The sequence below is a fragment of the Clostridium tertium genome (assembly GCF_902652255.1).
Classification (GTDB): domain Bacteria; phylum Bacillota; class Clostridia; order Clostridiales; family Clostridiaceae; genus Clostridium; species Clostridium tertium_A.
The window spans coordinates 1-57,671 of sequence record NZ_CACRTO010000008.1 but is presented as its reverse complement, the minus strand read 5'-3'; the positions used below and the strand labels follow the sequence as shown (position 1 = coordinate 57,671).

The 57,671-nt window shown below is 28.2% G+C and carries 59 protein-coding genes and 1 riboswitch (1 of these 60 running past the window's edge); of the genes, 13 read left to right on the top strand and 46 right to left on the bottom strand.

The features are described 5' to 3' along the window. From GPX08_RS02975 to GPX08_RS02960, 4 genes are all read right to left on the bottom strand, one after another. Window positions 1–214: the 5' portion of a hypothetical protein gene (locus GPX08_RS02975; RefSeq protein ID WP_156625264.1), read on the bottom strand. It extends 722 nt beyond the left edge of the window; only the first 214 of its 936 coding nucleotides appear in the window; its start codon is at window positions 212–214; the stop codon falls past the left edge of the window. 70 nt (window positions 215–284) lie between these two features. Continuing rightward, a complete protein-coding gene (locus tag GPX08_RS02970) occupies window positions 285–1,109 on the bottom strand; it encodes a hypothetical protein (RefSeq protein ID WP_156625262.1) in 825 nt (274 codons plus the stop codon). Window positions 1,110–1,476: 367 nt separating this feature from the next. Continuing rightward, the gene (locus GPX08_RS02965) at window positions 1,477–2,430 is read right to left on the bottom strand and encodes an SPFH/Band 7/PHB domain protein (RefSeq protein WP_156625260.1); all 954 of its coding nucleotides are present in this window, start codon (window positions 2,428–2,430) and stop codon (window positions 1,477–1,479) included. A 3-nt stretch (window positions 2,431–2,433) separates the two neighbouring features. Further along, complete coding sequence (locus GPX08_RS02960) at window positions 2,434–2,862, bottom strand: NfeD family protein (protein ID WP_156625258.1); 429 nt, start codon at window positions 2,860–2,862, stop codon at window positions 2,434–2,436. Window positions 2,863–3,342: 480 nt separating this feature from the next. On the opposite strand from GPX08_RS02960, the gene GPX08_RS02955 reads away from it, so the two are divergent. Beyond that, window positions 3,343–5,247, top strand: a complete 1,905-nt coding sequence (locus GPX08_RS02955) for an NAD(+) synthase (RefSeq protein ID WP_156625257.1) — start codon at window positions 3,343–3,345, stop codon at window positions 5,245–5,247. Between the two features lie 534 nt (window positions 5,248–5,781). Here GPX08_RS02955 and GPX08_RS02950 read toward each other — a convergent pair. The 4 genes from GPX08_RS02950 to GPX08_RS02935 form a co-directional block, all read right to left on the bottom strand. Continuing rightward, on the bottom strand, window positions 5,782–6,168 hold the full coding sequence (locus GPX08_RS02950) for a glyoxalase (protein ID WP_156625600.1): 387 nt from the start codon (window positions 6,166–6,168) through the stop codon (window positions 5,782–5,784). Between the two features lie 312 nt (window positions 6,169–6,480). Next, window positions 6,481–7,335 (bottom strand): MFS transporter, encoded by an 855-nt coding sequence (locus GPX08_RS02945; protein ID WP_156625255.1) that lies wholly within the window; start codon window positions 7,333–7,335, stop codon window positions 6,481–6,483. Window positions 7,336–7,364: 29 nt separating this feature from the next. After that, on the bottom strand, window positions 7,365–7,775 hold the full coding sequence (locus GPX08_RS02940; RefSeq protein ID WP_156625253.1) for a hypothetical protein: 411 nt from the start codon (window positions 7,773–7,775) through the stop codon (window positions 7,365–7,367). 189 nt (window positions 7,776–7,964) lie between these two features. Beyond that, complete coding sequence (locus GPX08_RS02935; RefSeq protein WP_156625251.1) at window positions 7,965–9,359, bottom strand: DHA2 family efflux MFS transporter permease subunit; 1,395 nt, start codon at window positions 9,357–9,359, stop codon at window positions 7,965–7,967. A 230-nt stretch (window positions 9,360–9,589) separates the two neighbouring features. Here GPX08_RS02935 and GPX08_RS02930 point away from each other — a divergent pair, with 230 nt between their 5' ends. Then, on the top strand, window positions 9,590–9,988 hold the full coding sequence (locus GPX08_RS02930; protein ID WP_156625250.1) for a hypothetical protein: 399 nt from the start codon (window positions 9,590–9,592) through the stop codon (window positions 9,986–9,988). Between the two features lie 184 nt (window positions 9,989–10,172). Here the strand turns inward: GPX08_RS02930 and GPX08_RS02925 are convergent, their stop codons facing one another. The 23 genes from GPX08_RS02925 to fabH form a co-directional block, all read right to left on the bottom strand. Beyond that, the gene (locus GPX08_RS02925; protein ID WP_156625249.1) at window positions 10,173–10,829 is read right to left on the bottom strand and encodes a deoxynucleoside kinase; all 657 of its coding nucleotides are present in this window, start codon (window positions 10,827–10,829) and stop codon (window positions 10,173–10,175) included. A 407-nt stretch (window positions 10,830–11,236) separates the two neighbouring features. After that, window positions 11,237–11,965 carry an ATP-binding cassette domain-containing protein gene (locus tag GPX08_RS02920; protein ID WP_156625248.1) on the bottom strand — a complete coding sequence of 243 codons (729 nt, stop codon included), beginning with the start codon at window positions 11,963–11,965 and terminating at the stop codon, window positions 11,237–11,239. Next, window positions 11,946–12,953, bottom strand: a complete 1,008-nt coding sequence (locus tag GPX08_RS02915; protein ID WP_156625247.1) for an ABC transporter substrate-binding protein — start codon at window positions 12,951–12,953, stop codon at window positions 11,946–11,948. Before GPX08_RS02915 ends, GPX08_RS02920 begins: the two co-directional genes overlap by 20 nt. 15 nt (window positions 12,954–12,968) lie before the next feature. Continuing rightward, window positions 12,969–13,751: an ABC transporter permease subunit gene (locus GPX08_RS02910; RefSeq protein ID WP_156625246.1), complete on the bottom strand. Its 783-nt coding sequence runs from the start codon at window positions 13,749–13,751 to the stop codon at window positions 12,969–12,971. Beyond that, window positions 13,726–14,013: a thiamine-binding protein gene (locus tag GPX08_RS02905; protein ID WP_156625245.1), complete on the bottom strand. Its 288-nt coding sequence runs from the start codon at window positions 14,011–14,013 to the stop codon at window positions 13,726–13,728. The genes GPX08_RS02910 and GPX08_RS02905 overlap by 26 nt, the downstream gene beginning before the upstream one ends. An 83-nt stretch (window positions 14,014–14,096) precedes the next feature. Further along, window positions 14,097–14,204: riboswitch (TPP riboswitch) on the bottom strand. Window positions 14,205–14,335: 131 nt separating this feature from the next. Further along, window positions 14,336–14,566, bottom strand: a complete 231-nt coding sequence (locus tag GPX08_RS02900; protein WP_156625244.1) for a hypothetical protein — start codon at window positions 14,564–14,566, stop codon at window positions 14,336–14,338. A gap of 5 nt (window positions 14,567–14,571) precedes the next feature. After that, on the bottom strand, window positions 14,572–15,309 hold the full coding sequence (locus GPX08_RS02895; protein ID WP_156625243.1) for a TatD family deoxyribonuclease: 738 nt from the start codon (window positions 15,307–15,309) through the stop codon (window positions 14,572–14,574). A 26-nt stretch (window positions 15,310–15,335) separates the two neighbouring features. Beyond that, window positions 15,336–16,193, bottom strand: a complete 858-nt coding sequence (locus tag GPX08_RS02890) for a metallophosphoesterase (protein ID WP_156625241.1) — start codon at window positions 16,191–16,193, stop codon at window positions 15,336–15,338. A 199-nt stretch (window positions 16,194–16,392) separates the two neighbouring features. Further along, window positions 16,393–17,625 carry a hypothetical protein gene (locus GPX08_RS02885; RefSeq protein ID WP_156625239.1) on the bottom strand — a complete coding sequence of 411 codons (1,233 nt, stop codon included), beginning with the start codon at window positions 17,623–17,625 and terminating at the stop codon, window positions 16,393–16,395. 76 nt (window positions 17,626–17,701) lie between these two features. Further along, on the bottom strand, window positions 17,702–19,120 hold the full coding sequence (locus GPX08_RS02880) for a HAMP domain-containing protein (RefSeq protein ID WP_156625237.1): 1,419 nt from the start codon (window positions 19,118–19,120) through the stop codon (window positions 17,702–17,704). Next, window positions 19,107–19,802, bottom strand: coding sequence for a response regulator (locus GPX08_RS02875; RefSeq protein ID WP_156625235.1), 696 nt, complete (start codon window positions 19,800–19,802; stop codon window positions 19,107–19,109). Before GPX08_RS02875 ends, GPX08_RS02880 begins: the two co-directional genes overlap by 14 nt. A 452-nt stretch (window positions 19,803–20,254) precedes the next feature. Further along, window positions 20,255–20,749: a cytidine deaminase gene (locus GPX08_RS02870; protein WP_156625233.1), complete on the bottom strand. Its 495-nt coding sequence runs from the start codon at window positions 20,747–20,749 to the stop codon at window positions 20,255–20,257. 277 nt (window positions 20,750–21,026) lie between these two features. Next, the gene (accA, locus tag GPX08_RS02865; protein WP_156625231.1) at window positions 21,027–21,815 is read right to left on the bottom strand and encodes an acetyl-CoA carboxylase carboxyl transferase subunit alpha; all 789 of its coding nucleotides are present in this window, start codon (window positions 21,813–21,815) and stop codon (window positions 21,027–21,029) included. Between the two features lie 4 nt (window positions 21,816–21,819). After that, complete coding sequence (locus GPX08_RS02860) at window positions 21,820–22,677, bottom strand: acetyl-CoA carboxylase carboxyltransferase subunit beta (RefSeq protein WP_156625229.1); 858 nt, start codon at window positions 22,675–22,677, stop codon at window positions 21,820–21,822. 13 nt (window positions 22,678–22,690) lie between these two features. Then, a complete protein-coding gene (locus GPX08_RS02855) occupies window positions 22,691–24,034 on the bottom strand; it encodes an acetyl-CoA carboxylase biotin carboxylase subunit (protein WP_156625228.1) in 1,344 nt (447 codons plus the stop codon). A gap of 15 nt (window positions 24,035–24,049) precedes the next feature. Further along, on the bottom strand, window positions 24,050–24,466 hold the full coding sequence (gene fabZ, locus GPX08_RS02850) for a 3-hydroxyacyl-ACP dehydratase FabZ (protein ID WP_156625226.1): 417 nt from the start codon (window positions 24,464–24,466) through the stop codon (window positions 24,050–24,052). A gap of 9 nt (window positions 24,467–24,475) precedes the next feature. Next, a complete protein-coding gene (gene accB, locus GPX08_RS02845; protein WP_156625224.1) occupies window positions 24,476–24,973 on the bottom strand; it encodes an acetyl-CoA carboxylase biotin carboxyl carrier protein in 498 nt (165 codons plus the stop codon). Window position 24,974: 1 nt separating this feature from the next. Continuing rightward, on the bottom strand, window positions 24,975–26,216 hold the full coding sequence (fabF, locus tag GPX08_RS02840; protein ID WP_156625223.1) for a beta-ketoacyl-ACP synthase II: 1,242 nt from the start codon (window positions 26,214–26,216) through the stop codon (window positions 24,975–24,977). A gap of 15 nt (window positions 26,217–26,231) precedes the next feature. Further along, window positions 26,232–26,975, bottom strand: coding sequence for a 3-oxoacyl-[acyl-carrier-protein] reductase (gene fabG, locus GPX08_RS02835; RefSeq protein ID WP_156625221.1), 744 nt, complete (start codon window positions 26,973–26,975; stop codon window positions 26,232–26,234). Next, the gene (gene fabD, locus GPX08_RS02830) at window positions 26,962–27,921 is read right to left on the bottom strand and encodes an ACP S-malonyltransferase (protein ID WP_156625219.1); all 960 of its coding nucleotides are present in this window, start codon (window positions 27,919–27,921) and stop codon (window positions 26,962–26,964) included. The genes fabG and fabD overlap by 14 nt, the downstream gene beginning before the upstream one ends. Before the next feature lie 11 nt (window positions 27,922–27,932). Further along, window positions 27,933–28,859 carry an enoyl-[acyl-carrier-protein] reductase FabK gene (gene fabK, locus GPX08_RS02825; protein ID WP_156625218.1) on the bottom strand — a complete coding sequence of 309 codons (927 nt, stop codon included), beginning with the start codon at window positions 28,857–28,859 and terminating at the stop codon, window positions 27,933–27,935. A 35-nt stretch (window positions 28,860–28,894) separates the two neighbouring features. Next, window positions 28,895–29,119, bottom strand: coding sequence for an acyl carrier protein (acpP, locus tag GPX08_RS02820; protein WP_156625217.1), 225 nt, complete (start codon window positions 29,117–29,119; stop codon window positions 28,895–28,897). Between the two features lie 12 nt (window positions 29,120–29,131). Further along, window positions 29,132–30,106 carry a beta-ketoacyl-ACP synthase III gene (fabH, locus tag GPX08_RS02815; RefSeq protein ID WP_156625216.1) on the bottom strand — a complete coding sequence of 325 codons (975 nt, stop codon included), beginning with the start codon at window positions 30,104–30,106 and terminating at the stop codon, window positions 29,132–29,134. Window positions 30,107–30,629: 523 nt separating this feature from the next. Between fabH and GPX08_RS02810 the strand changes: the two genes are divergently transcribed. Next, window positions 30,630–31,697 carry a nitronate monooxygenase gene (locus GPX08_RS02810; RefSeq protein ID WP_156625215.1) on the top strand — a complete coding sequence of 356 codons (1,068 nt, stop codon included), beginning with the start codon at window positions 30,630–30,632 and terminating at the stop codon, window positions 31,695–31,697. A 125-nt stretch (window positions 31,698–31,822) separates the two neighbouring features. On the opposite strand, the gene GPX08_RS02805 is transcribed toward GPX08_RS02810, so the two are convergent. The 5 genes from GPX08_RS02805 to GPX08_RS02785 all read right to left on the bottom strand — a co-directional run bounded on the left by GPX08_RS02805 (window position 31,823) and on the right by GPX08_RS02785 (window position 37,445). Beyond that, on the bottom strand, window positions 31,823–33,559 hold the full coding sequence (locus GPX08_RS02805; protein ID WP_156625214.1) for an oleate hydratase: 1,737 nt from the start codon (window positions 33,557–33,559) through the stop codon (window positions 31,823–31,825). 209 nt (window positions 33,560–33,768) lie between these two features. After that, window positions 33,769–34,635 (bottom strand): FAD-binding protein, encoded by an 867-nt coding sequence (locus tag GPX08_RS02800; RefSeq protein WP_156625213.1) that lies wholly within the window; start codon window positions 34,633–34,635, stop codon window positions 33,769–33,771. Window positions 34,636–34,649: 14 nt separating this feature from the next. Further along, window positions 34,650–34,964 carry a thioredoxin gene (trxA, locus tag GPX08_RS02795; protein ID WP_156625212.1) on the bottom strand — a complete coding sequence of 105 codons (315 nt, stop codon included), beginning with the start codon at window positions 34,962–34,964 and terminating at the stop codon, window positions 34,650–34,652. Window positions 34,965–35,179: 215 nt separating this feature from the next. Beyond that, the gene (locus GPX08_RS02790; protein WP_156625211.1) at window positions 35,180–36,892 is read right to left on the bottom strand and encodes an ATP-binding cassette domain-containing protein; all 1,713 of its coding nucleotides are present in this window, start codon (window positions 36,890–36,892) and stop codon (window positions 35,180–35,182) included. Between the two features lie 130 nt (window positions 36,893–37,022). Beyond that, on the bottom strand, window positions 37,023–37,445 hold the full coding sequence (locus tag GPX08_RS02785; protein WP_156625210.1) for a DUF327 family protein: 423 nt from the start codon (window positions 37,443–37,445) through the stop codon (window positions 37,023–37,025). A gap of 126 nt (window positions 37,446–37,571) precedes the next feature. Between GPX08_RS02785 and GPX08_RS02780 the strand changes: the two genes are divergently transcribed. After that, complete coding sequence (locus GPX08_RS02780; protein WP_156625209.1) at window positions 37,572–40,187, top strand: calcium-translocating P-type ATPase, PMCA-type; 2,616 nt, start codon at window positions 37,572–37,574, stop codon at window positions 40,185–40,187. Window positions 40,188–40,416: 229 nt separating this feature from the next. Here GPX08_RS02780 and GPX08_RS02775 read toward each other — a convergent pair whose 3' ends face one another. The 5 genes from GPX08_RS02775 to GPX08_RS02755 all read right to left on the bottom strand — a co-directional run bounded on the left by GPX08_RS02775 (window position 40,417) and on the right by GPX08_RS02755 (window position 44,388). Beyond that, window positions 40,417–41,100 carry an ATP-binding cassette domain-containing protein gene (locus GPX08_RS02775; protein WP_156625208.1) on the bottom strand — a complete coding sequence of 228 codons (684 nt, stop codon included), beginning with the start codon at window positions 41,098–41,100 and terminating at the stop codon, window positions 40,417–40,419. Window positions 41,101–41,111: 11 nt separating this feature from the next. Then, window positions 41,112–41,753, bottom strand: a complete 642-nt coding sequence (locus GPX08_RS02770) for an ABC transporter permease subunit (protein ID WP_156625599.1) — start codon at window positions 41,751–41,753, stop codon at window positions 41,112–41,114. Window positions 41,754–41,788: 35 nt separating this feature from the next. Then, window positions 41,789–42,589 carry a transporter substrate-binding domain-containing protein gene (locus tag GPX08_RS02765; RefSeq protein WP_156625207.1) on the bottom strand — a complete coding sequence of 267 codons (801 nt, stop codon included), beginning with the start codon at window positions 42,587–42,589 and terminating at the stop codon, window positions 41,789–41,791. 441 nt (window positions 42,590–43,030) lie between these two features. Next, window positions 43,031–43,873: a DNA-binding protein gene (locus GPX08_RS02760; RefSeq protein WP_156625206.1), complete on the bottom strand. Its 843-nt coding sequence runs from the start codon at window positions 43,871–43,873 to the stop codon at window positions 43,031–43,033. A gap of 14 nt (window positions 43,874–43,887) precedes the next feature. Further along, window positions 43,888–44,388, bottom strand: a complete 501-nt coding sequence (locus GPX08_RS02755; protein ID WP_156625205.1) for a gamma carbonic anhydrase family protein — start codon at window positions 44,386–44,388, stop codon at window positions 43,888–43,890. A gap of 117 nt (window positions 44,389–44,505) precedes the next feature. Between GPX08_RS02755 and GPX08_RS02750 the strand changes: the two genes are divergently transcribed. Next, window positions 44,506–45,546, top strand: a complete 1,041-nt coding sequence (locus tag GPX08_RS02750; RefSeq protein WP_156625204.1) for a histidinol phosphatase — start codon at window positions 44,506–44,508, stop codon at window positions 45,544–45,546. Between the two features lie 26 nt (window positions 45,547–45,572). On the opposite strand, the gene GPX08_RS02745 is transcribed toward GPX08_RS02750, so the two are convergent. Beyond that, window positions 45,573–45,908, bottom strand: coding sequence for a hypothetical protein (locus GPX08_RS02745; RefSeq protein ID WP_156625202.1), 336 nt, complete (start codon window positions 45,906–45,908; stop codon window positions 45,573–45,575). A gap of 275 nt (window positions 45,909–46,183) precedes the next feature. Between GPX08_RS02745 and GPX08_RS02740 the strand changes: the two genes are divergently transcribed. Then, window positions 46,184–46,651 (top strand): winged helix-turn-helix transcriptional regulator, encoded by a 468-nt coding sequence (locus GPX08_RS02740; RefSeq protein ID WP_156625201.1) that lies wholly within the window; start codon window positions 46,184–46,186, stop codon window positions 46,649–46,651. Window positions 46,652–46,713: 62 nt separating this feature from the next. Beyond that, window positions 46,714–46,923 (top strand): DUF378 domain-containing protein, encoded by a 210-nt coding sequence (locus tag GPX08_RS02735; RefSeq protein WP_156625199.1) that lies wholly within the window; start codon window positions 46,714–46,716, stop codon window positions 46,921–46,923. A gap of 49 nt (window positions 46,924–46,972) precedes the next feature. Here GPX08_RS02735 and GPX08_RS02730 read toward each other — a convergent pair whose 3' ends face one another. The 3 genes from GPX08_RS02730 to GPX08_RS02720 form a co-directional block, all read right to left on the bottom strand. Beyond that, window positions 46,973–48,316 carry a DUF2334 domain-containing protein gene (locus GPX08_RS02730; RefSeq protein ID WP_156625198.1) on the bottom strand — a complete coding sequence of 448 codons (1,344 nt, stop codon included), beginning with the start codon at window positions 48,314–48,316 and terminating at the stop codon, window positions 46,973–46,975. 86 nt (window positions 48,317–48,402) lie between these two features. Continuing rightward, window positions 48,403–50,151, bottom strand: a complete 1,749-nt coding sequence (locus GPX08_RS02725; RefSeq protein ID WP_156625196.1) for a phosphoenolpyruvate carboxykinase — start codon at window positions 50,149–50,151, stop codon at window positions 48,403–48,405. Between the two features lie 390 nt (window positions 50,152–50,541). After that, window positions 50,542–51,255, bottom strand: a complete 714-nt coding sequence (locus tag GPX08_RS02720) for a 1-acylglycerol-3-phosphate O-acyltransferase (RefSeq protein ID WP_156625194.1) — start codon at window positions 51,253–51,255, stop codon at window positions 50,542–50,544. A 173-nt stretch (window positions 51,256–51,428) separates the two neighbouring features. Here GPX08_RS02720 and GPX08_RS02715 point away from each other — a divergent pair, with 173 nt between their 5' ends. Beyond that, on the top strand, window positions 51,429–52,301 hold the full coding sequence (locus tag GPX08_RS02715) for an MBL fold metallo-hydrolase (protein WP_156625193.1): 873 nt from the start codon (window positions 51,429–51,431) through the stop codon (window positions 52,299–52,301). 80 nt (window positions 52,302–52,381) lie between these two features. On the opposite strand, the gene GPX08_RS02710 is transcribed toward GPX08_RS02715, so the two are convergent. Next, entirely contained in the window at window positions 52,382–53,056 is a 675-nt protein-coding gene (locus GPX08_RS02710) for an exonuclease (RefSeq protein WP_156625598.1), read from the bottom strand. Window positions 53,057–53,392: 336 nt separating this feature from the next. Here GPX08_RS02710 and GPX08_RS02705 point away from each other — a divergent pair, with 336 nt between their 5' ends. From GPX08_RS02705 to GPX08_RS02685, 5 genes are all read left to right on the top strand, one after another. Then, entirely contained in the window at window positions 53,393–53,614 is a 222-nt protein-coding gene (locus GPX08_RS02705; RefSeq protein ID WP_156625191.1) for a ferrous iron transport protein A, read from the top strand. Between the two features lie 11 nt (window positions 53,615–53,625). After that, the gene (feoB, locus tag GPX08_RS02700; protein ID WP_156625189.1) at window positions 53,626–55,386 is read left to right on the top strand and encodes a ferrous iron transport protein B; all 1,761 of its coding nucleotides are present in this window, start codon (window positions 53,626–53,628) and stop codon (window positions 55,384–55,386) included. Between the two features lie 13 nt (window positions 55,387–55,399). Beyond that, window positions 55,400–55,549 (top strand): FeoB-associated Cys-rich membrane protein, encoded by a 150-nt coding sequence (locus tag GPX08_RS02695; protein ID WP_156625188.1) that lies wholly within the window; start codon window positions 55,400–55,402, stop codon window positions 55,547–55,549. Window positions 55,550–56,104: 555 nt separating this feature from the next. Then, the gene (locus GPX08_RS02690; protein ID WP_156625186.1) at window positions 56,105–56,854 is read left to right on the top strand and encodes an acyl-[acyl-carrier-protein] thioesterase; all 750 of its coding nucleotides are present in this window, start codon (window positions 56,105–56,107) and stop codon (window positions 56,852–56,854) included. 645 nt (window positions 56,855–57,499) lie between these two features. Continuing rightward, on the top strand, window positions 57,500–57,671 hold a 172-nt coding region (locus GPX08_RS02685; RefSeq protein WP_156625184.1), incomplete at its 3' end, for a hypothetical protein.

The window sequence follows — 57,671 nt, the reverse complement described above, 5'->3', positions numbered from 1 at the left end:
AATTAGTACAATCTCCCCCCTCATTAATGTAATTATAGTAAATGGGATTAGAACTTTCTGCCCATTTTAGAGCATATTCTCTTGCAGCTTCCCTATTATAATTATTATTCTTTAGCTCTGCTAATACTACTTTTGAATTTATATTTATTAGAAATAATTCTAAAAGTAATATACTAATAATAAAAAACTCTTTTCTTTTTTTAATATTCATCATATTTTATTTCTCCATATTATTATCTTTATAATATATCTTTTGAAATAAAACTTATTTTATTACAAATAATTTATTTAATTAAAACTATTAAAATCAAGCTTATGAATATAGATGCTGCAATTAATATTCTTGTAAACCTTATATCTTTATTTAAATCTTGAGGTGCAATTTTAAATTCACCTTGTACTATTCTTTTAGAAACTTTGCTTCCTATTATAATTTCAGAAATTAAATAACCAATAGTCGGAGCAGAAAGGCACACCATAGTGATAATAAAATTATTTTGTGTAATCCCAGATATAGAAAGAAAAATTATAATTAATAATACTATATATTCCATTGATATTAAATATTTAATATTTCTATAAATTCTTTCCCAACTTTCATCTGCAAAAGTTGCAGTTTTATAAAAGTTAAAACTCTTCTTTTCATTATACACATTGCTTAATCCACGTTTATCTAAGATTTCCTTTAACTTATACATAAAATCTCCAACATTCTCAAGTACTACTGTTAATCTAATTTTTCCATCAGTATATTTAATTTCCATCCATCCCCCAGTATATCTTATAGATGGATATCTAATAGAAGTAATATCTTCATATGGTATGACTATTTTTTTCTTTTTATTATTATAAATTATAGCTTCTTCCTCTAAGGTAACATTAATATATTTAAACCTCTTTAAAAGCAAAAAATATAATAATGTAAATTCAAGAAATATAATAATAAACATAACTAATATTACTTTTCCTACAAGTGAAAAGTCTATATCTTTTAATTCACTTCCATCTGAAAATACCGCGCCTAATATACCTATTAACACAAAGCAAAAAAATACTCCTATTGCCACACAATAATTTAAAAACGAACCTCTTAAATGTTTTCTGTACACATACATCCCCTTAATCCCTCCACTTATATATAATAAATCCCAAATCCCTATATTTATCGCACTAACCCCTGATTTATAAATTTTCTATTTTATTATATTTAAACTTAGATCTTCTTTACTTAACATAGACACCTTCATTATCACACCCCAATATTTTAACTTCTTAACGTATAGAATTTAATACAATTATCCAATATTGCTAATTACATTGTATATATGATGTAATTTTTATTGTTTTTGTTATATTTTACCATGTATTATTTAACTTTAATATCTCTATGGATTCACTTTATTTAATAATTTAACTATTAAAACAAAAAAAGCATTGCAAATTCTCATGCAATGCTTTTTTGTACTATGCTATTACTTATTCTTTACTTCCTTTAAGCATTTCGCCAATAGCAGCTATACTTCCAAGAGAAGATAATGTTTCATTTGGTAATATAAGCTTATTAGCAGGATTATTAGCCATTTCTTTAAGAGCTTCAACTTGCTTTAATGCTATAACAGTTTCATTAGTTCCTGATTCTATAATAGCTTGGTTTACTTTTCTAATAGCTTCAGCTTCTGCAATAGCTATTTCTTCTATAGCCTTAGCCTTACCTTCAGCTTCAAGTAATTGAGATTCTTTTAAACCTTCAGCTCTTCTTATATTAGCTTCCTTTTCAGCTTCTGCTGCAAGTATTTTACCTCTCTTTTCCCCTTCGGCCTTTTCTATTTGAGATTGTCTTTGACCTTCTGCTTCAAGAATCATAGCTCTCTTATTTCTTTCTGCTTTCATTTGTTTTTCCATAGCTTCTTGAATTTCTGTTGGAGGTATAATATTCTTAATTTCGACTGAAAGAATTTTAATACCATATGCATCTGTAACTTCATCTATTATACTTAAAAGATCTTGATTAATCTTATCTCTACCTGATAAAATTTCATCTAATGTCATATTACCTAATATATTTCTCATGTTAGTTGTTGCTGAATAAACAATCCCTGATCTATAATCTTCTATATTATAAACAGCATCTTTTGCATTAAGTAGTTTATAGAAAATAACATTATCAACAGATATCTTAACATTATCCTTTGTAATAACTGATTGTGGAGGTACATCTAAGATTTGTTGCTTAGTAGATACTTTCTTTCTTACAAAGTCCACAAACGGAATCATAAAATGCCATCCTGGTTCTAATGTCTTGTGATATTGTCCAAATCTTTCTACTACATATAAGTATCCTGTGTTAACAATCTTAATTGATGATAAAATAGTAATTAATAAAAATAAAATTACTACTCCTGCAATTACTAATCCTATAATTCTATCCATTTATTATTCCTCCTCTTTTTTAATGGTTAATTTTATTCCTTCTATACCAATAATCTTAAAATGTTCACCTTTTTTAATTTCTTCCCCATTGTTTAAAACAGTCCAGTAAATTCCATCCACCTTTACCTTTGCTCTGTCTTTAATATCTTCTTCTGCTTCCATAACCCTTCCTATATAGGTTTCCTCCATTAATGGTGTTCTATTAACAACCTTTTTAAACTTTTTCTTAGCCCAAGGATAACCTATTAAAATAGTTATTAAGTTTACAACTAGGAAAATTATTACTTGAATACTAAAGGATAATCCAACTAATTCAGCTATCATAGCTGCAAGAGCACCAACCGCAAACCAAACAAATAAAAAATTACTAGTAATTATATCGATTGCAATTACTACAGCTGCTATTATTATCCAAAATATTACTGCACTCATTATTTCCCCCTCCTTTTTATTATATTATATCACTATTTTAAAATTATTGTATTTCCTAAGTGATGATTTTATTATAATATACTTTTTAACCTTTTACAATATTATTTTTACCTTTTAATAAGTTTTTTTATACCTCTTAATTGCATTATTATTGATTTTATTAAAGTTTTCAATTCATTCCTTTTCTTTTCATTGATTTTCTATTGTTTTCCTTTTATTATTTAAATAGTATCTAAGTAGCAATGATATTTTTTACATTTTATTAAATTATATTTAATCTGTAAAATATTTCAGTTAGGTAATTAGACAATCAAACTTATATAAAAATTAAATTTACTTTCAAAACTATTTTTCAATTAAAATAACATAATCCTAAAAATGTATATTATTTATTGAAACATATATTAAAGTTATTTTGAATTTATTATATAAAAAGAGTTAAAATAGTATTAACTAATTTTTTTAGATTGGAGAGATCTTATGAATTTTATAAAAGTTGCTGCAGCATGTCCTGTAACTCGTGTGGCAGATATAGAATATAACTTAGACAATATATTTAAATGTTTAGATGAAGCTAATAATAACTATGCCAAAGCAGTAGTCTTTCCTGAACTCTGTATAACTTCTTATAGCTGTGGAGATTTATTTATGCAATATAGTCTTTTAGAGGGCTCTAACTCAGCTATAAAAAGAATAGTAGAAAAAAGTACTGATTTAGATATGCTAATAGCTGTAGGAGCTCCATTAAATTATAAAAACACTCTATTTAATTGTGCTTATATAATATTTAATGGAAAAATCCTTGGAATTGTTCCAAAATCCTATATTCCAAATTACAGTGAATTTTATGAAAAGCGTTGGTTTAGTGAAGGCCTAGGCATAATAGATGAAAAAATAGATTTTGAATTTCAAAAAGAAGTGCCATTTGGTACTAATCTAATATTTAAATCTGGTACATATAGTTTTGGATTTGAAGTATGTGAAGATCTGTGGGTTACTATTCCTCCTAGTTCTTATCTTTCATTACTTGGAGCAAATATTATAGGAAACTTATCAGCGTCAAATGAACTTGTAAGTAAAAAAGACTATAGAGAAGCCTTAATTTCTAATCAAAGTGCTAGATCTATGTCTGCATATATTTATTCATCAGCAGGAGTACACGAATCTACTACTGATTTATTATTTAGTGGTCACTTACTTATTGCTGAAAATGGAACTATGCTTAAAGAAAATAATAGGTTCCAAAGAGAAAATGAAATAATTTATTCTGATATTGATGTATTTAGGCTTGATAGTGAAAGACTTAAGAATATAAGCTTTAGAGATGCTTCAAGAATAGTCCCATTCGAAGCCAATATAATTAATTTTGAATACAAAGAAAATAAAATAATTAATTTTGATAGATATATTGATAAACATCCTTTTGTTCCTTCAAATACTAAATTGAGAGAAGAAAGATGTAAGGAAATCTTTAATATTCAAGCATCAGCATTAGCAAAAAGACTTGAACATACTAATTTAAAGAAAGCTGTTATAGGTATATCTGGTGGTTTAGACTCTACTCTAGCATTACTAGTAGTAGTAAAAACCTTCAAATTATTAGGTATAGATAATAAAAACATTATTACTATAACAATGCCTGGTTTTGGAACTACTGATAGAACTTATAACAATGCATTAACCTTATGTAGAGAGCTTGGCTGTGATTTAAGAGAAATTAATATTGTTAAAGCTGCACTTCAACATTTTGAAGATATAGGTCATGATAAAGATATCCACGATGTGACTTATGAAAATGTTCAAGCAAGAGAAAGAACTCAAATATTAATGGATTTAGCTAATAAAGAAGGTGGATTATTAATTGGTACTGGAGATCTTTCTGAACTAGCCCTTGGATGGTGTACTTATAATGGTGATCATATGAGTATGTACTCAGTAAATCCATCCATTCCTAAGACTTTAGTAAGATATTTAGTAAGGTATGTAGCTGAAAAAGAATCTACTAATGCGGTTTCAGAAACTCTATTAGATATTTTAGATACTCCTGTTAGCCCAGAATTATTACCTAAGAGTGATAAGGGAGAAATTGTTCAAAAAACTGAAGATATAGTTGGTCCATATGAACTACACGACTTTTATCTTTATCACTTTATTAAAAATGGATCTTCAAAAGAAAGAATATTATTCTTAGCTAAAAAAGCCTTTAAAGATGATTATAGTGAAGAAGAAATAGAAAAATGGTTAGATAAATTTATTTATAGATTCTTTACTCAACAATTTAAAAGAAGTGCATTACCTGATGGTCCTAAAGTTGGTAGCATATCTCTAAGCCCTCGTGGCGATTGGAGAATGCCATCAGACGCATCCTTCAATACTTTTAAATAAAACTGATTGTGAGGACCCTTTAACATATTATGCTCTGTCTCCGTGGCAAGCTCCAAGTCGACCTACACATAATATGTTAAAGAGTCCAATACCAATCTATTTATTCTTAACAAATTCTCCTTCTATTTTTAATGCAAAGATAAATTGAATATACTCCTTAAGCTTAATAGCTACAAAAAGAGGCATTGAATACTTAATGAAGATGAGTGAAACGAGAATTAAACTTAGTATGAAAGCCCATCACTGAAGCTTGTCTGAAGTAGATGCTCCTATTAAAAATAAGAAAAGCTACTAGACCAAGAGTTTTGTTAGAACTCGCATTCGCTCAGACAAACCAATAACTCTAAGGCCTAATATCTTTTACTTCACCAAGTACTTCTAATTTTTCGCTATATGCTTATTTCACCGTCTATTTATATTTGCCAAGATATTTAATTATTTGACTCTGTTTTAAACCGATGTTGATAATGGAAAATATAAAATTAGATAAATAAATTCATCCAATTTTATTTCGCAATAATTTAAAACTACGTACTATTTAATTTCTGCAAAAATTTCATGTATATTTCCATCTGGGTCAGCAAATAGTGCTGTTCTTTGATTCCAAGGCATATCTTGTGGTTCATGAACAGAAGTTGCTCCTTTGCATATTAACATCCTAAATGATTCATCAACATCATTAGGACTTTCACATGGGAAAGCAAATTCAAAGCCCTGTCCAAATGACTCTTTCCTATATTCGCTACTATACCTATACATAACATCTCTCATACAAATAGCAAATCTTGCTCCATCGTTTTCAAATTCAACATAATTACCAAGGTCATTTTCAATTCTGAATCCGAGGACTTGATTATAGAACTCTTTCATTTTATCTATATCATTTGTCCAAATTGTAATAAGATTAATTTGTGATTTCATCATATATTTTTCCCCTTTCTTGATTTAACATATAGTTTGCTTTATAATACAATTGCGTAATAATATATATCTTTATTATATATTTATTTGGTATATAATCCCATAAGAATAGAAATAATATACCCTTGTTTAAAAAAATTAATAATTATCAACATTCAAATAAAACAGAGCCAATTATTTAAAATAACTAAGGAATTGTTACAATAATGATATTTATTAATTTAGAGATTTTATTTAAATGAGAAACTACAATTCTTATTTAAAAATCGTAAAGTTAATACATGCCATTATGTTATATTCACATTTTAACTGTTATACTAGCTCAGCATCAATTTCACAGTTTTCTTCTTTAATTTCTTTATCAATCTTAATTTGATATAATGATTTTTTAAAGAATAGCATAGCTATTATCATTACTCCTGAAGAAATTAAGAATATACTTGCTACACTAACTTTATCAAAAAGATATCCATAAACCATACTGCTTAATGGAGATGCTATCATAGCCCCAGTTGATACAACAGTTGATACTCTTCCCATAAATTCTAAAGGTACTATAGATTGCATTCCTACACTTAAAAATGTATTTGCAAGTCCAATAAAAAGACAAAGAATGAATGTTATTAGTAATAATAATAGATATAAATAAAAAACTCCATTTTCAATAGAAGCTATAGATTTTGAAGAAACAATAGCATATCCTGCCAAAACTACTGATGATATCATTAAACTTAGATATAAATTCTTACCTAAAGAACGCTTTTTAGATTGCCAACCAATTAGAAAAGTTGCAAATATCATCCCTACAACACCAAAAGTATCTACTAACCCATATTGAAAATCCGAAACATTTAAAATAATTTTACTTAGATATGCTCCCCCTACTGAGAAAGAACCAAATGCAAAATTTAATATTACAGCTAGACATACAACATTAATGATATCTCTTTTCTTTAATATAAAATTAATTCCATCTTTAAATTCTCCAGTAAACTTATTTAGAGATAATTTCCCTTTATCTTTTACATTTCTAGGAATAACTAAAAACATTTCTGAAATAGCTGAAATAAAGAAAGAAATAGAATTTACTATAAATACACCTTTTAATCCTAAACTACCATAAACTAACGCTGCAATTGCAGGTGATATAACATTACCAATAGACATTAATAAAGAATTTAGTGCATTAGCTTCAACTAAATCTTCTTTTTTGTAATAGTTGGAATTATAGTTTGAAGAGTTGGATTATCTAAAGTGGAAATCAAAGAAAGAATTATAACCAAAGTATATATATATATTAATGGCATTTCTCCGGTTATAAAGTAAATAACTGCGAATATACTTACTGCAATTCCACTCATTAAATCTAAGATTATCAATATATTTTTTCTATAAAACCAATCTACTATAACACCAGCAAATGGTGATAGTATCAACTGAGGTATTAAAGAAATTGCAAGAATAGATGCAAATTTAGTTGCTGACCCCGTAGTATTTAAAACAAAAAGTGATAATGCAAAACTTTGCATATAAGACCCGATTAATGATGTCATTTTCCCAAACATTAGCAAAGAAAAATTCTTTTCTTTTAAAAGTTTAAATTTCATATTTCCCCCTTTTACTACATTAAAATAGTTAATTATACAATTTTCATCTTTTTATTCGTAACATTGTTACGCTGTTACTCATAAAAAACATACTTCATTATAGCATAATATTATTATATCGTAACATTGTTACACTTGTAAACAAATTTTTTTTATTTACGATATAATTTAAAATAAAAGAAGGCAAACTTATGCCTTCATCTTTATTATTCTTAATATCGTTAAAATTGCTCCAATGAAACAAACACTTCCAATACCTACAAATACAAATCTCATTGCATAAATAAATACATCAGCTCTACCCTCAATATATCCAGCAACTTTATATCCCATTCTACCACTCATTATTGAGTATAATAAACTTGTTGAAAGTGCTATTCCAGTAGTCATACCTAGGTTTCTAATTAGTCCATTTATGCTACCCGCAATTCCAAGTTTACTTTTATCTACAGTTGACATTATTAAAGAGTTATTAGGAGATTGGAATATTCCACTTCCTAATGAAACAGAGCCTATTAAAATTCCAACTATAAGTAAAGGCGTACTTTCTCTAAATAAGATTAAGCCAAAAATCCCCAAAGTCATTATACTTAATCCTAAAGCTGATATTTTTTCACTTCCTAACTTATCTGATAAATATCCACTTACAGGCGCTACTACTGCTAAAACTATTGGTGAAACAGTCATCATTAATCCAGCAATACTAGGCCCTAATTTTAATACATCTTGAAGATAAAAAGGTAAGATTATATTAATCGCTCCTATAGATATAAAAGATGTAAATCCACAGAATATACTTAAAGAAAATAATTTATTCTTAAATATGCTTATATCTAACATAGGTGCTTTAATTTTTCCTTCTACATTAATAAATATAAATAAAAATATTATTGATAATACAAATGCTCCAATTATAATTGGGTTAGTAAATCCAATACTTTGACCAAAATTAATAGAACAGAAAAGTAAAACTATTGCTAGCATAAATAAAATTGTTCCCTTAATATCAAAAGGTAACTTTTCTTTAACTTTTCTAAAACTCAACGTCTTCATTACAGCTATATAAACTATTATTCCAATTGGAATATTTATTAAGAAAATAAATTCCCAAGGTGCAACTGATACTATTAATCCTCCAAGTGTCGGTCCAACCATAGTTCCTAATGCTACAGCTGTTCCTGTCATTCCAAGTGCTCTTCCCCTCTCTGAAGGTGGAAAAGTTTCTGTAATTATACCTTGATTAGTAGCCATAGCTGCTGCCGCACCTACTGCTTGAATTATTCTAGATATAATTAGCATTACTAATGTATTAGAAAAACCACAAAGTAAAGATCCTATTGTAAAAGCAGCTATTCCAAATCTAAAAACTCTGCTTTTGCCAATTACATCTCCAAATCTTCCAAATAATAATATTAATGCACAGATAGTTATTAAATAACTAGTAACTACCCACTCAATACCTGCCATAGTTGTTCCCAATTCTTTTGCCATAGTTGGCAATGCAACATTTACTATACTACTATCAAGAGTAGTCATAAATGTCATAGGTAAAATTACAAGTAATATTGCCCATTCTTTCTTCATCTACTCATCTCCTTGTAAAAATTTCGCCAATCGTCTTATATTACTCCTATTTTTTACAAATTAAAAACCACAAATATACACATATATTAGAATTTTAGGTAATTTCATAAATTTATCTTTAAATTTTTCATATTTACATAAAATTATATTTCCATAGAATTTATTAAGAATTTTGACACAATATTGTTATATTTAAATAATACAATTTAGTTGAGAGGAGAAGATACTATATGAGACAATTGGGAAACTTCTTTGGAAGTATTATTGTATTCTTATACGTATTAACAATATTAAATTATATACTTAAATTTATTAATAAAAATTTTAAATCTTTAATTTCAAAAAATGAATTTATAAATAAATTATTTATAATTGTTATGAGAATAATAATAAAATATCATAAAGTCTTTGGAATATTTACAATCATATTTATATTATTGCATTTCTATATACAATTTACCTATAGAGGTATAAGTATTATTGGTTTAATGTCAGCAGTTACAATGATACTACAGGTTGCACTTGGAATATATGGAAGTAGTTCTAAAACCAAAGATCAAACTTGGCTTATAGCTCACAGAGCAATATCAATAATACTTCTTGTATCAATACTAATTCATATAAATTAATTATTAAATATATATAAGCTTTCAATTAATGTAATTTACACTTTTAAATAAATTTTCACTCAAAATAATATAGATACTTAAAATGTAGATTATTTATTGAAACATATATATAATAAAAAATACTGTATATATTCAATTTTAAATATATACAGTATTTTAATATTGCTAAAAATAATATTAAATTTTAATATTTCTCTCTAACTTCTTTCAGCTTATTTTCTACTAATTCAATAAGCTTGTCCTTATCAGCTTCATTGTTTACAACATCCATATTATCCATATCTATTACTACTACTTCTGAAGCTTTATAATAATTATTAACCCAGTCATCATAATCTTTCCATAAGAAATTATAATATTCCTTTAAGCTTTCATCTATTTCGAAATCTCTACCTCTTAATGCTATTCTTTTTAGAACTGTTTCAAAAGAACCTTTTAAATATACCATTACATCTGGAGCTTTCTTAGGTAGTTCCTCTAACTCTTCTAGCATATTATGTAATAGATCTTCATATATTTTCATTTCAAGATCATTTATTCTTCCAAGCTCCATGTTCTTCTTTGCAAAATACCAATCTTCATATATTGATCTATCTAAAACATTATTATCATTAACTAAAGCTTCCTTAATACTTTTAAATCTAGTATTTAAAAAATATAGTTGTAATAAAAATGGGTATCTCTTCTTTTGAATTTCCTCTTCACTTTCACTATAGAATAAAGGTAGTATAGGATTATCATCTACACTTTCATAAAAAACTTCTGAATTAAAATGTTCACCAAGAATTTCAGCAACTGAACTCTTACCTAAACCAATCATCCCTCCAACAACTATCAACATGCTTCACCTATCCTTTACTTTTTGTCTTTCTCTATATTACATAATAAAAAAATCACTTTCAAGTCTTGACTTTTATTTTTATGTACCATATGTGGTGTTTATTTTTACCAAAAGCACAATATGTTGTTTAAATATATTGATTTATGCGTCCATATCTTCATATTTATCACCTTTATCCCCTATTATAGTTTTAAATATTAGATACTTTATAACAACTAAATTAATTCTCTCCTCTAAATATTATTAATTATTTTTACCTTCAGTTTACATATAAGTATATTTTGCAATAATATTTAATTTGTAAAAATTATTTTTACACTATACTTATTACTTAAATAAAAGGACTATAGCTAAAGAATATTTAATTCTTCAGTTATAGTCCTTTACTTATATGGTTTTACTTAACTTTAATTTGACATTATTGAAAGTATCTCTTTTTTTATTTCTATAAATCTTTCACTTGTTACTATTTCATTTTTTCTTTCTTTAGGTAAATCAACAATAACTTCACCTTTTATTACAGCAGGCTTTTCGGATATTATATATATCCTATTAGATAGAAGTATTGCCTCTTCAATATCATGGGTTATAAAAAGAATGGTTGAATTCATCTCTTTAGTTAAATCCATAAGCCATCTTTGCATCTTTCTTCTAGTTATAGAATCTAATGCTCCAAAGGGCTCATCTAAAAGCATAATATCATTTGAGGTCAAATATGTTTTTAAGAAGTTTGCCCTTTGCTTCATCCCACCTGATAATTGAGATGGATACTTATATTCAAATCCCTTTAATCCAAACTCTTCACCGTGCTTCAAAACTTCATTTCTTGAATCCTTTTTACTTTTTCCTTTAAAAACTAAAGGTATTCCTATATTATCTATTACCTTCTTCCAAGGCACCATCATATCTTTTTGATACATATAACTTAAGCTTCCATTCACTGATGCTTCACCTGAATCAGCTTTTATTATATTAGTTAAGATATTAAAAATAGTACTTTTCCCACTTCCTGAAGGTCCAAGAATAGATACAAGTTCCCCTTCTTTAACTTCTATAGTAATATCCCTTAATATTTCCATATTTTCAAAGGATTTAGATACATTTTTAAGCATCAATTTATTTTGATAAGAACTCATTAGTATAAGCCTCGCTTGATTTCATTTCTACATTTATTAATTTATTATCATATAAGAATTTAGTGTAATTATCCCATACACTTTCCTTCATTTCTCCAAATACTTCAGTGTCTTCTTTATATTTATCCTTTAAATAATTTTGACTTTCTATGGCTAACTCTTCACTTATTTCTGGCACTTTACTTACTAAAATCTTAGCACTTTCTTCTGGATTATCTATAGTATATTCATATCCTTTAGTTGTAGCTTCCATAAACTTCTTAGCTAATTCTTTATTATTATTTACTGTATCTTCTGTAGTAGCAATTATAGGTGTGTAGTAATCTAATGCTGGATCTAAATCTCTTACTGGAATATAGTTAATATCAAATCCTCTAAGTTTAGCTTCAATATTAGTCCACGCTTCGAAAGTCCATTCAAAATCCAAATTATTCTTAGTTGCAATAAAGAAGTCTTCTGTACCTACATCTACAGTAGTTAGCTTACTAAAATCTGCTCCATTCTTCTCCATAACAGCTTTCAATATAGCTTGCTCTGATGGGCTACCCCATCCACCATAAACTTTTCCTTCAAAGTCCTTAACTGTTTCTATTCCTTTTTCCTTAGGTGATGCAAATCCTGATGTATTATGTTGAATTATAGTTCCTATTGCCATAACTGGCAGAGGACTATCTGATGTTCTTGCATAAGTTAAATCTTCTTGATAACTAACAGCAAAGTCACCCTTTCCTGCTGCTAAAAGTTGAAGGGAAGAACCTTCAGATGGTTGAATTATTTCTACATCTAATCCTAAATCCTTATAATATCCTTTTTCCTTAGCAACATAAAAACCTGTATGATTAGTGTTAGGTGTCCAATCTAGTATTAAAGTAACCTTCTGTAAGTCATCATTACTAGCCTTCGAATCATTATTTGTGCTACATCCAGCAAATAATGTAAGTGCAGCTACAGATGCTAATACTACTGAAATTATTTTCTTTTTTATCATTATTTCCACCTCAATCTATTTCTCTTGCTTATTGTTTATTTTTTTATTATTCCATGGAGTAAATATTTTTTCCATTATAGATACTAAAAGAAAAATAGCCATACTTATTACAACTATTATTACTATAGCTGCAAACATTTTGTCTAAAGCATAAGCACTTCTTGCCCTAGTCATATATACTCCAAGGCCTTTGTCTCCTCCAAGCCATTCTCCAATTACTGCTCCCATAATACTGTAAGTTGCAGCTATTCTCATGCCTGAAAAGAAGTTTATCATTCCATATGGTAGCTTTAAGTGTAAAAATACTTTAAGCTTAGATGCTCCCATTAATTTAAAGTGATTTATTAAATCTTTATCTACCCCTTCTAGTCCATCTACTATACTTATTACTATTGGGAAAAAGCATACTATTACTACTACTATTATTTTAGGTAAGGCTCCAAAACCAAACCAAATTATAAATAGTGGTGCTAATGCAACAGTTGGTATAGTTTGTGATATAACTAAAACAGGATAGAGTGCTTTCTTAACTAAACTAAATCTATCCATAATAATTGCTAAAACTATAGATAAAACTATAGCAATTAAAAATCCTACCATTCCTTCATATAAAGTTGCTAATATATGAGGTATCATAGTCTTAAACTCAGTTATTAACACATTAATAACGTCTGTAGGTGCTGGCATTATGTATTTTTCTATACCTCCAGCCATTACTACTACTTGCCATAATATCAAAAGTAATAGTACAAAAATAATTGGAGCTAACTTGCTACCTATACTTTCCGATTTTTTCATCCATAGTCACGCCTTCTTTTTTATAGTCTATTTTAACCATAGAAACTACTCTTAATGCACCTTCTTCTGTACATATTTCTTGAGCCTTCTTTACAATTTCAAGTAACTCACTAAGTTCTCCCTCCATTGTAGTTTCCATTGCTCCAACCTCATACTTAACTCCAGTAGAAGCTATGTATTCAATAACCTTGTCCACTACAGGATAAATCCTTTCCTCTTCCACTGAGGGAATAACTTGTAAACTAACATTACATAATGACATAATTTTTTCCTCCTTATTTTTAACAAAACAAAAAGCAGCATTTCCTGAATAAGAAAGGCTGCTTAATAGCTAAATTTGTAATTGAAATCAATACACAATCTCCCTACGTTGGCATTATCCAAATCAGGTTTGTGGGTCAAAATTGTATCAATTTTATCTCAGACAGTTCACTGCCTCCCCAGATTTTTATTAAGTTTATATTCCCATTTTATCCTTTTATAGCATATGTGTCAAGTTAGTTAATAATAATTATCAGTTATTGAATTATGCTAGACAATCCGATAACTGATAAATAGCAATTCACTTTATATTATATATCTATTTAATTATTTTTTTTAGCTCCATAAATAATAGTAATAAACCCCAATATTCCTGTTATCATTTTTAATATAAAGATTGGATTAACTATAGCAAATAATATTATTCCAATTCCTATTAACATAACTTTTAAAGAAGAATCTTGCCTTCTAATTTCATCATATGCATATATTCCTATAATAATCGTAGCTATTATAATTAATACATCAATAATTTTACCTGTTATAAATCCCATTCCTATCACCTACCTAATAAATTATAATAATTATTTTGTACAATATTTATTAACTCTTCTGTTTCGTAGCCTTTAATCGTAGCTACCTTCTTATAAACCTTTATAATTTCACTTGGATATCCATACTCTCCATTGATCCATTCTAAGGCTGTAGGACCATCTGTTTCTAGTAAGAGTTTATCTTTAGGTATCATAGTTAATATTTCTTTAGTTCTATCAGAATAACCTATATCTACACTAATAGTAAAATAACATCCATGTTTAATAAATTTTTCTAAGGTTTTTATATCTCCACTATACCAATGAACAATAACTTTATTATAGTTATATCTTTTTAATGATTCATATACTTCCTCTTCCGCATCTTTTGTATGAAGAGAAACTACTTTATTTCTTTTAATGCTTTCTTTTAAAATAAAATTATATATCTTTCTTTGTTCTTCAAAGGTACTTTTATCTTCTACCCATAAAAAATCTAATCCTATTTCACCTATTATTTCACTATCCTCAATATATGGTATAAGTTCCTCTAAACTACCTTTATACTCAGAAGCTCTCCAAGGATGAATTCCAAAACAAGGTTTTATATATTCACTAAATCTACTATATTCCTTATTTTTAATATAACTTTCTATATCCATACTATTTGCAAGAGTTAATATTTTATTATCATTAATTTCTTTTATTGCATCTTCTATATTTTCCTTAAAAGAATCTAAATGTGTATGACAATCTATATACATATATAACCCTCCTTAATTAATTTCTATTAGCTAGCTTTTAATGTTACTGATATAATCTCAGGTCTATTAAATACCCTTACTGGGAATAAACTATTACCTAAACCTCTACTTACAAACATAGTTGATTTTTTTTCATTATAACTTCCAGCAGTATATTTAGGAAAGAACCCTTGATCTGGAGCAATAAGTCCTCCCACAAAAGGAATCCTAATTTGTCCCCCATGAGCATGTCCTGAAAAAATCATATCAATATTATTTTCTGAATATAAATCAAATAACTCTGGACGATGTGATAGAAGAATTTTAAACTCCTCAATTTCTGACCATTCTTTTAATTTTTCTTCTACCTTACTAGTATCAGTTCCATCAATATAATCTGATGTTAAAAAATCTGGATCCGATAATCCTAATAGTTTAATGCTATTATTTCCTCTAGTAATATCTAGTTCACTATCCTCCATTACTATAACACCAGCATCTATTAGTCTTTCCTTTATTTCATAATACTTTCCTGACCAAGCTTCGTGATTTCCTGATACATAATAAACTGGAGCAATTTTAACTGCAGAATTAATAAAAAGCATAGCCTTCTCTAAATTATATCTACGTCTATCAATTAAGTCACCAGTAATAACTATTATATTTGGCGACAAGTCTTCAACCTTTCCTATTAGCTTATCTTGCTCGTCTCCAAACACCTTATTATGCAAATCAGAAATATGAACTATCTTAAAATTATTGAACTCCGTAGGCAACTCAGATTTATTATAATCAAAATTAGAAATTACAATACTATTATTTTGCCATATAGAAAATACTATACAGATTACTATAAATATAACTAATATTATCAAAGTCTTAGCCTTTCTAGATAACTTAATCATTAATTTTATACCCCTAAACTAATTATCATTTATTTATATTAATATGCTATATATAAATAAGTTAAATTATACCACTCGTCTATATATAATTCTACTTTTTAATATTTATGTATAATTTCCTGCCTCAAATTTTCCTCTTAATTAATTTTATAAAAAGCTGTATAAAGATTATATTTATCTTTACACAGCTTTTTATATTTTAATTTTTCACTTCATACACTTCATAATAATTATCAACTAAAGTTTTTTCATTATTTATCATTTCGTAATCACCACATTCAACATAAAGCTTATTACTATCTACCCACCCTCTTAAAGATCTCCAATTAAAATTATTATCTTTTTTAGATACTATTATATCAGTAATATCTTGAATATTAGCTATTTCTAAGTTTTGCTTTACTCTAGCTAAACTTATATTTTGATTACCATATTGATCATAACTACTAATTACTATAAAATTTTTATCTTTATTTATAGTAGATAAGTTATTAGTATATTTTAAGTTAGCTTCTTTATATAATTCTTTTTTATCTATGTCATATCTCCAAAGACCATAATCACCTTCTACGTAACCTGAAAATAATATATTATTATTACTATAAATTACATCCATTCCTGCCTTAACTTCTATAGCACTTTCTATTTCAAAAAAAGTATATAATTTATTATTTTCTATATAACCTACAATACTATCTGCTTCAGCAGTTGTATCTACTATTGTTACATATATTTTTTCATCTTCTAGACTTAAAATATTTAATCTTTTATTCTTAAAACTATTTATAATATCTCCTTTTATTTCATAATACTTATCATTTCTTGTATCTATAACTACTATCTTTTCAATTCCATTATCATTATTAAAATAATAAATATCTAAATTACCATCATAACTTGATTCAAATCTATTTAAGTCACCATTTGTATCTTTTATCAATTTTTCATATGCTTTTATTTCTTTAAGTTCAGAATTATTATCGAACATATAGACCTTATTATCTTTTAAAATTCTTACATTATGTCTATCCATATATCCAGTTATTAATTGACCTTGTATATCTTTTTTATCCCAACTAATTTTATTTCTATTATTATTAGTTTCATCAGTAATAGTCCCAACTTCAATGCTATTTATATATACTTTAGGAAATTGTATATTAGATCCATATCCATCTTCTAAATAATCAATGTGTAGTAATTTACCATTATCAAGTAATGCCTCTGAATACTTTTCATCATTCCTAATATTCTCAGTTGTTTGTAATTTAATTATATCAAAACTATCATTTGCTTTAGACGTTTCTTTAGCATTTTCATCAATTACCACAGTATCAATAACCTTATCTTCATTTGGAACCTTAGTTGAACAACTTACTAATATAGTTGCCGCAATACTTATAAGTAATATGCTTATTTTTTTATTTCTCATTTATTATCTCCCCTTTCTATAACTTAATTGTAATAAAATATTATTTTTAAAATAATTCTAAGTTATTTCCAAGTTGTTAATCTTTAGGGAGTTTAACTATAAATTTTGATTTATCCTTATTTAAATCAAGAGTAATTTCACCTTTATGTCCTATAACTATATTTTTACAAATATATAATCCAAGACCACTAGATTCTTTTGATGAAAATCCTTTTTCTTCGACCCTTACAAATGGTTCAAATATTTTCTCTTTAAGCTCTATAGGTATTGTTTTTCCTGTAGTCATTATGGAAAATTCGCAATTTTTATCTACCTCTTCTATTTGTATTTCTATAGTAGTATTTTCATATGAATACTTAATCCCATTATCTATTAAATTATTAAATAACATTTTTAAATATTGCTTATTTCCTATAATCTCCTCCATTTTAAACTTAGTAATTATATTAAGATTTTTATTTTTAATTATCGGATTCTTTATTTCAATTAATTCCTGAGCTATATTCTTTATATTAACCTTTTCAAAACTATACTCTTCTAAATCACTACTTTGCTTTGATATATTAAGTAATGACATAACTAACTCATGCATTCTATCACTCTCAGCTATTATTCTATTTAATGCATTTCTTTTAAAATCCTCATCATTAAAATCATCTTCATTTAATATTTGCGCATATCCAGAAATATTAGTTAAAGGTGTTTTTAACTCATGAGTAATATTCCTATAAAAATTCTTTTCTTGCTGATCTTTTACCTTTAGCTTTTCAGTCATTTCATTAAAACTATCTACTAATATTCCTATTTCATCTTTTGAAGTATTATTTATCTTTTCTGGGTATGAGCCTTTAGATACTTCTAATAATTTATTTTTTAAGACTATTATTGGTTTAGTTATCCTTGAAGAAAAAACATAAATTGATAGAAATATTAAAGCAAACAATGTAGTAACTATTATATTTAATAGTTTTTTTATATTTAAATCTCTTAAATAATCACTAGTATAATCTTTAATTAAAACTAATACTCCTATTTGATTATTATCAGAATATATAGGAATACTTAATTTACCTAATATAGTTCCATTCTTATTCTCTATATCTACCATTGTTTTATTGTTTTTAGTTTCATAAAAAGATGATGGTAAGTCCTTAAATATATTTAAATCAACAACTGAACTATTAGTTAATCCTGTTGAAATAACTTCCCCCTCTATATCATAAAAGACACCTTGAGCATTAACTCTCTCTACAATGAACTTCATAATCTTAGAATCAAAATCCTCTTTTTTTATATTATCTTTTTCAATACTATTTAAGGCCAAGTAATCATCTAAATTTTTAAATGAAATATTATAAATTTCTTTCATATCCTGTGCTACTAAATCCTTAAAACTTTTATCAAAAAACTTATCCATAATTAAATTTAAAGATATTACTGATAATACAAATATAGAAACTAATAATATTCCGTATTTCTTTCTAATCGTTACCATGCTTCACCTTTAAAATATATCCAACTCCGAAAACAGTCTCTATATTTAAACTATTTCCTAACTTCTTTCTAATTCTTGTTACATGTACATCTATTGTTCTGGTATCTCCAATAAAATCATAACCCCAGACCAAATCTAATAATTGATTCCTTGAAAAAACTTTATTAGAATTCTTTGATAAAAATAGTAATAAATCAAATTCTTTAGGCTTTAATTGAACTTCTACATTATCTATATAAACACTTCTACATCCTTCATCTATTTTTACATTATTTATAATGATTTCATTCTCTTCTTTAATAGCAGATATCTTTTTAATTTCTTCCCTTCGTCTAAGAGCAACCCTAATTCTAGTTACTACTTCCCTTATATCAAAAGGCTTGGTTATATAATCTTCAGCACCTATTTCTAAGCCTAAAATCTTATCCATAATATCAACTCTAGCCGTTATCATAATTATAGGTATTTTATAACTATAAATTTTTCTACAAACACTAAAGCCATCCGTATCATTTAGCATTATATCTAAAAGTATTAAATCTGGTTTAAAGCTTTTAATTTCCTCTTCGGCTTCTAACCCATTAGGATTAACTTTAACCTTATATCCTTCTTTCATTAAAGCAAATCTTAAAATTTCACTAATATCTTTATCATCTTCAATAATTAAAATATTTTCTCTCATTTATCTCACCTATTACCCCTTAATAATTCAATTATCAACTAAAAATGTTAATAAACATTATCATTATGTTTCCAAATTGTAAACATAGCATTATATAAAAAATTTATAAACTATCTATAAGTGGGAGCTAAGCACTGCTACGCGCCTGGATTAGTTCTTCTAACCTTCAGGTGTAGTAGGCATCCTGCACTCTGTGAAAGTGATTCACATAAAACACAAGATTTTGGTTCTCTACTTTTTAAGAAAACTCCACCTGAAGACAAAAATCACATATATTTTTATTATACTATAGAAGGTTATTTTTATGGAAATAAGTTGCCAATAAAAAGATCTATTTCACAAACTATGTGTTTCTGCCAATTCTTAAAGTTATCCTTAGGTTTTAAAAAATTAATTTCTTAAAAAATAAAAAAGTACTTAAAAACTTTTTAGTTCTTAAGTACTCAATAAATCTAAATCTCATTAATATCAAAAGAAATTTGTATATTCTTACTTTTCGGCTCTAACTTTGTCATTTTCACACCTGCTGAGCTAAACATCCTTTTAGATGCCTTAACTATATCCGTATCTGCATATTTATCAGATAAGTAGACAACTTCTTTAATTCCTGATTGAATTATTGCTTTTGCACATTCATTACATGGGAATAAGGCTACATATATTTTTGCTCCTACTAAGCTAGTTCCCCTACTATTTAGTATTGCATTTAATTCTGCATGAACTACATAAGGGTATTTTGTTTCAAGCATATCACCTTCCCTGCTCCATGGGAATTCATCGTCTGAGCAACCTCGTGGAAGACCATTATATCCTTGACTTAAAATTTTATTATCATTATCTACAATACATGCTCCAACTTGAGTACTAGGATCTTTACTTCTCATCCCAGCTAAAATAGCAACACCCATAAAATATTCATCCCAAGATATGTAATCTCTTCTTTTCATTGAAATCCCCCTTAATTTTATGTATATTATGTAATATTTATTATATTATACCTTATTAATTTTAAAAGTAAAATTAATAGCTTTGAAACAATTACTCTAAATTAATATTTTCCTAATAAATTATAGAAATACAATTATATCTATATATCTGCATTGAACTAAATTCCACTATTACACAACATAAAATTACTAATTAATATTAGTACAGATTTATTTAAATAAAAAAATATCTACTTTAACTACTTTTATATTTCCGTAGTTAAAATAGATATTAATATTAAAACTTTCTAAACCTTTGATATCTTTCTTCAAGAAGCTCTTCCTTTGTCTTACTACTTAAAATCCTTAATTCATTAATAAGCTCCTCTTTAATAGCTACTGCTATTAGGTCCAGACTTTTATGAGCTCCACCCTTTGGTTCTTTTATTATTTTTTCTATTACCCCTTTTTCATATAAGTCATAAGCAGTAATACCCATGATTTCTGCAACTTCTTTTGACTTACTAGGATCCTTCAATAAAATAGAAGCAAATCCTTCTGGTGATAATATAGAGTAAACTGAATTTTCCAGCATCCATACCCTATCTCCACAAGCTAAAGCTAAAGCTCCTCCACTACCACCTTCTCCTATAATTATAGAAATTATAGGAACCTTAATTTGCGCTATCTCAATTAAGTTCTTAGCAATAGCTTCTCCTTGACCTCTTTCCTCTGCCCCTACACCACAGTAAGCTCCAGAAGTATTAATAAAGCATACTATTGGCCTATTAAACTTTTCAGCTTGCTTCATTAATCTTAGGGCTTTTCTATATCCTTCTGGATGAGGTGACCCAAAGTTTCTATCCATATTTTCCTTTAAATCTTTACCTTTTTGAATTCCAATAATAGTAACAGGGCTGTTATTTAAAAGACCTATTCCACCTACTATGGACTTATCATCCTTAAAAAGTCTATCTCCATGTAGCTCAAAGAAGTTTGTAAATATTTTGTCAATATAATCTAAAGTTGTTGGTCTTTCTACCATTCTTGCAATAACTAATCTATCATATGCTTTAATATTCTTCATTAAGCTACACCTCCTTAACTTCATGAAGTTTAAGAAGCGTTGCAATAGCTGTTTTTAGATTTTCTCTCTTTACTATACTATCTATAAACCCATTTTCTAATAAAAACTCTGCACTTTGGAAATCATCAGGTAGCTTTTGTTTAATAGTACCTTCAATGACTCTTCTACCTGCAAAACCTATTAAGGCATTAGGTTCTGATAATATTATATCTCCAAGCATTGCAAAGCTAGCTGTTACTCCACCAGTTGTAGGATCTGTTAAAACCGTGATATATAAAAGTCCCTCATCACTATGCTTTGATAAAGCACTGCTTATCTTTGCCATTTGCATTAGAGATAATATCCCTTCTTGCATTCTAGCTCCACCTGAAGCAGTAAATATTATTATTGGTAATTTTCTTTTTGTAGCTTCTTCAACAGCTAGGGTTATTTTTTCACCTACAACTGTTCCCATACTACCCATTAAAAACTTAGAATCCATAACTGCAATTATAATTTTATTACCAGCTATCTCACCTTCACCAGTTACTACTGCTTCAGAAGTTCCGCTCTTCTCTTCATTTTCTTTTAATTTCTCTTCATAGTTTGGAAAATCCATTGGATTTTTGGACTTCATATACTTATTAAATTCCTTAAAGGTACCTCTATCACATATTTGTGATATTCTTTCATAACTTCCTAATCTAAAATAATTATTACAATTAGTACATATATTTAAGTTATCCTCTAAAGCCTTTTTGTATAGTATTTTCCCACATTTATTGCATTTTATCCAAGTTCCATCTGGAACTACAGGTATATCTTTTTCTTCTACTTGAGTTATATTAATAACTCCGTACTGTCTTTTCTTAAAAATCCCCATATTATTTCACCAACTATAAATTAAATTCTTTGCTTATAAAACTTGTATCAAAGTCTCCTAAGCGAAATTTCTCATTATTTAAAATATCTATTTGAAAATCTATATTATTGTCAATTCCTTCAATTACAAATTCATCAAGGGCTCTTAGCATTTTATTAATAGCTTCTTCCCTATTTTTTCCATATGCTATAAGCTTTGCAATCATTGAATCATATGTTGGAGGTATTTTATATCCTGTAAACACTGCTGTATCTACCCTTATACCATTCCCCCCTGGAAGATTTAAAAACTCTATCTTTCCCGGAGAAGGAATAAATCCTTTCTTAGGATTTTCAGCATTTATTCTACATTCAATTGCATGACCTTTTATACATATATCTTCTTGTGAAAAGCTTAAATCATCACCATTTGCAATTTTAATTTGCTCTTTTACTATATCTACTGAAGTTACCATCTCTGTTATAGGATGTTCAACTTGAATTCTAGTATTCATTTCCATAAAGTAAAAGCTTCCATACTTATCTACTAGAAACTCTATAGTTCCTGCATTATAATAATTAACTGCTTTTGCAGCACTTATTGCTGCCTTACCCATCTCTTCTCTAAGATCACTACTTATTATAGTAGATGGGGCTTCTTCTAATATTTTTTGATTTCTTCTTTGAACTGTACAATCTCTCTCTCCAAGATGTACTATATTCCCATGCTCATCTCCTAGAATTTGAAACTCTATATGTCTAGGATTAACTATAAACTTTTCCATATATATTGTGTCATCCCCAAAGTTAGCCATTGCCTCAGACTTTGCTGTAAAGAAGGCATTTTCTAATTCACCTTTGCTATGAACTATTCTAATTCCTTTACCTCCGCCACCTAAGGCAGCCTTAACCATTACTGGATAACCTATTTTTTCTGCTTCAATATAAGCATCTTCTATGCTTTCAACTATACCATCACTACCAGGTATTACTGGCACACTGGCTCTTTTCATAATTTCTCTTGCTTTAGACTTATCACCCATTATACTTATAGTATTACTTGATGGGCCTATAAATTTAATATTACATTCTTCACAAATCGCTGCAAACTCTGAATTTTCAGACAGAAAACCAAATCCAGGGTGAATAGCATTGCATTTTGTTATTACTGCAGCACTAATTATGTTACTAACATTTAAATATGAGTCCTTTGATTTAGGCTTTCCAACACAAATAGCTTCATCTGCTAATTCAGTATGCATAGCATCTTTATCAGCTTCTGAGTAAATAGCTACTGTCTTTATACCAAGTTCTTTACAAGCCCTTATTATCCTTACTGCTATTTCACCTCTATTAGCTATTAAAACCTTTCTAATCATAAAAACACCTCTTTACTATCCAACCATAAAGGTTAGTTCCGCTTCACAGACCTTCTTATTATCTACGTAAGCAATTCCTTTTCCTATTCCTGCAATCCCTCTTATTTTTGTAAGTTCAACCTCTAACCTTAAAGTATCACCAGGAACTACTTTTTTTCTAAACTTAGCATTATTTATTCCGCCAAAATATGCAATTTTTCCTTTAAACTCATCTCTCTTAAGTAAGGCTACTGCACCAGCTTGAGCTAAAGCTTCAATAATTAATACACCTGGCATAACAGGCTCTACTGGAAAATGTCCTTGAAAGAAATATTCATTCATAGTTACATTCTTAATTGCCACTATCTTATTATCCACTAGTTCTTCCACTCTATCAATTAATAAAAATGGATATCTATGAGGTATAATCTCCATTATTTCTTTTATATCCAAATTATTCACCTACTTTATCTTAAATAATTCCATTCCGAATTCTACTATATCTTCATCTTCTCTTAAAACTTCCACTACTTCACCATCAAATTCAGATACAATCTCATTCATTATCTTCATAGCTTCAACTATACAAAGAACATCGCCTTTTTTAACTTTATCTCCTTTTTTAACATAAGGTTTTCCCCCTTGTGATCCAGAAGAATAGTATGTTCCAACTAACGGTGATTTAACTATATTTAAATTTTCATTTATTTCTGCCTTTTCTATATTATTCTCATTTATACTATTTAATTCATTATTATAAGCTAAATTAGCGTTTACTGATGATTCATAGATATTTCCTTTTGCCTCATTAGTTTCTAATGAAAGACTTTGTACTTCCTTAATAGCCTCATCATTTTTACTTAGTCTTAATCTAGTTCCTTGGCTTTCAAATTCAAAAACTCTAAGAGAAGATGAGTCTACAGATTCAATTAAATCTTTAATTTGTTCGTAACTTAACATCTTATTTCCCTCTCCATTTCTTAAATATTACTGATCCATTGTGTCCACCAAAACCTAATGAATTAGACATAGTATAATCTATTTCTTTTTTAACTCCTTCATTAACAACTAGATTCAAGTCACATTCTTCATCTTTATTTACATAATTAATTGTTGCAGGAACAAATCCATCTTCTAATGCTTTGATAGAAATTATAGCCTCAACAGCTCCTGCAGCTCCAAGTAAATGACCTGTCATTGACTTAGTTGAACTTACATAAACATCCTTAGTACTTTCACCGAATACTTGCTTTATAGCTAATGTTTCAACCTTATCATTTATTTCTGTAGATGTTCCATGAGCATTAACATAGTTAATATCACTTGCATTAAGTTTAGCATCATTTATTGCATCTCTCATTGCTCTATATGCTCCATTACCATCTAGTGTCGGTGATGTAATATGATAGGCATCACATGTAGTACCATATCCTACAACTTCTCCATATATTTTAGCACCTCTTTCTAAAGCACTATCTAAATCTTCTAAAATTAAAGCAGCTGCCCCTTCACCCATGACAAATCCATTTCTATCTTTATCAAATGGTATAGATGCTCTATTTTTATCTTCACTTCTACTTAAGGCTGTTAATGCTTGGAATCCTGAAATACCAAACTTACATATTGAAGCTTCAGATCCACCAACTAAAGCTCTATCCATATACCCATCTCTAATACCTCTAAAAGCTTCTCCTATACAGTGAGTTGAAGTTGCACAAGCTGTTGTAACACTTAAGCAAGTTCCTAAAAGTCCAAATTCTATTGCTATAGTTCCTGCTGCAATATTAGAAATAGATGCTGGTATAGTTAATGGAGATACTCTACTTGGTCCCCTATTAAGCATAGTAGTTATTTGATTTTCTATAGTTATAAGTCCACCTATTCCAGACCCAAATAATACTCCAAACCTTTCTCTATCAACTTTATCTAAATCAATATTACTATCCTTCATACATTCTTTAGCTGCAACTAATGCTAATTGAGTATATCTATCTAATCTCTTAGCATCCTTCTTACCTATATATTCTTCAGCATTAAAATCCTTAACTTCAGCAGCAAGTTTTACTTTAAAATCCTCAGTATTAAATAAAGTAATATTATCTATTCCATTTTTTCCTTCTTTAATTGAGTTCCAAAAACTATCAACTGAATTACCTATTGGTGTAATAGCACCTAAACCTGTAATTACTACTCTTCTTTTCATATAAGCACTCTCCTTTTAATGCATCACCATTCCACCATCTACATTTATCACTTGACCAGTTATATAATTTGATAAATCTGATGATAAGAATAAAACTAAATTAGCTATTTCTTTTGGTTCTCCAATTTTTTTCATAGGAATAGTTTTTAATACTTCTTCCCTAACTTTCTCTGGAAGAACCTTTGTCATATCAGTATTGATGTAACCAGGAGCTATAACATTAACGTTTATACTTCTTCCTGCAAGCTCTCTTGCTACTGATTTAGAAAATCCTATTACTCCTGCTTTAGACGCTGCATAATTACATTGACCTGCATTTCCAGCTACTCCAACAACAGAAGATATATTAATAATCTTACCGCTTCTTTGTCTTACCATAATAGAAGATGCTGCTTTAGTCATATTAAAAGTTCCTGTTAAATTAACATCTAATACATCTTTAAAGTCCTTTTCATCCATTCTTATAATTAATCCATCTTTAGTTATTCCTGCATTATTAACTAAGATATCTACTCTTTCAAATTTATTCTTAACTTCTTTAATAAATTCATTAACTTCTTCTTCTTTACTAACATCACACTTAAATGCTAGTACTCTTACATCAAATCCTTCAAGTTCTTTAATAAAAGATTCAACTTCTTCGTTATAAGTTCTATAGTTAAAAGCAATATTAGCTCCATTTTGTGCTAATGTTCTTGCTATTTCTTTCCCGATCCCTCTTGTTGCCCCTGTAACTATGGCACTCTTATTTTGTATCATCTTTACTTTCAATCCCTTCTAATGTTTTTTCTAAAGATTTCATATCCTCTATATTATAAATACTTACCTTTAAACCTTTTTCTTTACTAATTTCTTTAATAAAGCTACTTAATACTCTTCCAGGTCCAAGCTCTATAAATGTATCAACCCCTAAATCTAGCATTTTTGATACACTTTCGCTCCATCTTACTGAAGATTTAACTTGCTTACATAGTAATTCTTTAATTTCTTCCTTATTATTTATAAAATCTGCTGTTACATTAGATATTATTTTAACATTTGGATCTTTAAAAGTTACATTTTTAAATTCTTCTCTAAGCTTAACTGATGCTTCTTCAAGTAATGAAGTATGGAAAGGACCAGAAACTTTAAGATCTATCGCCCTCTTAGCTCCTTTTTCTACACATAATTCTTTCGCTCTCTCTACAGCATCTTTTTCTCCACCTATGACTATTTGATTATTAGTATTGTAGTTTGCAATTTCTACAACACCAATATTTGAAGCTTCTTTTACTGCATCATTAATCTTTTCTACACTTAGTCCAATAATAGCAGCCATGGCACCTATACCTACTGGAACTGCTTCTTGCATATATTTCCCTCTTTTTTTAACTAAGGCTACTGCTTCTTCAAAATTAATTGCATCAGCTGCAACTAAAGCTGAGTATTCTCCAAGACTTAAGCCAGCAACTACACTAGCCTTAAGTCCCTTCACTTCTAATGCTTTCATAGCAGCAATAGAAGTAATTAAAATTGAAGGTTGAGTATTTTCAGTAATATTTAATTCTTCTTTATCACCATTAAAAATTAATTCCTTAATATCAAAGTCTAAAACTTCTCTAGCCTTATCAAATACTTCTCTGCAAGCTGGAATATTATCATATAACTCCTTTCCCATTCCTATGTACTGGGATCCTTGCCCTGCAAAAATAAATGCTATCTTCATAATACTCTCCTTTAAAGGCTCTTTTTAATATTTTCAAATTCCTCAAACATTTCTTCAATTATTTCTTTTGCACTTTGTCTTTTTGATACTAAACCAGAAATTTGACCAGCCATAAGAGATCCACCTTCTATATCTCCATCTTTTACAGCCTTTCTTAATCCACCCTTGCCAAGCTCTTCTAAGACTTCTATTGGTGCATTTTGCTTTTCTAAATTTAGATATTCCCTAGCTAGTTTATTTTTTATTACTTGTACTGGATGACCTGTTGGTCTGCCAGTTACTACTGTATCTATATCATTAGCCTTAATAACAGCTTCTTTATAATTATCATGAATAGTACATTCATTAGCTACTAAAAATCTAGTTCCTACTTGTATTCCCTTGGCTCCAAGCATAAAGGCAGCTGCTACCCCCCTACCATCAGCTATACCACCAGCTCCAATTACTGGAATACTTACAGCATCTACAACTTGTGGTAATAATACCATAGTAGTAAGCTTACCTATATGGCCTCCGGCCTCACAGCCTTCAGCAATTAGCGCATCAGCTCCTGCTCTTTCCATTCTTTTTGCTAGCGCTACTGAAGCAACTACTGGAATAACCTTTATTCCTGCTTCTTTCCACTTTGCCATGTATTTACCTGGGTTTCCAGCACCTGTTGTTACTACTTTAACTCCTTCTTCAACTACAATCTCAGCTAGCTCATTTGCATTTTCTGAAAGTAGCATAATATTAACACCGAAAGGTTTATCAGTTAGTTCTTTAGCTTTTCTTATTTCTTCTCTTACAAAACTTGCAGGAGCACTTGCTCCTGCAATTATTCCAAGACCACCTGCATTTGAAACTGCAGCTGCTAATGAACTATCTGAAACCCATGCCATTGCCCCCTGAAATATAGGGTATTTAATATTTAACAGATTGCAAATATAATTGTCCATGAATTCCTCCAATTTATTATTAAATTTTTAGTTTATTATTTAACTACGCTTTCAATATATTTAACAGCATCTCCAACAGTTTTTATGTTTTCAACATGCTCAACTTTTACATTAAAAGCATCTTCTAAATCCATAACTACTTGGAATAAATCTAAAGAATCAGCTCCTAAATCTTCTATAAAGTTTGTTTCTATCTTTACATCCTCTTCATTTACTCCTAATTGTTCAACTACGATTTCCTTAATTTTTTCAAATACCATTTTTTATTCCTCCTAAAATTTAATTAATGTGCTAGCCCAGGTTAATCCTCCACCAAAGGCTGCTAAGATTATTTTATCTCCCTTATTAATAAGGCCTTTTTCTAAAAGCTCACTTAATGCTATTGGAATACTTGCTGCTGAAGTATTTCCATATCTATCAACATTAACATAAAACTTTTCCTTGTTTACTTTAAGTCTTCTTGCCGCCTCATCTATTATTCTAGAGTTAGCTTGATGAGGAACTATATATTTAATATTTTCTAAATCCTCATTTGCCTTAATTAAGACATCATTCACTATCTCTGGTAATATAGAAACTGCGAATTTAAAGACTTCTCCACCTTTCATTTCTATATATCTTTTTTCTATATTTTCACTTTTTACAAAAGGTGTGTTTAAATTAATTTCAGCTGCTACTAAAGTTTTTTCTCCTAGTTTCCCATCAGATGCAAAACAAGAACTAATAATTGAATTTTCATCCGAAGCTTCAATAACCATTGCACCTGCTCCATCACCAAAGAGTACGCAAGTACTTCTATCTGACCAATCAACTATTTTAGATAAAACCTCTGCTCCTATAATTAACGCTCTTTTCTTTCCTGCAGATTTAATTAAGCTATCTGCTATAATCAAAGAATATACAAATCCTGAGCAAGCTGCTGATATATCAAAGGCTGCTGCATTACTACAGTCTAAAAGCCCTTGTATACTACAAGCTGTAGATGGCATTATCTTATCTGGCGAAGTAGTAGCTACGATTATTAAATCAATATCATCTTTACTACAATTGCTATTCTTTAAAGCATCTAGTGCTGCTTTATAAGCTATTTCCACAGTTCCTTCCCCATTAGATATTCTTCTTTCTTTAATTCCGGTTCTCTTTACTATCCACTCATCTGTAGTTTCTACTATTTTTTCTAAGTCAAAATTAGTAACTACATTTTCAGGACAATACTTACCAACCCCAAGTATTTTAGCTCCCTTCATTGAACGCCTCTTTCTAAAATAAATAAGATTTATTTTTTTATCAAATATTTTTACTATCAAAGTATTAGTTTATAATAAGCTACTATTTACACTTTGTAGTTATAATTAAAATTATTTGAATCTATAACTTTGATAAATCACATTCATTAAAAACATTCAAATATTTTGACTATCAAAGTAATATCACCATAATAATACCATTCTTTTATTTTGTCAATAATAGTAATTTAATTTTAATATATAAGTTTTGACATATATTATACATTTTATTAAATTATAGTTTAATTAAATCATGTTTATGTTAGATGAATATTTAATAAGCTTATATAAAGAATTAAATAATCTATGCTTTCAATTATGATATTATACATATCAGCTTTTTCACTTTTAATTTTATAGAATTAAATTGATATAAATAATTTATTTAAACTTATATATTGTATTTTTCAAATTTCTGGCTTATACTAATAATAATATTTTGATAATCAAAATATTATTATATCAAACTAAAAGGAGATACATTATGAGTATAAAGCCATTAATAATTGGTGATTTAATAGCTAAGGTCCCTATAATTCAAGGGGGAATGGGAGTTGGAGTATCTTTATCTAATCTTGCTGGTAATGTAGCAAAGAATGGTGCTATAGGCGTTATTTCAGCTGCTCACCCAGGATATATGGAGGAGGATTTCGAAAAAAATACCCTTGCCGCAAACTTAAGAGGATTAACTAAACATATAAAAAAAGCAAAAGAAATAAGCTTAAATGGCATTATTGGTGTTAATGCTATGGTAGCTATGAATAACTATATAGAACATGTTAAAACAGCAATAGAGGCTGGAGCTGATTTAATTATTTCAGGTGCTGGATTACCTCTAAACTTACCAGAAATAACTGTAGGAAGCTCAATTAAAATAGCTCCTATAGTCTCTTCTGCTAAGGCTTGTAAATTAGTACTTAGTTACTGGAAAAAACATTTTAATAGAACTGCTGATGCTGTAATTGTAGAAGGCCCATTAGCTGGTGGTCATCTAGGTTTTAAGAAAAATAATCTAGATAATGATATAGTTAATTTCGACAAATATGTATCAGCTGTAATTGAAGAAGTTAAAAATTTTGAAAAAGACTTCGGCAAAAAAATTCCTGTAGTTGTTGCTGGTGGCGTATTTACTCATGAAGATATGATGAGATACTTAAACCTTGGAGCAAGCGGTGTTCAAATGGCTACAAGATTTGTTGCAACACATGAATGTGATGCTCATCCAAACTTCAAAAATGCTTTTGTAAATTGTAAAAAAGAAGATATTGAGCTTACAATTAGTCCTGTAGGAATGCCTGGAAGAGCAATAAGAAATAAATTGACTGAAACATTAAAAACTCAAAGAGTTAAGATCACTAAATGTTATGACTGTTTAATTCCTTGTAACCCAGGCACTACTCCATACTGTATAAGTTCTGCCTTAATTAAATCTGTAAAAGGTGACGTTGAAAATGGACTTGTATTTTGTGGTGGAAATGCCTATAGAATCGATAAACTTTTATATGTTAAAGAATTAATTGATGAGATGATGGGACAATCATTAGCACAATAAGAAATTATAAGTTAATGTTAAAACTCTAAGAGTTTTAACATTAATGAAAGAATGAAAGAATGAAAGAATGAAAGAATGAAAGAATGAAAGAATTCTAAAATGAGCTGCCCTTTAGGCAGCTCATTTTAGCTATATGATTTTTTCAAGGCTTTTAATAATACTTTTTTATCCTTCTTATAAGGAGTTACAGGTATTATTGCCTTGTGAGTAACACCTAATAATTTATAAACTGCTATTCTTGCAGCTCTAACTGAATATTCTTCAGTAAATACCATATCTTCTGGTATTTCTACAAATTGGCTTATTAATGCAAAGTTTGTAGAACCTTCTGGAACAACCTTAGGTCTATCAGTCATTTTTCTTGGTTGGAATTGAGCATCTATATATGGCATCATACATGGTATAACATTAACTATGTCTTCCATAATTTCTTCTTGTTTATCTTCAAAATGTAAATGATGTAATAATTCTATTAAAATTTCTTCACCAGTACATTCCTTCATTGGCTTCTTAACATAGTCTCCTTCCTTATCTGTATAAAGTCCATATCCCCAGAAAATAGTAGTATCCATCGGTTGGTTCTTAAAGTGAGGTTGAGCAGCTACTACAATACTCATTAACCAACTTGAATCTTTAAATGTCATTAAAGCTCCACTTCCAGGTATATTACCAGAGAATTGCTCAATTAACTTTAATAGCTTATTACCTTTGCAAGTAACTGTGAAGCTTTCCCAATTAGTTTGCTCTGGATGATTAAAGAATGGAACTGGATTACCAAGTCCTAATTTCTTCTTTGCTATTCTTTCCCAAAGATCTCCTGAAGGAGGATTACTTGGAAGATATTTTGGTGCAGTTTTTAAATCTCCTAAAGTCGCGCAATCAGTCATAGAACCATTAGTTACTATGCATAAGTCTTCGTCTCTTAACTCAATTATATTTTCTTCTTCATTATTTTTTATGTGAATTGCTGAAGCTGTTATTCCTTCTCCTGGTTTAAAATCTATATCTGTAACTGTAGCATTTATACTAAAATCTACATTATGTTTGTTTAAGTATTCCTTCAATGGAACTATTAAAGATTCGTATTGATTATATGGAGTACGAGTAACCCCTTCTAAAGTTTCTATACGAGAAAATTCAAATATCATACGTTCCATATAACGCTTAAATTCAAACAAACTAGACCATTTTTGGAATGCAAAAGTAGTTTGCCACATATACCAGAAGTTTGTAGTGAAGAAGTGTGGAGTATCTTTAAACCAGTCTTCTATAGTTAAATCATCTAATTTTTCTTCTGGCATCATCATTAATTTACCTAAAGCTAAACGATCAGAATTATTAAATCCCATGCTCTTAACATTTAAAATATTTCCATCTTTATCTACTAATCTTGCTTGTGCATGTGTTGGATGTAAATGATCAAAATTTAATATTTCTTCTGTAACACTCATTCCAGGCATATCTATTGAAGGAATGCTGCTAAATAATTCCCAGAAGTTTTCATATGTTTCTTCATTTAGCATTCTTCCACCACGACAAACAAAGCCATTTAGTGTGTTTCCTGCACCATCATTACTTCCACCTAATATATTTGTACTTTCTATTATATGGATGTTTTCACCTTTAACTTTACAATCTCTAATTAAATATACTGCCCCAGCAAGAGATGCTAAGCCTCCACCAACAAAGTAAATTTGTCTATCTCCACTTTCTACGAAGCCTTCAGAAAAAGTTAGCATATTAGATTTTTTATCCTTGTTGTCTTTTATTTTCTTTGCCGCTGCAATTACCGCTGCCGTACCTGCAATAGCTCCTACAACTAATAATGGATTAACTTTGCTACTTTTATTTCTTTTACTCATTAACCTCACCCTTTCGTAAGTATTTTTATTTCATACTCTTATAATAATACAGTTTCCCCCAATAAAAAAGTATTATCCTTAAAAAAGTTGACTAACTAGTACAACTTTATAAATTTAATAAAATATAAAAGATGAAACATTAAAATATGTTGTTTCATCCTTACTTTTTTAAACATTATTTATTTCTTAAAGCTTGTTATTAAAATATACTATTTTTTATTTAATTCATCTAAATACTTTACTGCACTTAATGATGCAATATTGCCTTCTCCAGCTGCTTTTATATATTGATATGGTTTACCTACACAATCTCCTGCTGCAAAGCAGCCTTTAATATTAGTTTTCATATATCTATCTACTGAAATATGATCATCTTCAATTAATAATCCTGGGACTAATTGAGCAGGTGAAATGGAATCCTTTATTATAAAAATACCATCAACTTCAATTTCATTATTATCTAAAACTAAAGTTCTATTACCAGATTCATTTAATATCTTCTTAGGTTTATCTTTAATAATAGTAATATTATCATTGATGTTATATGGCTCTTTATACATAGGTACATAATATACTTCAGAAGCTATTTCAGATACATAGTTTGCGTCCCTTTCTGCTTCTTTATTATACCCTAATATTGCAACTCTTTTCTTTTTATAAAAATTAGCATCGCAAGTAGCGCAATAACTAACTCCTCTTCCTAAGTATTCAAGCTCTCCTACTAAGGGTTTAGTATATTCAATTCCAGTAGCCAAAATAATTGATGTAGCTTCAAAGGACTTATCATTTGACATTAATACAAAATGACTTCCCATTGCATAAATGCTATCTATTCTATGTTCAGCTATTTCTATTTCCATTTCTTTAATATGCTCTTGAAATTTTATCTTTAAATCATTTCCACTTATATTATGGAACCCAAGATAGTTATTTATCCCAGGAGCTTTTTCTATTTTACTAGATAAATTTTTATTCCCAAAAATAATAAAATTTTTATTTCTTATTTTTGCATTTAAAGCTGCTGATAAACCTGCAGGTCCACTTCCTACAATTGCAATATCATATCTTTCACTCAAAGTTTCACCTCTAATTATAAATGCTTAGTAACAGCTTCTTTTAAGCTATCCTTAGGCATAAATCCTACTAATGTTTCCACAGGCTTACCATTTTTAAATACTACTAATGTTGGAATACTCATTATATCGTACTTATTTGCTAAATCTTCATTTTCATCCACATCTACTTTTATGAATTTAGCATCTGTAACTTCATTAGATATTTCTTCTAAAACTGGAGCTATCATCTTACAAGGACCGCACCACTTTGCCCAGAAATCTACTAAAACTACTCCTTCATTTTTTAAAACTAATTCTTCAAAATTTAATTCACTTCCGTGTTCTACCATATAAACTACCTCCTGTTATACCCCTAGTGGGTATCTATATTGATATTTTACTTTATTCTACATAATATAGTCAATAGCATATATTTTAATTTTTATATAAGTTGTCAAGCTATTTCAATTTATTAAATATTTTTAATATGAAGGATAAATTAATAAAATGTAAAAACTTGATTGCAACTTATATACTATATTATATTTTCCTATTTATTATATTTTTATTTCTTTAAATTTAAAAATTGTGATTCATATAATTCTTTATAAAGTCCATCAACCTTTAATAAATCTTCATGACTTCCCTTTTCTTCAATTCCTTTTTCAGTTAAAACTAATATTTCGTCTGCATTCTTAATAGTTGATAATCTATGTGCAACTACTATAGTAGTTCTTCCCTTACAAAGCTCTTCTAAGGATTTTTGAATCATATATTCTGTTGTATTATCTAAAGCTGAAGTTGCTTCATCTAATATTAATATTGGTGGATTCTTCAAAAATACCCTAGCAATAGAAATTCTTTGTTTTTGTCCACCTGATAGTTTAACTCCTCTTTCACCTATATAAGTATTATAACCATCATCTAATTTTGTGATGAAATCATGTATATTTGCTCTTTTCGCTGCTGCTATTACTTCTTCATCTGTTGCATTTTGATTACCATATAATATATTATCCTTAATTGTTCCAGTAAATAAAAATACATCTTGTTGAACTATTCCAATATTACTTCTTAAGGATTCTAAAGTAACATTATATATACTCTTACCATCTATAGTAATATCACCTTTTGTAACATCATAGAATCTAGGAATTAAATTACAGAAAGTAGTTTTCCCCCCACCAGAAGGTCCTACTAAAGCAAGCATCTTACCTTTTTCAATATTTAAATTAATACCTTCTAGTATGCTCTTTTCCTCATAACTAAAGTGTACATCTTTAAATTCAATATTACCCTTAACATCTTTAAGCTCTACTTCTCCATCATTTTCAGTTTCTTCATCGATTATTGAAATAAATCTCTTGAAACCAGTCATACCATTTTGGTATTGCTCCATAAAGTTAACAAGCTTTTTAATTGGTTGCGTAAATAATTTTATATATAAAAGATATGCAAAGAAATCTCCTAAATTTATTATATTGAAATACGTGAAAATCCCACCTGCAATTAAGACTACATAGTCTAGAAAATCTATTCCAAAACCTACACCCGCAAAATATTCTGCCATCACCTTATAAGCTCTAGATCTTGCACTTTTAAATTTATTATTTCCTTTTTGGAACTTGTCTACTTCATAATCATGAGAAACAAATGCCTTTGTTATTCTTATTCCTGATAAAGAATTCTCTAAATTAGAATTAACCGCTGATGTTTCTACCCTAGTTTCCATAAAGGCAGTTAGCATCTTATTTTTTTGCTTCCATGTAAATAAAACTATAAACGGTATAAAAGCAAATATAATAAGAGTTAATGGAATATTAATTGTGCATAATACTGTAAAAGAACCAATTAACATTACTAATGAAACAAATAAATCCTCTGGTCCATGGTGAGCAAGTTCTGAAATATCCATAAGATCATTTATCATTCTACTCATTAAATCACCAGTCTTATTGTTATCAAAGTAAGTATTCGGTAACTTTTGAAGATGTAAGAACATATCTCTTCTCATATCTCCTTGCATATTTACACCCATAACATGTCCATAATATTGCATAAAATATCCACAAGCTGCTTTTATAAAATAAATAGCTAGCAAAGTAACACCAAAAACAACTAGCATTCTAATATTTTTATTAGGAATACTATCGTTAACTAAATTTCTTGTCATCATTGGATAAACAAGATCACAAGCTGCAGTAGTAAATGCTGCAAGTAAATCAAAGAAAAACAATTTCTTATATGGTTTATAATAACTAATAAATCTTTTTACCATTTTTCCTCCTTCTGTTAGTACATTTTTTAGTACATTTATCTATTATTTCTTAGTGATTCATATATAACTATAATTTATAATATCTTTATTGATAATAATTTTCAAGTAAACTATGACATCTTTTTACAAATTATCTATAGATATCTACTATTAGCCCTTGAATCTCATCTATTGATGAAGCTATATTTAAATTATCTGTTTCACCTTTTAATAAGGCTGTAGTTAACTCTTCAAGCTTCGCATCAATTGTATCAACAGTTATAAAATATTGAGTTTGCCAAAAACTAATATCTTTTTTTGTGTTGTACATAAAATTTAAAATAGATTCTAAATATTCTTTTATCATTTTTTTATATGCTATTACATCCCCATATGTTTTTGTAACTACTAATCTATTTCCTTTTTTATGTATTTCCTCTATCATTTCTTTAAGTTGTTCTTCTGATCTTCTTTCCTTAGCTTGATTAAAACTTTGAGAAAAATCTTTTTTTTCTGAAACAACTTTTCTATCTTGCTTAATTATACCTTTGCTATTAATTCTTCTAACTTCCATATTTTCACCATCCTTAAAGCTATTATATCATTAAATTTTAATTTCCTCACATCTTCTAGTATTATTATAGCTAAAAATTAATACACTATAGTTATGCATAGTTTTTATGATATTAAGGAGGTAAAAATGTGGTATAGTAAAAATTCTGATGAAATAATAAAAGAACTATCCTCTAATGAAGTCAATGGATTATCTTCAGAAGAAGCTAAATCAAGACTTGAGAAAAACGGATTAAACAAGCTTCAAGGAAAAAAGAAAAAAAGCATGCTTCAACTATTCCTAGCACAAATTAATGATGTAATGATTTATATCTTATTTATTGCAGCTATTATTTCTATGGTTGTGAAGGAGTTTAGTGATGCAATAATCATATTAATCGTAATCTTTGTTAATGCAATAATTGGTGTAATTCAAGAATCTAAAGCAGAAAAAGCTTTAGAAGCATTAAAAAACATGTCTACTCCTAAAGCATTAGTTAAAAGAGATGGAAATATTATAGAAATACAATCAGAGGAAGTTGTTATTGGTGATATAGTAATAATAGATGCCGGTAGATACATACCTGCTGATTTACGTTTAATTGAGGCTGCAAATTTAAAAATAGAAGAATCAGCTTTTACTGGTGAATCTGTACCTTCTGAAAAAAATTCAGACACTAGTACTGATGAAAAAGAATTACCTATTGGTGATCAGCATAATATGGCTTTCATGTCTACTCTCGTTACATATGGAAGAGGTGTAGGTATTGTTGTAGGCACTGGCATGAATACAGAGATAGGTAAGATAGCAAAAATGCTTGATGAGGAAGAGGATAACACAACTCCACTCCAAAGAAAACTTGCTCACCTTGGGAAAATCTTAGGTTTTGTAGCTGTAGGTATTTCTATACTTATGTTTATAGTATCAATGTTCCAAGGAAGAGATTTTTTAGAGATGTTTATGACCTCTATAAGTTTAGCTGTTGCTGCTATTCCTGAAGGCTTACCTGCTATAGTTGCAATAGTTCTTGCACTTGGTGTTCAAAGAATGATTAAGGAAAATGCAATTATAAGGAAATTACCTTCTGTAGAAACTCTCGGATCAGTTAATATTATTTGTTCTGACAAAACTGGAACATTAACAATTAATAAAATGACTGTAAAGAAATTTTATGTAAATGAAGAAATTAAAGATTTAGATAAAATAGATATCAATAACAATGAATCAAAATTATTAGTTGATGGTATGATTCTCTGCAATGATGCTACATCAAAAGATGGAAAACAAACTGGTGATCCAACTGAAGTAGCATTAATTGAAGTAGGAAACAAACTTAATATATTAAAAGAAGAATTAAACTCTTCTAACAATAGAATTAACGAAATTCCATTTGATTCTGACAGAAAACTTATGACTACTGTAAATAAATATAACAATAAAAACACTGTATTTACTAAAGGTGCTATAGATAGCATATTGAAAATTTCAAATAAAATATTAATTAATAACGAAATAAAAGAATTTTCAAAAGCTGAAAAAGATAAGGTTCTTAATGCATCTAATAAGATGTCAGATGATGCCTTAAGAGTTTTAGCCTTAGCTTATAAAGAATTAGACAGTGATAATATTCTTATAAACGATCTTGAAACTAATTTAATTTTTGTAGGTCTTATGGGAATGATTGATCCTCCTAGGGAAGAAGTGAAATCATCTATCGAAGTAAGTAAAAATGCTGGGATTCGAACTATCATGATAACTGGAGATCATAAAAATACTGCTGTTGCTATTGCTAAAGACCTTGGAATAGCTGAAGATATATCTCAAGCTATGTCTGGAAGTGAAATAGATACTTATAGCGATGAAGATTTTATAAAGGTAGTAAATAACTTTAGAGTTTTTGCAAGGGTTTCTCCAGAACATAAGGTGAAGATAGTAAAAGCTTTTAAAGCTCACGGAAATATAGTTTCTATGACTGGTGATGGAGTTAATGATGCACCTTCACTTAAAGCTGCAGATATTGGAGTTGCTATGGGAATAACAGGTACAGATGTTGCAAAAAGTGCCGCTGATATGGTATTAACTGATGATAACTTTACTACAATTGTAAAAGCAGTGGAAGAAGGAAGAAATATTTTTAATAATATTAAGAAATCTATTATATTCCTTCTAAGCTGTAACTTAGGTGAAGTAGTAGCCTTATTTGTAGCAATTTTATTAAATTGGCCTACTCCATTACAAGCAATCCATATACTATGGGTTAACTTAATTACAGATAGTTTTCCTGCACTTTCTTTAGGTGTAGACCCTGGTGATAAAGGAGTTATGGATTTACCTCCAACAACCCAAAATGAAAGCTTATTTGCAGGACGAATGGGAATCCTATTAATAATAAATGGTATATTAATTGGTGCTACTACTTTACTAGCCTTTGTATTAGGTGAAAAGTTATATCCTGATTCCTTAAAACATGCTCAAACTATGGCCTTTGTAGTACTAAGTGTTTCTCAACTTTTCTATTCATTATCAATGAGAAGCGACAGAAAATCTATATTCCAAATTGGATTTTTTAAGAACAAGTGGCTTTTAGCTTCTATAGCCTTTGGAATACTACTACAATTTGCTATAATAACAATACCATTTACAGCAACTGTATTTAAGGTTTATTCTCTAAGCTTATATGATTGGGGAATAGTTATTTTAATTTCATTAATTCCATTTGCAATAAATGAATTGATAAAAGTCCTATTTAGATCAAAAAAATAACTATAAGCATATAATAAAATGCAAAGCATCTTATAATTAAAGAATGAAAAAATTAAATAATGCTTATAAAAAAATCTTTACAGATTTTTTAAGTACATCTTAAAATAAAGGGGGTTTTGCCATGCAAAACCTCCTTTATTCATTCCTTCATTTTTCATTTTTATTGCTCTCATTTTTATTTAATACATATCATTTCCACAACAAATTCTTTGGCTATTATTAATTAATACTAAATTGTAAATACGTTTCCTTCTAGGAGAATCCCCTCCTTCATTGAGTAGATTCTATCAGCTACTTTTTCTGCAAAGACCATATCGTGAGTTATTACTAACATACTCATTCCATTCTTTGCAAGTGACCTTATTAAATCTGCTACTTCTCCAGTTAGTCCTGGATCTAAAGCTGATGTAGGTTCGTCAAAACACATTAATTTAGGATTTAAGGCTAAAGCCCTTCCTATAGCTACTCTTTGCTTTTGTCCACCTGACAATTCATAAGGATAATTATTTATTTTATCTTCTAGCCCTAAGAACCCTAGTATTTCTTTGGCATCTTCTTTTGCCTTGTCTACCTTATCCCCTAAAACTCTTATTGGTGCCTCTATTAAATTCTCTAAAACACTCATATGAGGGAAAAGATTAAAATTTTGAAATACTAATCCTATAGATCTTCTTACTTCATTAAACTCTTTCTTATTTTTATAGACTCCACTTTCGCATAAATACTTATTATCTACTTCAATTGTTCCTTCATCACAAAACTCCAAACCATTTACACATCTTAATAAAGTTGTTTTACCACCACCAGAAGGACCTACTATAACTACTATTTCTCCTAAATTCACTTCTAGGTCTACACCTTTTAAAACTTCAGTTTTATTAAATCTTTTCTTTAATCCTTTAATCTTAAGCATTTCCTACCCTCCTATTGATAATAATCAAACTTTTTCTCCATTGTCTCTAAAAGTTTTGTAAGAACTCCATTAAATACTAAGTAAAATACTGCAACTACTACAAATGGCATAATAGATGATAGTCTATTTGAAGCTATTTTAGCAATTTTTAATAATTCATCTAATCCAACAACATAAATCAAAGCTGTATCTTTAACTAATGTTACTACCTCATTTGCTACTGGTGGGAATATTCTCTTTAATGCTTGAGGAAATACAATTCTAAAAAATGTATCTCTTTTACTTAACCCAAGAACCTCTGCCCCTTCAAATTGGCCTTTATCTATAGATAATATTCCTGCTCTAAATATTTCTCCAAAATATGCCCCATAATTTAATACCATAGCTAAGATTGCTGCTGGAAATCTTGGTATATTTATATTAATAAGAGGTAGTCCAAAGAATATAAATAATATTTGTAATAATAAAGGTGTTCCTCTTAAAATTAAAACATATATTCCAGTAATAGATTTTAGTATTTTTATCTTTGAAATTCTTCCTAATGCAATAATTCCTCCTAAAGGTACTGACAATAATAATGTAATTAAAAAAATCTCTACTGTTACCTTTAATCCTTCTAACGCTTGAGGAATAAACTCCATAACTTCATTCATTAATCCCAAAACAAACACCTCCTTTTACTTATTCATTATTTTGCAATTATATCTTCTCCAAACCACTTAACAGAAATCTCTCCTGCTGTTCCATCTTCAACTAATTCTTTAAATGCCTTATTAAATGTATCAACTAGATCCTTATCGTCTTTTCTCATTCCTACTGCATAAACTTCTGATCCAAAGTCTTCTTCTAGGATTTTATACTTTTCTACACCTCTTTTCTTAGTATAGTACTTAGCTAATATTTCATCTGCAACTACAGCATCTAATCTTCCAGCTTCTAAATCCATTAATGCTTCATTATTAGTCTCAAAAGTTACTACTTTACCATCTTTAAATGTAGTTATTATATCTCCATCAGCTTCAATTGCATCAACTGCACTAGATTGATTTTGTGCCCCAACAACCTTATCTTTTAAATCAGCTTTTGCGTTTATTTTCGAATCTGCTAAAGTAATAATAACTTGTCTATTATTTAAATATGGAGTTGAAAACTCAACTTTTTCTTTTCTTTCATCAGTGATACTATATCCATTCCAGATAAAGTCGATGTTCCCGTTCTTGAGTTCAGTTTCCTTCATACTCCAATCTATAGGTTGGAACTCTATTTCCTTATTTAATTTTTCTGAAACTGCCTTAGCTAGATCTATATCAAATCCAACATAATCCCCGTTAGAATCCTTAAAACCCATAGGTACGAAGGTATCATCAAAGCCTAAAACAAGCTTATCCTTATCTAATGCACTTTCTGCCTTCTTTTCCCCACATGATATTAATGATAATGACATAACAGATACTACTGTCAATGCTAATAATTTTTTTCCGAATTTCATAATTAATTGCCCCCTCTTTATTTTCTTAAATAATCGCTTTCTTTATTTAATACTTTATCACAGTAAAGTAATGAAGTCAATAAAATATTTTATCTTTTCATTTTTGCTTTTAGAACTTATCTACTAGATACCTCTTCTTTTTACTTTCTATAGTGATTAATACTAATTCATAAAATATTTTTATTATTAAGTAGAATCATCAATGTTCAACAAATCTACTATATAAATACATAACAAGAATTCATTTCCTAGGAAATATTAGATTTTTCAATTTAAAATGTTATATTTAAGAAATATAACAGCTCTCTGTTTTTACAGAGAGCTGTTTAATAAAATGAAATCTTTAAAAGGAGTTTACAATCTAATCTAATAAACTATATTTGAAAAAAATATGGCTGAATGGAAGTTTAAATAATCTTCCATTCAGCCACTATCTATATACTATATTAACTTAGTTCCTTCTTTTTCTTGAACTATTTTACCATCCTTCATAAGACCACCAAGCGCCATTTTAAAGTAATTCTTACTTGTATTGAAAGTAGCCTTGATATCTTCTGGAGATGACTTATCATTAAATGGCATAAATCCACCATTTTTCTTTAGATATTTTAAAATATCTTCTTTAATTTGATCTCTTTCATTTAATCTAGTCTTTCTTGGAGTAAGTCCAATTATTCCATCTTCATATAATCTCTTTACTCTAAGCTTCATTTCAGTTCCTGGATATATTTCTGTATAATATTCATTTGCTAAAATAAGCCCCTTATATTTTCCATCTATAGCTACATGAACTGATCCATTTTCAGTCTTTCCATAAACTTGAGCTACTACCTCATCTCCAACCTTATATTCGACTTCTTCTTCTTTTGCATTAAGAATATAGTTCTCTACATCTGTAGTTGCCGCAAGTCTTCCTGTCTTATCTAAGTAAATATAGAATAGGTACTTAGTTCCAGTATGCAATTTAAACCTTTGTTCTTTTAAAGGTACAAAGATATCTCTATCTAATCCAAAATCTACAAATGCTCCAAATTCGCTTTGGAATACTACCTTTAAGTAACCAACTTCTCCAACTGTTACTAAAGGCTTTTTGAAAGTCGCTATTGGTCTATCTTTAGAATCTCTGTATACAAATACTTCTACATTATCTCCAACTTCAATTTTTCTTCCTTCAATAACTGATTTGGGTAAAAGTACAGTCTCCCTTCCTGCATCCCCTAAATAAAATCCAAAATCCTTTTCCCTTTTAACTTCTAATAAATTATACTCACCTATATTAATCATAATTTCTCCTTGTATTACATATATTTTCTGCTAATTTCCACATAATTATTTGCAGATTTCTCTATGTTTTTTATTTCATCTTCACTAAGCTTTCTTACAACTTTTGCTGGACTTCCCATAATTAAAACTCCATCTTCAAACTCTTTTCCCTGAGTTACTAAAGATCCTGCTCCTATTATAGTATTTTTCCCAATTTTAGCTCCATTTAATATAATAGATCCCATTCCTACTAAAACATTATCAGATATAGTACATCCATGTATAATAGCTCGATGTCCTATAGTAACATTATTTCCTATATATGTTCCAAGTTCAAAATCTACATGTACTACTGAGTTTTCTTGAATATTAGTATTTTCACCAATGAAAATATTACTCATATCTCCTCTAATTGTAGTTCCAAACCAAATATTTGCATTCTTCTTAATTTCAACATCCCCTATTATATCAACACTATGAGAAATATAGCAAGTCTTATCTATAACAGGTTTTATACCATTAAATTCTAAAATCATTTAATCACCCTCTAATTATATATTTAAAGTTATTTTATCACTGATTAATATTATTGTCATTATTTATACCTTTTAAATACTATATATAGATAGATAATAATTTATAAGGAGCCTGTTTTGGGAAGAAAGAAAAATAAGGATGTAAAGATCTTTGATATAACCAACATAAAATATTATTATGGCATTCCACATAGCCATACAGAATTTTCAACTGGAAAGGGATCTCCCATAGAAGCTTATGAATATGCTTATAAAAGTGGCTTAAATTTTTTATTTATTACAGATCATAACTCTCATTTATCTAAAGAAGTTAAAATTAAAGATTCTAACTATGATAAATTTAACGCCATAAAATTATATGCTTCAAAGTTCAAAAAGAAAATTGATAATTTTCTACCTATTGTAGGCTTTGAGTGTAAAACATCTCAATTTGGAGATTTAAATATTATTAATTCTAATAGTTATTTTACCGGATCAGTTCGTGACTTAAGAGCTTTAGTACTATGGATGCTTAATAATGAAGATTCCTTTATCTGTATAAATCACCCTCATAAAAATATAGTTAATTTACCATACAATCCAATTTTTAATAAAATGATAACCTCCGTTGAAGTAGGTAATGGCAATCCTTCTAGTAAGTACACAAGACACGATAAGTATTATTTCAATCTATTAGATGCAGGATGGAAACTTGGAGCTATTAATGGTCAAGATAACCATAAGATTAACTTTGGAGATTCAGAAAACTTAACAGTATGTCTGTGTAATAGTCTATCAACAAGCCATATAATTTCTGCCTTTAGAGAAAGAAGAACTTTTTCTACAGAATCAAGGTATCTAAAACTATACTTTACTGCAAATAATGGATTTATGGGAGAAGAAATTTTTATTACTTCTAATAAGATTAGATTTATGATTTATTCTGAAGATATAAAATATAAAATTAGAGAAATACAAATTATAACTAATCATGGTAAAATCATAAAAACAATAGAAAATATAGGCTTAAACAGCATAAAATATTTTTATGAACATAATAGGTCAGAAAATGAAAGTTGGTATTTAATAAAAATTATTGAAGATGATAATAAAATAGCTTTCAGCTCTCCTATTTTTATAAATACTAAAATTACTGAAAATAAACATGGCATACAATAACTGTATGCCATGTTTATTTCCAAATATTACTTCTTTTGATTTTGAATATGTTTTACTCTATTTGGTTTAGCTTTAGGTCTAATTTCAATCTTTTTCTCTTGCTTCTTTGGCCCACCAGTACTTTGAATATCCATAAACCACATAAAGAACCAAACTACAACTAAAGTAAGTGCCATAGTTACCCACGTATTATTAAATTTCACAAAAATTTGAACTAAAAATAATACTATAGATATAGTTAACGGAATCCATTTATTAATTCTCACTCTAGAAAATACATACTTTCTACCAAATGTGAATAATAAAATCATTAATCCAATTGTAATTGCAAAATACGCTATAATGCTTAAAATATTACTCATAGTATTATGCCTCCTTATAATATCCTATATAATATATTAAAAGAAATCCTCTACATTTTCAAGATATATAAATTTAATTATTTTTAAACTAAAGTTCAAATAAATTATATTACTGTATTTATATGATTATTTTCTCTTATAAAATAAAGCCATAAATTGTTAAAATAATAAATATTTATGATTTATTTATTAATTTTATTAAAATACCCTTCTATTTTAATAAAATTTTTGATAGAATATAGGAAGAAATCATAAAATGTTAATGAGGTGGTCTTATGAGTTTAAATATATCCTATCAGTTAGACGAATTAGATTTGCAAATACTAGATTTATTAATTAAAGATTGTAGAACTCCATATCTAGAAATAGCTAGGATCTGTCATGTTAGTGGAGGAACTATCCACGTTAGAATGAAAAAAATGGAAGAGCTAGGTATAATAAAAGGTACTAGAATACTTTTAAATTTGCCAAAGCTTGGTTATGATGTTTGCTGCTTTGTTGGAATATATGTTGATAAAACTTCATCTTTTGATTCAGTATTCGAAGAATTATCTAGAATAAAAGAAGTTGTTGAATTACATCTAACAACAGGAAATTACTCTATTTTTGCAAAAGTAGTATGTAAAAACATATCCGATCTTCAAGATATACTACTAAACAAAATTAATTCTATTGGTGGAATTCAAAGAACTGATACTATCATTTCTTTAAATCAACCTATTGATAGAAACATAAGCATTTAACGGAATAAAATCATTCCTTTTGGTTATAATAATATTTGTAAATCAATAAAGGGAGTGATATTGTGAAAGTACTTGATGCAATCATGCTTATACTAGTTATCATTGGTGCAGTTAACTGGGGGCTCATAGGCTTCTTTCAATTTAACTTAGTTGATAATCTATTTGGAGTAGCGTCTATTTTCAGCAGAATAATTTATGCCTTAGTTGGTATTGCTGGATTATATAGCATTTCATTTTTCGCAAAAAGTAAGTATATGAGTTCTAATGAGTAATCATAATTATATTTAAAAAGATAGGGAGTAATAAATACTCCCTATCTTTTTAAATTTCATTGATATTACTAAACCTATATCCTAAATCATTAGATAAATTTACAATTTTTTTTAGTATTGAATTATCATTATATTTATAAATAATATCTCCATTATCATCAATTGATACATCTATACTTTTTATTTCAATACTTAAATGATAAAACAAACTAAACTCTTCATTTTTACTTTTCTTAATTCTACTTAATATTCCTTCTCCAGTATCATCCTCTACATAACTTAATGGAGTTGGAATATATTTTGTAATATTATTATTTTTACTTGTAATTGTCTTTTTATTATAAACTCCAATTGCTGGCTCATATATAATTTTGAAATATTCTTCAAATATTTTCTGTTGACTAGCTGTAGTTTGATAGTGTGGAGTTTCCCAATAACTAATAGGAATATTTATATTGTTAGCTATATTTAATGCACTTTCCACTCTTCCTCTTGTTTCTTCAGGATCTTTGCAATTATCATCACCGAACTCTCCTCCTATTATACTATCAGTATCATTGTATTGATGAGTATATCCATGCAATCCAATATTACCACCTCTATTTATCAAATAGTCTAAGGTAAAAACAAAGTTAGAATTTTCAATCGATTCTTCTTTAGAAATATCATTATCTATTTTATAACTATTGTTTACATACCTTGGTATCCATGAAACACTAAAAGATTCCTCATTTTCATTCATATAGTCTGCTACTCTCCTTACCTTTTCTAAGGCAGATTGTGAAAGATACACATCTCCTGCAGCAAAGTCTTCAAATCTTATATACCCTTTTTTCTTTTTATCTCCATGGATATTTTCCTGTGTTTCACTAGATACCTTTTTTGATATATAAATTTTATTGTTTTCATAATCCCAATATGTATTAAGATCTAAGATTTCACATAAATCAAAAATAGAAATATAATATTCTCCATTTTCTTTAAATATATCTCCTCTTAATAAAACCCTATTATTATTCTTATAAAAAGCTTTTTCTTCTAAATTTATATTTACTACTTTTCCTATTTCTATATTATTATCATCTACTTTTTCAGCTACTCTAAAATATTTTATAAAATCTGATATAGAAATATAAAGCCTATTATCTCTATATAATACATTATTTTTAAAGTTCATCTTAGAATTTTCAAAGAAAAATGATACGACATATGGCACCTTTTTAATATGATTTACTCTTTTATCATCATCATTTATTTTTCTCAAAAACTCTTGGCCTCTAGTTGTATCATAATTATGACTTGCACCATAAATTTTATAAGCAGGAAGATTAAAAAAAGAAACTGCTATCGTTACTATTATTATAATTAAATAAGACTTTATATTTTTTTTCACTTATAATCATCTCCTAAACAAGAGTATGCTGATAAGTATATTTTACATCAAAAAAGCCTACTTTAAATGTAGGCTTTATTACAAATTTATTTTATTTTTCTAATTATATCAAATAATTCTATTGCAGCTTTTTTTGGACCTTCTTTTTCTTGACCTTCCAATGCTAAACAAGTTTTAATTTGTCCAACCTTTACTGTGCCTTTAAACATTGCATCAAAATATCTTTCAATTAATACATCTGTTTCTTCTTGCTTTTGAGCTGGTCCAAATGGATTTGCAAAATAGCTTTCAACAAGGCCTTTTTCTGATGTAGTTCCCTTAGCCATTCTAGCTCCTGATTTAAATACTTTAATAGCATCCTTTGGAGTCTTGAAGTATTCTATAGAAGTTTCTCCCTCAGCAACATCTGTATAGTTATTTGCATATAAGAATAAGTCAACTTCATATCCTCTAACTACTTCTTTATACGGTGCAACAGGCATTACTAGTCTTGCATTTATCTTATCAGGATTCATAAATATACTTCTATCAATTTCCTTGAAGGCATATCCTTGATCTAAGTCATCTAATCTTACAAAGGCACCAATTTCTGTACCATATCCAATTATCTTTCCATCTACTTCCTTAAATGTACCCATATCATCGAAAATAACAGTCATATCACTAATATAATCTTCACTTAAAGTTCTAAATGCTTCTAAACTTTCAGATTTACCAGCACCACTATCTCCCATAATAACTACATTAGCAGTTTTACCATCCTTAAGTTCTATATTAACCATAGCACCATGAATTGGTAGATATCCTCTTTTAATCATTACTAAGTTATGAAGAGTTAATGTCATCTTCTTCATATATCCAAAGTAATCTATTTCTTCTGAGTGATTTACATAACCAACCATTATATCATTTTCTTTATCATCATAGAATACAGTATTCTTTTCATCTTCTCCATCTTTAGCACCAAATACGTAAACTAAATCTGGCTTCTTTCCTCTGTATTCTTCTAATCTTGCAAGTTCAAAAAGGTTACATAAAGTTATTCCATGTTGCATAAAATCTCTATGGAAATAAATAAAGGCAAGTAGTTCTCCTACTTTCGCTGGATAACAGAACCAGTGATCTTTATTTAAAGTTGCATAGTTCAATGGATTTTTAGGAACTTCTGTAAACATACCACTCCTAGTATTTTTCTTAGGATAAGTAATAAATGGAGTTTCTAATAAAATACTATCAATAAACTCTATATCCTCTAAAGCTTCATATCCCTTTGGTAATGGCCATAATACCTTATTTAATATAATTGATGCATTACCTCCAACTGGAATTTGTCTAAATACACTTGGCTTATAACCTAAAACATTCTTTTCAACTTTTCTATATAACTTTAATATTAAGTTTGATAAAGCTGAATTAGCTTGAGTAAAACTTACAGCTGATAATCCATCTTGTAATTTATTGCTATGAACTAATGTGTATCTTTCTAATCTTCTCCAGAATAAATATAAATCTTCAATAAATGCAATAAACTTGTCCTTATCATTGAATAATTCTTCATAGTTAGAATTTGCTTCAACTATTTCCTGAACATTCATCACAGTACAATACTTAAAAGCTTTTAAAAGTAAATCTGATATTTCATGTATATTCTCAGTTTTTAATGAATCTCTTAAATATCTCCAACTTAATGTAACTTTCTTTTGAGACTTTATTAAATAATTCTCAATTACTCTTCTAAAACCATCACTCTCAACTAATTCCTCAAATGTAGAACAATACTTAGCAGTAAAATTTATTAATACTTTATCATTGCTTAAAGAAAACTCTTTACGCATATTTTTGCCCCCTTTTTGAATTGTGTATTATTTAAAAATTTCATTTTTAATCAATTTTTCTATATTATATCACATAATATGCAAGTTTTTAAAGATTAATTTTTCATTTTTTAAAATTTTTATTGCTTTCTAATATTTAATGCCTTTGTAAACGTATATATTGATTTTACACCTATAAATTTTGAAGATTTATTAAAAACATTAAATACTACTCTATGCTAATCATTCGTATTATATGATATTTTTCTACATATTTTACGTAAAATTGATATTATATAGGTTGTTATTCTATTCTATTTATGTATTAGGCGAAAGAAAAAGGGACTATTATTTAAAATATTCTCTTCTAAATAATAGTCCCTTTTCATTAATATTAAACTTTTTTAATTATTATTCTTGATTTAGATTTTTTGCAATTATAGATCTCACTTTGTCCATTAACTGCTTCTCTTCTTCTCTACTTAGATTAGCAGTATATATAGGCTCTCCAAAAGTTACAGTTATATCAATGGGCTTGAACTTTCCATCTATTTCAAAAGCTCTATATGCACCATCTATAGTAACTGGAACAACAGGTGCCTTAGCCATTGTCGCTAACTTTAGGCTACCTTTTTTGAATTCTCTAAGAACTCCATCCTTGCTTCTAGTTCCTTCTGGGAATATAGCCATACTATATCCATTTTTAATATTTTCACTACCTTCTCTAATTACCTTAAGAGCTTCTCTAGGATTTTCTCTATCTAAAGGAACACAATTATATTTTCCCATCCAGTATCCTATGATTGGTGTTTTAACCATTTCCTTTTTAGCTACAAACCCCATACATTTTCCAACTGAATCAACTAATAGAGGTATATCTAAAATACTTGTATGATTCCCAATATAACAACATGGGACATCTGGAATATTTTCTTTCCCTTTAACAGTAACATTCATTTTAATTGCTCTATGAACCGTATACCTTGCCCAGTCTAATCCTACCTTGCCTGCGTAATCTACAGCAGCCCTTTCCCCCTTAGTTTTAAGAATATAAATTCTTTTAAGAGCTTTTAACTGCATAGATAGCATATATAAACCATAATGTATAACTTTAAAAATCTTCATAATTCTTCACCACCATTACTTCTTCTCATCCTATTATAAATGTTGATATCTTTTTCTTCAATTATATTTTATCAATAAGGTGTCTATAATATCTATGTTAAGGTATTATTATTAATTCATTTTCATAATTCTTATAAGGAGTTCAAGCATATAAGCTTGTTTATAATATAAAAATGTATATTAAGAAAAGATATATAAAAAACTTTCAAATTTTTCTTATAATCCTTCTTATTCTTTTTAACTTCATAGCAATTAAAAAGATATTTAATTCTAATGATGATTATACAAATCCAAATGAAATAAAAGTGCATTTCATTGATGTTGGCCAAGGAGATTCAATCCTAGTTCAAGTCAACAATAAAACAATGCTAATAGATTCCGGTCCTAAGGACGAAAAAGAAAAGTTAATTACGTATTTAAATAGTCTAAACTTAGAAACTATAGACTATCTTATAGCCACACACCCTCATGAAGATCACATAGGAAATATGGCTTATATAATAAATAAATATAAAATAGATAAATTTTACGCTCCGAAAGTTAGTAATAACACTTCAGCCTTTGAAAATATGACAGAAAGCTTATCTAGAAAAGGGTTAAAGATAAATATATTAAAGGCTAATACCTCTTCTATTAACCTGGGTGAAAATACCACTATTGAAGTTTTTACTCCTAATCTATCTACGTACGAAAACATAAATAATTATTCACCTATAATTAAAGTTTCTTATAAAAAAGTATCTTTCTTATTTACAGGGGATGCTGAAGATGTATTAGAAAAAGAAGTCATAAATGAATCCTATAATTTAAAAAGTGATATATTAAAAGTAGGTCATCATGGCTCTTCTACATCTACTTCTAAAGAATTTTTTGATAAAATAGACCCTAGTATAGCTATTATTTCTGTAGGTAAAGATAATACTTATGGTCATCCAACTAATGAAACATTAAATACGCTATCAAGTGTTGAGGTTTATAGGACTGATATAAAAGGAACCATAGTGATATCATCTAATGGTAAATCTATTAGTACTTCTTTCAAATGATAGATGCTCCTAAAATTTTAGGAGCATCTATCATTTAAGAATTACTTCTTAAATTAATATTAATTTTCTTATTATACTAATTAATTACTTACAGCATTTTGTACTTCTTCATTTTCACTTATAGAATCTTCTTTTTCTAATTCTTCATTCTCCTCTATAACTTCCTCTTTCTTTAAATAAGCATTCCATAACATATAAATGTTGTATAGATTAGTTACATCTTGCTCATTATATAGAAGTATCGTTTCTATTTTTTCCTTTGGCATCCTTAGAATATAATCCTTATCCATAAGAATCTTACTAAAAGTCTTAGCTAAATTGGAACCGCTAATAACTTCTCCCTCTCTAAAAATATCAAAGTCTTTTTCTAGATTTTTAAGTCCAATAGAATGACCCATTTCTTTTTCGTATTCTCTCTGAATATCAATATCTTCGAATTCCTTAGAAAAATTAAACTCTATACCATATTTCTTAAATAAATAATTAATTACAGTATAATCGTTATTTCCTGAGAAGGTGACAATGGCTTTCTTCCCCTTTTTTTTCATTTTTATAAAGTATCTTTTAGCTAAATCTAAAATTTGAATTACTTCTCTCTTATTTTCGATCATATATTGCGTCACATACAATTTATTTTTTTCAAAAATACAAGCCCCAAACACACCTATACATTTTGGCTTTTTATACACATAGTGCTCTAAGTCAAAAAATATTAGCTCTTCAGGTGACCTGTTAATACTTGCCGTACTTAGCATGTATTCTTTATCTTTATTATTCACCTCTATTATATTTTCTCTAATAATCACATTACCACTCTTTCTAAGTTAACCTTATCACCTAAAATTTCAATTTATTCTTATAACATTATATCACCTTTTATTAAAATATAGAAATAAATATATTTATTATTCTCCCTACTTATATAATATTATGTAATTCAAAATATGTTCATAACATAATATCTAAATCTAATAGAAATTTAATTGATAATTTTTTTCAGTTGATACACATTTTATATTGACTATTTTTTAACATTCTGCTATTATAATAGCATAATAATATGATAATGATTTTCAATATGAGGTGACGATATGAGTTTATGTGATTTAAATTTAGGAGAAAAAGCCATAATCAAAGAAATAGGCGGAGATACAAGATTAGCCAAAAGATTATTAGCACTAGGTTGTATTGAAGGAACTGAAATAAAGTTAAAAAGAGTAGCTCCTTTAGGTGATCCATTAATAATTAATCTAAGAGGATTCGACTTAGCTATTAGGAAAAAAGATGCTAAAAATATTGTACTTGCTGTATAGGGGGAATCCAGATGAAAACAATAGCTCTACTTGGTAATCCAAATGTAGGTAAAACAACCCTTTTTAACTCATTAACAGGATCCAATCAAAGGATTGGTAACTGGGCTGGGGTAACTGTTGATAAAAAAGAAGGTTTTTTTGGAGATATAAAAATCGTTGATTTACCTGGTATTTATGCGATGGATACTTTTTCAAACGAAGAAAAAATATCTAAGAAATTTTTAGAAACAGATGAAGTTGATTTAATTTTAAATATTGTAGATGCTTCTAATATAGATAGAAATCTTTATTTAACAACTCAACTAAAACAATTTAATAAGCCTATAATTTTAGCAGTCAATATGATAGACGTTGCTGAAAAGAAAGGTATTAACTTAGATTATAATAAGTTATCTACTCTTCTGAATGTCACTGTTGTACCAATAGTTGCTTCTAAAGAGCAAGGAATAGATGAAATAAAAAAAGTTATTGAAAATGATAATTATTTAAATGTTCAAAAGGATTCTAACTTTAATTTTAAAGATGAGAAAGATACATACAATTACATTGAGGACTTATTAAATAAATGTAATAAAACTATTGATGAAAATAAATCAACATTTAAGGATAAACTAGATAATATACTCCTTAATCCATGGTTAGCCTATCCAGTATTCATACTAATTATGGCTTTAATGTTTCAAATAACATTTTCATGGATTGGACAACCTTTATCAGACTTACTTGATGGATTCTTAAATGACAGTTTAATCCCTTATATCTCAAATTTATTAGCTAATACTGAACCATGGTTCCAATCATTAATCGTAGATGGAATAGTATCTGGTGTAGGAGGTATTTTAGTTTTACTTCCAATTATACTTTCTCTATTTGCTTGTATTTCAGTACTAGAGGATAGTGGGTATATGGCTAGAGTTGCATTTATAATGGACAAGTTGATGAGAAGAATGGGATTATCAGGTAAAGCATTTATACCAATGATAGTTGGTTTTGGATGTACTGTTCCTGCAATTATGTCAGCAAGAACTCTAGAAAGTGAAAAAGATAGGAAATTAACAGCTTTACTTGTTCCTCTTATGAGTTGTAATGCGAGACTTCCTGTATATGCTATATTTGCGGCTGTATTTTTCCCTAATTATACAGGGTTCGTAGTTGCAATGCTTTATTTATTAGGCGTGATTTTAGCATTCATTCTAGGTATCTTATTTAAAAATACAATATTTAAAAAAGATGAAGAACCATTTATTATAGAATTACCTGAATATAAGATGCCTTCTTTTAAAAATGTATTAAAGCAAATATATGAAAAGGCTAAGAGCTTCCTTATAAAAGCTGGAACTATAATATTTGCTATGAGTGTAATAATTTGGTTCTTATCAAACTTTAATTTCACTGGCATGGTTGATGTAAATGACAGTATTTTAGCTTCAATAGGTAGTTTCATAGCTCCAGTATTTAAACCACTTGGTTTTGGAAATTGGCAAAGCTCTGTTTCACTATTAACTGGTTTACTTGCAAAAGAAACAGTAGTAGCTTCAATGGGAGTTATATTTGCTGGAGACCTAACAGCTGTATTACCACTATACTTTAATGCAGCGTCTGCTCTTTCATTCTTAGTATTTGTACTTTTATATACTCCTTGTATATCAGTTCTAGGTGCTATGAAGAAGGAATATGGAACTAAATTCACTATTTTCTCAAGTTCTTATCAGTTAGTGCTATCTTGGATAGTTTCCTTTATAGTATATAACATTGCGAATTTATTAATATAAAGAAGGTGTTTTAATGGAAATACTAATAACCTTAGGAATTGTCGCATTAGCCTCATATATAATATATAGATCAGTAAGAAAATCATCTAAGGGCGGATGTACTTGTAGTAGCTGCTCAAGCCATTGCCCAATGTATAAAGATGAAAAGTTGAAAATAAAATAAAAAAATAATTATATACAGTAGAACAATTATGTAGCTAGATGAATATACTAAAGTATACAAAAGAGAAAGGTGTTGTTAGTATGTTTTTCGGATGTAATAGATGCTGTAGATGTAATAGACGTTGCTGTCGTAATAGATGTTGTAGACGTAATTTCAACAGATGCTGTGGATTTGGACCTTGGTTTTGGTTCTAACTAATAGCATTAAAATTTAACTAAATAAGGAGCTGTATAATACAGCTCCTTTTTTTATTCTAATTAACATTTTCTGTATTATGCATTTAGAAGTGTGCTATAATAATCAATGTATTTCTTATACAGAAGGTATTCTAAAGGTGATTACTATTCTAGAAAAAAGGTGCATTCGAATGTTTTTTTATATGAAATCTGTATGGCTATGTCAAATTCACAATTTCAAAGATAATAAAAAATATGGTAAATGGGTAATATTTAATAGTGAAACTCAATAAAAATATAATAAAAATTTCAATGAAGGAAAATAATTAAACATAAATAAAATTATTTACTAATACAAACTTTAGGGGTGAGAATTAAAATGAGCAGCAAATTCAGTAAAAAATATAATATAAATATCTATGATGTTGATTCAAATTATAAGTGCAAATACTCTTCTTTAATGAATTATCTATGGGATGTAGTTGTATCTCAAAGTGATTCATTAGGTGAAACTGATAATGGTTTAGTTAATAATTGTATATGGGTATTATTAAAATATGATTTAAATATTATAGAATATCCTAAATTTCGAGATACAATAACTGTTGAAACTGATATAGTAGGTATTAAAAGACTATATGGATATAGAAGTTTCACTATAAAAGATTCGAATGAAAACATACTTATTTCAGGATTGTCCACTGCAATTCTTATTGATTTTGAAAAAAGGAAACCTGTAAAAATTTCCTCTGAACAATGTAAAGTTTATGGCATTGAAAAAGAACTAGAAGAAAATTTCCCATTAGATGATTTTTTAAATATTTCTACTGCTAAATATTCTAAAAATTATAGTGTTCGCTATAGTGATATAGATTCTAATAAGCATGTTAATAATGTTAAATATATGGATATTGCTATTGATACTTTACCTAGAGAAATTATAAATAATTATGAAATTTCAAATATAAAAGTCTTATTTAAAAAGGAAGCTACAGATGGAGTTACTTTAGATGTTAATAGTGATGTAATAATAAATAATGACAATGAGTTAACAACTCTTCACACTATCTTTAATAGTAACCATGATAAACCAATTACAAAATTAGAATTTAAATGGTTAAAGTTATAATCTTCAAGATTATAATGTTAATAAAAAAAGATACATACAAAACTATGTATCTTTTTTTATATCATTAATTTTATTATAGTATGATAATTTACAAAATCTATTAGTTATTCGTTACTAGTTATATATATCTTATTTGTAATTTTTCTTATAATAAAACCTCACTACCTGTGGATAAATAACTTATTTTATCTCCCATTTTCTCTTTAAGTAATTTGAAAGCTTTATCTCCTGTACAGTGACAAGTATAATACTTTGTATCTTTTCCAATTAATCTATTACCTATGTCTTGTATAAATTTATCTTTCTCATACTTTCTAGTTGAAGGATTAAAAAGGTGAAATCCCGAAATTACATAATTAATTCTTCTATCTAAAATATTTTCTGCAGAATTTTGAATATTGACTATCCCCCCATGAGCACATCCACCAATTAATGTATATTTATCATCTTCATATATTATTAAACTTTGTTCATGCTCAAAATCATCTTCTATTAACCTATCATTTATTTTTTTATATAGAGATTTATTTGATAAAGAAATAACCCATGCTTTTTTCCATATGAATCCGACAAAGTAGTATTTTCAACTAGTGTAATAACTTTCATTTCATCCTCCCCTGTTACATAAACGATCTGTTAAGTTATATGAACATTGCTCTTCTCAACCAAAGGAAATACAATAGGTTTTCAAAACTAAATAATACCCCCTTAGAAAAGGAGAGAAGAACAATGAACAAGACTAATATAAAATGCCCACGCTGTCATTCTGATAAACTATATAAGTTTGGTTTTAATAAGCAGGCTAAACAAAAGTATC

What these genes read in the sequence shown, in the direction of transcription:
- GPX08_RS02870 (WP_156625233.1), bottom strand. Translation starts at nt 20,749, where the DNA reads ATGAAAAGAAGAGATTACATATCTTGGGATGAATATTTTATGGGTGTT.
- GPX08_RS02720 (WP_156625194.1), bottom strand. Translation starts at nt 51,255, where the DNA reads ATGAAGATTTTTAAAGTTATACATTATGGTTTATATATGCTATCTATG.
- GPX08_RS02855 (WP_156625228.1), bottom strand. Translation starts at nt 24,034, where the DNA reads ATGATTAGAAAGGTTTTAATAGCTAATAGAGGTGAAATAGCAGTAAGG.
- GPX08_RS02705 (WP_156625191.1), top strand. Translation starts at nt 53,393, where the DNA reads ATGAGTTTATGTGATTTAAATTTAGGAGAAAAAGCCATAATCAAAGAA.
- GPX08_RS02885 (WP_156625239.1), bottom strand. Translation starts at nt 17,625, where the DNA reads ATGAGAAATAAAAAAATAAGCATATTACTTATAAGTATTGCGGCAACT.
- GPX08_RS02805 (WP_156625214.1), bottom strand. Translation starts at nt 33,559, where the DNA reads ATGAGTAAAAGAAATAAAAGTAGCAAAGTTAATCCATTATTAGTTGTA.
- GPX08_RS02905 (WP_156625245.1), bottom strand. Translation starts at nt 14,013, where the DNA reads ATGTCATTATGTAATGTTAGTTTACAAGTTATTCCCTCAGTGGAAGAG.
- GPX08_RS02690 (WP_156625186.1), top strand. Translation starts at nt 56,105, where the DNA reads ATGAGCAGCAAATTCAGTAAAAAATATAATATAAATATCTATGATGTT.
- GPX08_RS02875 (WP_156625235.1), bottom strand. Translation starts at nt 19,802, where the DNA reads ATGAGAGAAAATATTTTAATTATTGAAGATGATAAAGATATTAGTGAA.
- GPX08_RS02955 (WP_156625257.1), top strand. Translation starts at nt 3,343, where the DNA reads ATGAATTTTATAAAAGTTGCTGCAGCATGTCCTGTAACTCGTGTGGCA.
- GPX08_RS02770 (WP_156625599.1), bottom strand. Translation starts at nt 41,753, where the DNA reads ATGAATGAAGTTATGGAGTTTATTCCTCAAGCGTTAGAAGGATTAAAG.
- GPX08_RS02880 (WP_156625237.1), bottom strand. Translation starts at nt 19,120, where the DNA reads ATGGTAACGATTAGAAAGAAATACGGAATATTATTAGTTTCTATATTT.
- fabF (WP_156625223.1), bottom strand. Translation starts at nt 26,216, where the DNA reads ATGAAAAGAAGAGTAGTAATTACAGGTTTAGGTGCTATTACACCAATA.
- GPX08_RS02745 (WP_156625202.1), bottom strand. Translation starts at nt 45,908, where the DNA reads ATGAGTAATATTTTAAGCATTATAGCGTATTTTGCAATTACAATTGGA.
- GPX08_RS02765 (WP_156625207.1), bottom strand. Translation starts at nt 42,589, where the DNA reads ATGAAATTCGGAAAAAAATTATTAGCATTGACAGTAGTATCTGTTATG.
- GPX08_RS02945 (WP_156625255.1), bottom strand. Translation starts at nt 7,335, where the DNA reads ATGTCTATTGGTAATGTTATATCACCTGCAATTGCAGCGTTAGTTTAT.
- GPX08_RS02965 (WP_156625260.1), bottom strand. Translation starts at nt 2,430, where the DNA reads ATGGATAGAATTATAGGATTAGTAATTGCAGGAGTAGTAATTTTATTT.
- GPX08_RS02960 (WP_156625258.1), bottom strand. Translation starts at nt 2,862, where the DNA reads ATGAGTGCAGTAATATTTTGGATAATAATAGCAGCTGTAGTAATTGCA.
- GPX08_RS02920 (WP_156625248.1), bottom strand. Translation starts at nt 11,965, where the DNA reads ATGAGTTCTTATCAAAATAAATTGATGCTTAAAAATGTATCTAAATCC.
- GPX08_RS02775 (WP_156625208.1), bottom strand. Translation starts at nt 41,100, where the DNA reads ATGCTTAAGATTAAAGGATTAAAGAAAAGATTTAATAAAACTGAAGTT.
- GPX08_RS02725 (WP_156625196.1), bottom strand. Translation starts at nt 50,151, where the DNA reads ATGCGTAAAGAGTTTTCTTTAAGCAATGATAAAGTATTAATAAATTTT.
- accA (WP_156625231.1), bottom strand. Translation starts at nt 21,815, where the DNA reads ATGAAGAATATTAAAGCATATGATAGATTAGTTATTGCAAGAATGGTA.
- fabK (WP_156625218.1), bottom strand. Translation starts at nt 28,859, where the DNA reads ATGGACAATTATATTTGCAATCTGTTAAATATTAAATACCCTATATTT.
- GPX08_RS02755 (WP_156625205.1), bottom strand. Translation starts at nt 44,388, where the DNA reads ATGATTTTAGAATTTAATGGTATAAAACCTGTTATAGATAAGACTTGC.
- GPX08_RS02940 (WP_156625253.1), bottom strand. Translation starts at nt 7,775, where the DNA reads ATGAAATTTAAACTTTTAAAAGAAAAGAATTTTTCTTTGCTAATGTTT.
- GPX08_RS02715 (WP_156625193.1), top strand. Translation starts at nt 51,429, where the DNA reads ATGTATATTAAGAAAAGATATATAAAAAACTTTCAAATTTTTCTTATA.
- GPX08_RS02925 (WP_156625249.1), bottom strand. Translation starts at nt 10,829, where the DNA reads ATGTTGATAGTTGTTGGAGGGATGATTGGTTTAGGTAAGAGTTCAGTT.
- feoB (WP_156625189.1), top strand. Translation starts at nt 53,626, where the DNA reads ATGAAAACAATAGCTCTACTTGGTAATCCAAATGTAGGTAAAACAACC.
- GPX08_RS02785 (WP_156625210.1), bottom strand. Translation starts at nt 37,445, where the DNA reads ATGGAAGTTAGAAGAATTAATAGCAAAGGTATAATTAAGCAAGATAGA.
- GPX08_RS02810 (WP_156625215.1), top strand. Translation starts at nt 30,630, where the DNA reads ATGAGTATAAAGCCATTAATAATTGGTGATTTAATAGCTAAGGTCCCT.
- acpP (WP_156625217.1), bottom strand. Translation starts at nt 29,119, where the DNA reads ATGGTATTTGAAAAAATTAAGGAAATCGTAGTTGAACAATTAGGAGTA.
- GPX08_RS02890 (WP_156625241.1), bottom strand. Translation starts at nt 16,193, where the DNA reads ATGATTAAGTTATCTAGAAAGGCTAAGACTTTGATAATATTAGTTATA.
- GPX08_RS02900 (WP_156625244.1), bottom strand. Translation starts at nt 14,566, where the DNA reads ATGGGATTTATAACAGGTAAAATTATTGATGTATTAATTATAATAGCT.
- GPX08_RS02915 (WP_156625247.1), bottom strand. Translation starts at nt 12,953, where the DNA reads ATGATAAAAAAGAAAATAATTTCAGTAGTATTAGCATCTGTAGCTGCA.
- GPX08_RS02895 (WP_156625243.1), bottom strand. Translation starts at nt 15,309, where the DNA reads ATGTATATAGATTGTCATACACATTTAGATTCTTTTAAGGAAAATATA.
- GPX08_RS02950 (WP_156625600.1), bottom strand. Translation starts at nt 6,168, where the DNA reads ATGAAATCACAAATTAATCTTATTACAATTTGGACAAATGATATAGAT.
- GPX08_RS02860 (WP_156625229.1), bottom strand. Translation starts at nt 22,677, where the DNA reads ATGGGGATTTTTAAGAAAAGACAGTACGGAGTTATTAATATAACTCAA.
- GPX08_RS02910 (WP_156625246.1), bottom strand. Translation starts at nt 13,751, where the DNA reads ATGAAAAAATCGGAAAGTATAGGTAGCAAGTTAGCTCCAATTATTTTT.
- accB (WP_156625224.1), bottom strand. Translation starts at nt 24,973, where the DNA reads ATGTTAAGTTACGAACAAATTAAAGATTTAATTGAATCTGTAGACTCA.
- GPX08_RS02935 (WP_156625251.1), bottom strand. Translation starts at nt 9,359, where the DNA reads ATGAAGAAAGAATGGGCAATATTACTTGTAATTTTACCTATGACATTT.
- GPX08_RS02790 (WP_156625211.1), bottom strand. Translation starts at nt 36,892, where the DNA reads ATGGTAAAAAGATTTATTAGTTATTATAAACCATATAAGAAATTGTTT.
- GPX08_RS02740 (WP_156625201.1), top strand. Translation starts at nt 46,184, where the DNA reads ATGAGTTTAAATATATCCTATCAGTTAGACGAATTAGATTTGCAAATA.
- GPX08_RS02695 (WP_156625188.1), top strand. Translation starts at nt 55,400, where the DNA reads ATGGAAATACTAATAACCTTAGGAATTGTCGCATTAGCCTCATATATA.
- fabH (WP_156625216.1), bottom strand. Translation starts at nt 30,106, where the DNA reads ATGAAGGGAGCTAAAATACTTGGGGTTGGTAAGTATTGTCCTGAAAAT.
- GPX08_RS02780 (WP_156625209.1), top strand. Translation starts at nt 37,572, where the DNA reads ATGTGGTATAGTAAAAATTCTGATGAAATAATAAAAGAACTATCCTCT.
- fabD (WP_156625219.1), bottom strand. Translation starts at nt 27,921, where the DNA reads ATGAAGATAGCATTTATTTTTGCAGGGCAAGGATCCCAGTACATAGGA.
- GPX08_RS02710 (WP_156625598.1), bottom strand. Translation starts at nt 53,056, where the DNA reads ATGCTAAGTACGGCAAGTATTAACAGGTCACCTGAAGAGCTAATATTT.
- trxA (WP_156625212.1), bottom strand. Translation starts at nt 34,964, where the DNA reads ATGGTAGAACACGGAAGTGAATTAAATTTTGAAGAATTAGTTTTAAAA.
- fabG (WP_156625221.1), bottom strand. Translation starts at nt 26,975, where the DNA reads ATGATACAAAATAAGAGTGCCATAGTTACAGGGGCAACAAGAGGGATC.
- GPX08_RS02760 (WP_156625206.1), bottom strand. Translation starts at nt 43,873, where the DNA reads ATGATTAATATAGGTGAGTATAATTTATTAGAAGTTAAAAGGGAAAAG.
- GPX08_RS02930 (WP_156625250.1), top strand. Translation starts at nt 9,590, where the DNA reads ATGAGACAATTGGGAAACTTCTTTGGAAGTATTATTGTATTCTTATAC.